At 65.6% G+C, this 55677-nt stretch carries 57 protein-coding genes, 1 tRNA gene and 1 pseudogene; 34 read left to right on the top strand and 25 right to left on the bottom strand.

The features are described from left to right. Positions 1-370 precede the first annotated feature (370 nt). Genes H1S04_RS00315 through H1S04_RS00300 form a run of 4 tightly spaced genes read left to right on the top strand, consistent with a single transcriptional unit; the run spans position 371 to position 4493 of the window. Positions 371-1291, top strand: a complete 921-nt coding sequence (locus tag H1S04_RS00315; RefSeq protein WP_255435407.1) for a hydroxypyruvate isomerase family protein — start codon at positions 371-373, stop codon at positions 1289-1291. Positions 1292-1338: 47 nt separating this feature from the next. After that, positions 1339-3027: a GMC oxidoreductase gene (locus H1S04_RS00310; protein WP_181743583.1), complete on the top strand. Its 1689-nt coding sequence runs from the start codon at positions 1339-1341 to the stop codon at positions 3025-3027. Next, entirely contained in the window at positions 3027-3671 is a 645-nt protein-coding gene (locus H1S04_RS00305) for a gluconate 2-dehydrogenase subunit 3 family protein (protein WP_181743582.1), read from the top strand. The genes H1S04_RS00310 and H1S04_RS00305 overlap by 1 nt, the downstream gene beginning before the upstream one ends. A 60-nt stretch (positions 3672-3731) precedes the next feature. Continuing rightward, positions 3732-4493 (top strand): DUF1080 domain-containing protein, encoded by a 762-nt coding sequence (locus H1S04_RS00300; protein WP_181743581.1) that lies wholly within the window; start codon positions 3732-3734, stop codon positions 4491-4493. 58 nt (positions 4494-4551) lie between these two features. Here the strand turns inward: H1S04_RS00300 and H1S04_RS00295 are convergent, their stop codons facing one another. Then, on the bottom strand, positions 4552-5430 hold the full coding sequence (locus tag H1S04_RS00295) for a sugar phosphate isomerase/epimerase (RefSeq protein ID WP_255435406.1): 879 nt from the start codon (positions 5428-5430) through the stop codon (positions 4552-4554). Between the two features lie 523 nt (positions 5431-5953). Between H1S04_RS00295 and H1S04_RS00290 the strand changes: the two genes are divergently transcribed. The 4 genes from H1S04_RS00290 to H1S04_RS00275 all read left to right on the top strand — a co-directional run bounded on the left by H1S04_RS00290 (position 5954) and on the right by H1S04_RS00275 (position 11154). Next, positions 5954-7399 (top strand): oligosaccharide flippase family protein, encoded by a 1446-nt coding sequence (locus tag H1S04_RS00290; RefSeq protein WP_181743580.1) that lies wholly within the window; start codon positions 5954-5956, stop codon positions 7397-7399. 64 nt (positions 7400-7463) lie between these two features. Next, positions 7464-8462: a hypothetical protein gene (locus H1S04_RS00285; protein WP_220185056.1), complete on the top strand. Its 999-nt coding sequence runs from the start codon at positions 7464-7466 to the stop codon at positions 8460-8462. A 42-nt stretch (positions 8463-8504) separates the two neighbouring features. Beyond that, positions 8505-9575 carry a cellulase family glycosylhydrolase gene (locus tag H1S04_RS00280; RefSeq protein WP_181743578.1) on the top strand — a complete coding sequence of 357 codons (1071 nt, stop codon included), beginning with the start codon at positions 8505-8507 and terminating at the stop codon, positions 9573-9575. A gap of 124 nt (positions 9576-9699) precedes the next feature. Next, positions 9700-11154: a cellulase family glycosylhydrolase gene (locus tag H1S04_RS00275; protein ID WP_181743577.1), complete on the top strand. Its 1455-nt coding sequence runs from the start codon at positions 9700-9702 to the stop codon at positions 11152-11154. A 16-nt stretch (positions 11155-11170) separates the two neighbouring features. On the opposite strand, the gene H1S04_RS00270 is transcribed toward H1S04_RS00275, so the two are convergent. Together H1S04_RS00270 and H1S04_RS00265 are read right to left on the bottom strand one after the other, a co-directional pair. Continuing rightward, positions 11171-12280 (bottom strand): glycosyltransferase, encoded by a 1110-nt coding sequence (locus H1S04_RS00270; RefSeq protein ID WP_181743576.1) that lies wholly within the window; start codon positions 12278-12280, stop codon positions 11171-11173. Then, positions 12267-13217: a glycosyltransferase family 2 protein gene (locus H1S04_RS00265; RefSeq protein WP_181743575.1), complete on the bottom strand. Its 951-nt coding sequence runs from the start codon at positions 13215-13217 to the stop codon at positions 12267-12269. Before H1S04_RS00265 ends, H1S04_RS00270 begins: the two co-directional genes overlap by 14 nt. Positions 13218-13446: 229 nt before the next feature. On the opposite strand from H1S04_RS00265, the gene H1S04_RS00260 reads away from it, so the two are divergent. The 4 genes from H1S04_RS00260 (at position 13447) to H1S04_RS00245 (ending at position 18047) form a co-directional block, all read left to right on the top strand. Then, entirely contained in the window at positions 13447-14445 is a 999-nt protein-coding gene (locus H1S04_RS00260; protein WP_181743574.1) for a glycosyltransferase family 2 protein, read from the top strand. A 370-nt stretch (positions 14446-14815) separates the two neighbouring features. Next, positions 14816-15826 (top strand): hypothetical protein, encoded by a 1011-nt coding sequence (locus tag H1S04_RS00255; protein ID WP_181743573.1) that lies wholly within the window; start codon positions 14816-14818, stop codon positions 15824-15826. Beyond that, positions 15823-16641: a glycosyltransferase gene (locus H1S04_RS00250; RefSeq protein ID WP_181743572.1), complete on the top strand. Its 819-nt coding sequence runs from the start codon at positions 15823-15825 to the stop codon at positions 16639-16641. Before H1S04_RS00255 ends, H1S04_RS00250 begins: the two co-directional genes overlap by 4 nt. Then, positions 16638-18047, top strand: a complete 1410-nt coding sequence (locus tag H1S04_RS00245; protein WP_181743571.1) for an O-antigen ligase — start codon at positions 16638-16640, stop codon at positions 18045-18047. The genes H1S04_RS00250 and H1S04_RS00245 overlap by 4 nt, the downstream gene beginning before the upstream one ends. A gap of 252 nt (positions 18048-18299) precedes the next feature. Here the strand turns inward: H1S04_RS00245 and H1S04_RS00240 are convergent, their stop codons facing one another. The 6 genes from H1S04_RS00240 to H1S04_RS00215 all read right to left on the bottom strand — a co-directional run bounded on the left by H1S04_RS00240 (position 18300) and on the right by H1S04_RS00215 (position 23040). Continuing rightward, entirely contained in the window at positions 18300-18995 is a 696-nt protein-coding gene (locus H1S04_RS00240) for a sugar transferase (protein WP_181743570.1), read from the bottom strand. A 282-nt stretch (positions 18996-19277) separates the two neighbouring features. Further along, the gene (locus H1S04_RS00235; protein WP_181743569.1) at positions 19278-19616 is read right to left on the bottom strand and encodes a hypothetical protein; all 339 of its coding nucleotides are present in this window, start codon (positions 19614-19616) and stop codon (positions 19278-19280) included. Positions 19617-20231: 615 nt separating this feature from the next. Continuing rightward, positions 20232-21101, bottom strand: a complete 870-nt coding sequence (locus H1S04_RS00230) for a 50S ribosomal protein L11 methyltransferase (protein ID WP_181743568.1) — start codon at positions 21099-21101, stop codon at positions 20232-20234. Further along, positions 21101-21682 carry a peptide-methionine (S)-S-oxide reductase MsrA gene (msrA, locus tag H1S04_RS00225; RefSeq protein WP_181743567.1) on the bottom strand — a complete coding sequence of 194 codons (582 nt, stop codon included), beginning with the start codon at positions 21680-21682 and terminating at the stop codon, positions 21101-21103. The genes H1S04_RS00230 and msrA overlap by 1 nt, the downstream gene beginning before the upstream one ends. Before the next feature lie 228 nt (positions 21683-21910). After that, entirely contained in the window at positions 21911-22105 is a 195-nt protein-coding gene (locus H1S04_RS00220; protein WP_181743566.1) for a DUF1127 domain-containing protein, read from the bottom strand. Positions 22106-22323: 218 nt separating this feature from the next. After that, the gene (locus tag H1S04_RS00215; protein WP_181743565.1) at positions 22324-23040 is read right to left on the bottom strand and encodes a 16S rRNA (uracil(1498)-N(3))-methyltransferase; all 717 of its coding nucleotides are present in this window, start codon (positions 23038-23040) and stop codon (positions 22324-22326) included. A gap of 11 nt (positions 23041-23051) precedes the next feature. On the opposite strand from H1S04_RS00215, the gene ubiA reads away from it, so the two are divergent. The 5 genes from ubiA (at position 23052) to H1S04_RS00190 (ending at position 27418) form a co-directional block, all read left to right on the top strand. Further along, complete coding sequence (ubiA, locus tag H1S04_RS00210) at positions 23052-24011, top strand: 4-hydroxybenzoate octaprenyltransferase (RefSeq protein ID WP_181743564.1); 960 nt, start codon at positions 23052-23054, stop codon at positions 24009-24011. 60 nt (positions 24012-24071) lie between these two features. After that, entirely contained in the window at positions 24072-26198 is a 2127-nt protein-coding gene (locus H1S04_RS00205) for an OmpA family protein (RefSeq protein ID WP_181743563.1), read from the top strand. Continuing rightward, on the top strand, positions 26195-26530 hold the full coding sequence (locus tag H1S04_RS00200) for a hypothetical protein (protein ID WP_181743562.1): 336 nt from the start codon (positions 26195-26197) through the stop codon (positions 26528-26530). The genes H1S04_RS00205 and H1S04_RS00200 overlap by 4 nt, the downstream gene beginning before the upstream one ends. 12 nt (positions 26531-26542) lie before the next feature. Next, a complete protein-coding gene (locus tag H1S04_RS00195; RefSeq protein WP_181743561.1) occupies positions 26543-26956 on the top strand; it encodes a hypothetical protein in 414 nt (137 codons plus the stop codon). A gap of 126 nt (positions 26957-27082) precedes the next feature. After that, positions 27083-27418, top strand: coding sequence for a hypothetical protein (locus H1S04_RS00190; protein WP_255435405.1), 336 nt, complete (start codon positions 27083-27085; stop codon positions 27416-27418). A 42-nt stretch (positions 27419-27460) separates the two neighbouring features. Here the strand turns inward: H1S04_RS00190 and H1S04_RS00185 are convergent, their stop codons facing one another. From H1S04_RS00185 to H1S04_RS00170, 4 genes are all read right to left on the bottom strand, one after another. Beyond that, complete coding sequence (locus H1S04_RS00185) at positions 27461-28642, bottom strand: amino acid aminotransferase (protein WP_181743560.1); 1182 nt, start codon at positions 28640-28642, stop codon at positions 27461-27463. Next, positions 28642-29496: a 3-mercaptopyruvate sulfurtransferase gene (gene sseA / locus H1S04_RS00180; RefSeq protein ID WP_181743559.1), complete on the bottom strand. Its 855-nt coding sequence runs from the start codon at positions 29494-29496 to the stop codon at positions 28642-28644. Before sseA ends, H1S04_RS00185 begins: the two co-directional genes overlap by 1 nt. A gap of 69 nt (positions 29497-29565) precedes the next feature. Next, the gene (locus H1S04_RS00175) at positions 29566-31224 is read right to left on the bottom strand and encodes a thiamine pyrophosphate-binding protein (RefSeq protein WP_181743558.1); all 1659 of its coding nucleotides are present in this window, start codon (positions 31222-31224) and stop codon (positions 29566-29568) included. Positions 31225-31308: 84 nt separating this feature from the next. Next, positions 31309-31743, bottom strand: coding sequence for an ion channel (locus H1S04_RS00170; RefSeq protein WP_181743557.1), 435 nt, complete (start codon positions 31741-31743; stop codon positions 31309-31311). Positions 31744-31864: 121 nt separating this feature from the next. On the opposite strand from H1S04_RS00170, the gene H1S04_RS00165 reads away from it, so the two are divergent. Further along, the gene (locus H1S04_RS00165) at positions 31865-32338 is read left to right on the top strand and encodes a low molecular weight protein-tyrosine-phosphatase (protein WP_181743556.1); all 474 of its coding nucleotides are present in this window, start codon (positions 31865-31867) and stop codon (positions 32336-32338) included. A 48-nt stretch (positions 32339-32386) separates the two neighbouring features. Beyond that, entirely contained in the window at positions 32387-32860 is a 474-nt protein-coding gene (gene smpB, locus H1S04_RS00160) for an SsrA-binding protein SmpB (protein ID WP_181743555.1), read from the top strand. A 565-nt stretch (positions 32861-33425) separates the two neighbouring features. Here smpB and H1S04_RS00155 read toward each other — a convergent pair. From H1S04_RS00155 to H1S04_RS00145, 3 genes are read right to left on the bottom strand one after another with little or no spacing between them, the layout of a single operon-like run. Continuing rightward, positions 33426-33764, bottom strand: a complete 339-nt coding sequence (locus H1S04_RS00155; RefSeq protein WP_181743554.1) for a hypothetical protein — start codon at positions 33762-33764, stop codon at positions 33426-33428. A 1-nt stretch (position 33765) separates the two neighbouring features. Next, complete coding sequence (locus H1S04_RS00150; RefSeq protein WP_181743553.1) at positions 33766-34692, bottom strand: DnaJ C-terminal domain-containing protein; 927 nt, start codon at positions 34690-34692, stop codon at positions 33766-33768. Positions 34693-34716: 24 nt separating this feature from the next. Further along, positions 34717-35289: a DUF4202 domain-containing protein gene (locus H1S04_RS00145; protein WP_181743552.1), complete on the bottom strand. Its 573-nt coding sequence runs from the start codon at positions 35287-35289 to the stop codon at positions 34717-34719. A gap of 44 nt (positions 35290-35333) precedes the next feature. Between H1S04_RS00145 and H1S04_RS00140 the strand changes: the two genes are divergently transcribed. Then, positions 35334-36473: an amidohydrolase gene (locus H1S04_RS00140; RefSeq protein WP_220185055.1), complete on the top strand. Its 1140-nt coding sequence runs from the start codon at positions 35334-35336 to the stop codon at positions 36471-36473. Positions 36474-36531: 58 nt separating this feature from the next. Here H1S04_RS00140 and H1S04_RS00135 read toward each other — a convergent pair. Both H1S04_RS00135 and H1S04_RS00130 read right to left on the bottom strand, forming a co-directional pair. Continuing rightward, positions 36532-36654, bottom strand: a pseudogene (locus tag H1S04_RS00135) (family 1 glycosylhydrolase); the annotation flags it as partial. Between the two features lie 33 nt (positions 36655-36687). Next, entirely contained in the window at positions 36688-37215 is a 528-nt protein-coding gene (locus H1S04_RS00130; RefSeq protein WP_181743551.1) for a family 1 glycosylhydrolase, read from the bottom strand. A 94-nt stretch (positions 37216-37309) separates the two neighbouring features. Between H1S04_RS00130 and trpA the strand changes: the two genes are divergently transcribed. The 6 genes from trpA to H1S04_RS00100 all read left to right on the top strand — a co-directional run bounded on the left by trpA (position 37310) and on the right by H1S04_RS00100 (position 41118). After that, a complete protein-coding gene (trpA, locus tag H1S04_RS00125; RefSeq protein WP_181743550.1) occupies positions 37310-38107 on the top strand; it encodes a tryptophan synthase subunit alpha in 798 nt (265 codons plus the stop codon). Between the two features lie 2 nt (positions 38108-38109). Continuing rightward, positions 38110-38688 carry a VOC family protein gene (locus H1S04_RS18555; RefSeq protein ID WP_181743549.1) on the top strand — a complete coding sequence of 193 codons (579 nt, stop codon included), beginning with the start codon at positions 38110-38112 and terminating at the stop codon, positions 38686-38688. Beyond that, positions 38685-39176, top strand: coding sequence for a GNAT family N-acetyltransferase (locus tag H1S04_RS00115; protein WP_181743548.1), 492 nt, complete (start codon positions 38685-38687; stop codon positions 39174-39176). The genes H1S04_RS18555 and H1S04_RS00115 overlap by 4 nt, the downstream gene beginning before the upstream one ends. After that, positions 39173-39802: a lysoplasmalogenase gene (locus H1S04_RS00110; RefSeq protein WP_181743547.1), complete on the top strand. Its 630-nt coding sequence runs from the start codon at positions 39173-39175 to the stop codon at positions 39800-39802. The genes H1S04_RS00115 and H1S04_RS00110 overlap by 4 nt, the downstream gene beginning before the upstream one ends. 33 nt (positions 39803-39835) lie before the next feature. Beyond that, complete coding sequence (locus tag H1S04_RS00105; RefSeq protein ID WP_181743546.1) at positions 39836-40552, top strand: molecular chaperone DjiA; 717 nt, start codon at positions 39836-39838, stop codon at positions 40550-40552. Positions 40553-40638: 86 nt separating this feature from the next. After that, the gene (locus H1S04_RS00100; protein ID WP_255435404.1) at positions 40639-41118 is read left to right on the top strand and encodes a hypothetical protein; all 480 of its coding nucleotides are present in this window, start codon (positions 40639-40641) and stop codon (positions 41116-41118) included. Positions 41119-41348: 230 nt separating this feature from the next. On the opposite strand, the gene H1S04_RS00095 is transcribed toward H1S04_RS00100, so the two are convergent. The 3 genes from H1S04_RS00095 to H1S04_RS00085 all read right to left on the bottom strand — a co-directional run bounded on the left by H1S04_RS00095 (position 41349) and on the right by H1S04_RS00085 (position 45776). Next, on the bottom strand, positions 41349-41774 hold the full coding sequence (locus H1S04_RS00095) for a universal stress protein (protein ID WP_181743545.1): 426 nt from the start codon (positions 41772-41774) through the stop codon (positions 41349-41351). A gap of 15 nt (positions 41775-41789) precedes the next feature. Next, positions 41790-44657 carry a TRAP transporter permease gene (locus H1S04_RS00090; RefSeq protein WP_220185054.1) on the bottom strand — a complete coding sequence of 956 codons (2868 nt, stop codon included), beginning with the start codon at positions 44655-44657 and terminating at the stop codon, positions 41790-41792. Between the two features lie 138 nt (positions 44658-44795). Further along, positions 44796-45776, bottom strand: coding sequence for a TAXI family TRAP transporter solute-binding subunit (locus tag H1S04_RS00085; RefSeq protein WP_181743544.1), 981 nt, complete (start codon positions 45774-45776; stop codon positions 44796-44798). A gap of 260 nt (positions 45777-46036) precedes the next feature. Between H1S04_RS00085 and H1S04_RS00080 the strand changes: the two genes are divergently transcribed. Next, positions 46037-46585 (top strand): carboxymuconolactone decarboxylase family protein, encoded by a 549-nt coding sequence (locus H1S04_RS00080; RefSeq protein WP_181743543.1) that lies wholly within the window; start codon positions 46037-46039, stop codon positions 46583-46585. Beyond that, entirely contained in the window at positions 46575-47672 is a 1098-nt protein-coding gene (locus H1S04_RS00075) for an FAD-binding oxidoreductase (protein ID WP_181743542.1), read from the top strand. Before H1S04_RS00080 ends, H1S04_RS00075 begins: the two co-directional genes overlap by 11 nt. 35 nt (positions 47673-47707) lie before the next feature. On the opposite strand, the gene H1S04_RS00070 is transcribed toward H1S04_RS00075, so the two are convergent. Then, the gene (locus H1S04_RS00070) at positions 47708-48157 is read right to left on the bottom strand and encodes a type II toxin-antitoxin system RatA family toxin (RefSeq protein WP_181745337.1); all 450 of its coding nucleotides are present in this window, start codon (positions 48155-48157) and stop codon (positions 47708-47710) included. A gap of 51 nt (positions 48158-48208) precedes the next feature. Here H1S04_RS00070 and H1S04_RS00065 point away from each other — a divergent pair, with 51 nt between their 5' ends. Beyond that, complete coding sequence (locus H1S04_RS00065; RefSeq protein ID WP_181743541.1) at positions 48209-48382, top strand: hypothetical protein; 174 nt, start codon at positions 48209-48211, stop codon at positions 48380-48382. A gap of 34 nt (positions 48383-48416) precedes the next feature. Here H1S04_RS00065 and H1S04_RS00060 read toward each other — a convergent pair whose 3' ends face one another. Continuing rightward, positions 48417-49265: a neutral zinc metallopeptidase gene (locus H1S04_RS00060; RefSeq protein ID WP_181743540.1), complete on the bottom strand. Its 849-nt coding sequence runs from the start codon at positions 49263-49265 to the stop codon at positions 48417-48419. Between the two features lie 132 nt (positions 49266-49397). Here H1S04_RS00060 and H1S04_RS00055 point away from each other — a divergent pair, with 132 nt between their 5' ends. The 4 genes from H1S04_RS00055 to H1S04_RS00040 all read left to right on the top strand — a co-directional run bounded on the left by H1S04_RS00055 (position 49398) and on the right by H1S04_RS00040 (position 54444). Continuing rightward, positions 49398-49994 (top strand): DedA family protein, encoded by a 597-nt coding sequence (locus H1S04_RS00055; protein WP_181743539.1) that lies wholly within the window; start codon positions 49398-49400, stop codon positions 49992-49994. A 59-nt stretch (positions 49995-50053) separates the two neighbouring features. After that, complete coding sequence (locus H1S04_RS00050) at positions 50054-50533, top strand: disulfide bond formation protein B (protein ID WP_255435403.1); 480 nt, start codon at positions 50054-50056, stop codon at positions 50531-50533. Positions 50534-50598: 65 nt separating this feature from the next. After that, positions 50599-53349, top strand: a complete 2751-nt coding sequence (gene gyrA / locus H1S04_RS00045; protein WP_181743537.1) for a DNA gyrase subunit A — start codon at positions 50599-50601, stop codon at positions 53347-53349. A gap of 33 nt (positions 53350-53382) precedes the next feature. After that, positions 53383-54444, top strand: a complete 1062-nt coding sequence (locus tag H1S04_RS00040; RefSeq protein ID WP_298945304.1) for an AI-2E family transporter — start codon at positions 53383-53385, stop codon at positions 54442-54444. A 100-nt stretch (positions 54445-54544) separates the two neighbouring features. Here H1S04_RS00040 and H1S04_RS00035 read toward each other — a convergent pair whose 3' ends face one another. Continuing rightward, complete coding sequence (locus tag H1S04_RS00035) at positions 54545-55174, bottom strand: J domain-containing protein (RefSeq protein WP_181743536.1); 630 nt, start codon at positions 55172-55174, stop codon at positions 54545-54547. 68 nt (positions 55175-55242) lie between these two features. Between H1S04_RS00035 and H1S04_RS00030 the strand changes: the two genes are divergently transcribed. Continuing rightward, on the top strand, positions 55243-55491 hold the full coding sequence (locus H1S04_RS00030) for a BolA family transcriptional regulator (protein WP_181743535.1): 249 nt from the start codon (positions 55243-55245) through the stop codon (positions 55489-55491). Positions 55492-55593: 102 nt separating this feature from the next. Here H1S04_RS00030 and H1S04_RS00025 read toward each other — a convergent pair. Continuing rightward, positions 55594-55668: transfer RNA gene (locus tag H1S04_RS00025), tRNA-Gly, on the bottom strand. Between the last annotated feature and the right edge of the window lie 9 nt (positions 55669-55677).

Below are 55677 nucleotides of genomic sequence, written 5' to 3'. Positions count from 1 at the left end.
TGCCGGGTTGGAATCTCAGATAAGCCTGAGCGCAAAAAAAGGCGGTTGTAAACCATTTCATCCTGTGAGAACGTGCCTGTAACCGATTACATACCGATTGTACAGGTGAATCGGACCGGAAGGGGAGATCCGGGAGGGGGAATGGTGACGATCACGACATCCGGCGATTTCCGGCCCTGTGGGCCGCGGCGCCTGCGCGCGTGGACCTGTGCGGGCCGGCGTGCCCCGGCCTCATGTCAGCCGCTTCGGTAAATGCGGTCCTGCAGCGATAACGCCCGGCTGAAATTGTAAACGGTTACATGGCTTTTTATCGTTCAATTTGAGGCATGACGCAGCGCCTTGGGCGGCATCATGCGAGGGGAGAAAGACGATGACCGAAACGATCCGATCGGCTGGCCTGCCGCACAGTCCCGGCCGGCGCAGACTGTTGCAGGGCGCGGCGGGCATGGTGGCGCTGGGGGTGGCATCGCCGGGCGCCGCGCAGCAGGCCAGCCCTGCCCCGACGACGGCCCCGGCCCTGAAGGGCAACATCAACCATTCGGTCGCCCGCTGGACTTTCGGCGACCTGTCGCTGCCGGATCTGTGCAGGCTGGGTCAGCAAATCGGGCTGCAGGCGATCGACCTTTGCGGGCCGGATGACTGGGCGGTGCTGAAGGAACACGGGCTTGACAGTTCGATGTGCAACGGCGCCGAGATCAGCCTGGAAGACGGCTGGGCCAATCCCGCCCATCACGACGCGCTGGAGCAGCGTTATCTGGACCATATCCGTCTGGTTGCCGATGCCGGTTATCGCAACCTCATCTGTTTTTCCGGCAATCGCGGCAGCCTCAGCGACGAGGAAGGGCTGGCCAATTGCGCCCTCGGCCTGCAACGCATCCTGCCCGCCGCGCAGCAGGCCGGCGTGACGCTGGTGATGGAACTGCTGAACAGCAAGGTCGATCACCCCGATTACATGTGCGACCGCAGCCCCTGGGGGATCGCGCTGTGCCAGCGGCTGGACGCGCCGAATTTCGGGCTGCTCTATGACATCTATCATATGCAGATCATGGAAGGCGACGTGATCCGCACCATCAACGACCACAATCGCTGGTTCGTCCATTACCACACCGCCGGCAATCCCGGCCGCCATGAAATCGACGAGAGTCAGGAGCTGAACTATCCCGCCATCTGCCGGGCGATCCGCGACAGCGGCTTCAGCGGCTATCTGGCGCAGGAATTCATGCCCTCGTCCACGGACCCCGGCCAGGCCGCTGAAGCGCTGCGCCAGGCCGTCCTGATCTGCGACGTGTAAGCCCGTAAATTGAAGCCATATCAAGCCATTATCAGGAGGAGAGCCAGATGGCCGAAAACATGCATTACGACGCGATTGTCGTCGGTTCCGGGATCAGCGGCGGCTGGGCCGCCAAGGAACTGACCGAGCGGGGACTGAAGGTCCTCATGCTGGAACGCGGGCGCAATATCGAGCATGTCACCGATTACGTGAACACGGACAAGGAGGCCTGGGATTACCCCCATCGCGGCGAAGCCACGGTCGAGATGAAGGACAACTATCCGGTTCTGAAGCGCGACTATCCGCTCAACGAACAGACCTATGGCATGTGGGCGAACGAGCAGGAAAACCCCTATGTCGAGCAGAAGCGCTTCGACTGGTTCCGCGCCTACCAGCTGGGCGGGCGCTCGCTGCTGTGGGGACGGCAGAGCTATCGTTTCTCGGATATCGACTTCGAGGCCAATGCCAAGGAAGGCGTGGCCATCGACTGGCCGATCCGCTACGCCGATATCGCGCCCTGGTATGACCATGTCGAGCGTTTCGCAGGGATCTCCGGTTCGGTCGAGGGGTTGGCGCAGCTGCCCGATGGCCAGTTCCTGCCGCCGATCCCGCTGAACATCGTCGAAAAGGACGTGGCCGCCCGCATCCAGAAGGCTTTTGGCGGCAAGCGGCACCTCATCCATTCGCGCTGCGCCAATATCACCGAGCCGAAGCCCGAACAGAACCGCGTCAACTGCCAGTATCGCAACAAATGCTGGCTGGGCTGCCCTTATGGCGGCTATTTCAGCACCCAGTCGGCGACGCTGCCGGTGGCGGTGGCGACCGGCAACCTGACGGTGCGCCCCTTCTCGATCGTGCGGCAGGTGATCTATGACAAGGACAGCAAGCGCGCCAAAGGGGTCGAGATCATCGACGCCGAGACCAATCAGACCTATGAATATACCGCCAAGGTGATCTTCCTGAACGCCTCGACCTTCAACTCGACCTGGGTGCTGATGAATTCGGCCACCGATATCTGGGAAGGCGGCCTCGGCTCGTCCTCGGGCGAGTTGGGCCATAACGTGATGGACCACCATTTCCGCGTCGGCGCCGAAGGAACGGTCGAGGGTTACGAGGACAAGTATTACTTTGGCCGCCGCCCGGCCGGCTTCTACGTCCCGCGCTTCCGCAATATCGGCGATGACAGCCGCGACTACCTGCGAGGTTTCGGCTATCAGGGTTCGGCCAGCCGCGAGGGCTGGCAGCGCGACGTGGCCGAACTGAACATCGGCAAGGACCTGAAGGCGGCGCTGTCGGTGCCGGGCGACTGGACCATCGGCATGACCGGCTTTGGCGAGATGCTGCCCTATCACGACAACCAGATCGCGCTGGATCGCGGCAAGACCGACAAATGGGGCAACCCGGTGCTCGCGGTCAGCGTCGACCTGCGCGACAACGAACGCAAGATGCGCGAGGACATGACCCAGGACGCGGTCGAGATCTTCGAGGCCGCCGGCGTCAAGGATGTGAAACCGGTGGTCAAGGACTACGCCCCCGGCATGGGCATCCACGAAATGGGCACCGCGCGGATGGGCCGGGACCCGAAAACCTCGGTGCTGAACATGCACAATCAGGTCTGGGACGCGCAGAACGTCTACGTGACGGATGGGTCCTGCATGACCTCATCGGCCTGCGTGAACCCCTCGCTCACCTATATGGCACTGACGGCGCGTGCGGCAGAACATGCCGTCAACGCCCTGAAATCAGGAGATCTATGATGAATCGCCGTGAACTTCTGTCGATGATTGCCGCCTTCACCGGGGCGGCGCTGGTGGGAAGCGGGCGGGCCTTCGCCTATGATCCGACGACGACCGGCGCCAATATCTTCACCCCCGAAGACGCCGCTTTCCTGGACGAGGTGGCCGAGGTCATCATCCCGAAAACCGACACCCCCGGCGCCAAGGATGCGCAGGTCGGCACCTTCATGACCGTCTATGTCAGCGATTGCTTCACCGCCGACGAGCAGGCCGATTTCCGCGCGGGGATCGAGGCGCTGAAATCCGAAGCGCAGGCCGGATACGGCAAGCCCTTCACTGATCTGACGCCCGAGGAGCGGCAGGAATTCCTGCAGGCCGCGTCCCTTGTGGCGGCCGATCAGGCCAAGGTGGTCGAGGCGGCACTGGAAAAGCAGAAGCAGGACATCGCCCAGCAGACCAATGACGCCATGGCGGCGGACGAGGCGCTGGCGGCGATCGCCAAGGACCTGCCGAAGCTGCACTGGTTCACCCCCATCCAGCAATTGACGCTGTTCGGCTTCTTCACCTCGCAGATCGGCGCGACCGAGGTGCTGCGCTACGAGGCGGTGCCGGGCGAATATATCGGCGATCTGGACTACAAGGGCGAACCCGCCTGGGCCACCTGATCCTGTGACGGCCCCGGCAGTGCGGGGCCGTCTTTCCTTCATCCCATCAAGGAATCTCACATGAAAATCAGTAAGATGCTTCTAGCTGGCGCGGCGTTCGGCGTGGCGGCGGGTGCGGCTTTCGCGCAGGATGCCGAGGACCCGGCGGTCCGGCGCGCCAAATCCGAAGTGACCGAGATCTGGGAACCGGTGCCGGCGCTGGTGGCCACGCCCGAAGGGCAGCCGCCCTCGGATGCGGTGGTGCTGTTTGACGGCACCAACCTGGACGCCTGGGAAGCGGCCGAGGGCGGCCCCGCCGAATGGTTGGTCGCCGATGGCGCCCTGTCGGTGGCGCGCGGCAAGGGCGACATCCGCACCAAGGAAGGCTTCTGCGATGCGCAGCTGCATATCGAATGGCGTGCGCCGCCGAACGATCAGGGCCACAACGGCCAGGATCGCGGCAATAGCGGCGTCTTCCTGCAGGAACGCTATGAGGTGCAGGTGCTCGACAGCGCTGACAACCCGACCTATGTGAACGGTCAGGCAGGCTCGATCTATAAACAGCATCCGCCGCTGGTGAACGCCTCACGGGGGCCGGCCGAGTGGCAGGCCTATGACATCATCTTCACCGCCCCGATCTTCGCCGAGGATGGCAGCCTGCGCGTGCCGGGCTATGTCACGGTGATGCAGAATGGCGTGGTGGTGCAGAACCATGCGCAGTTGCAGGGGCCGACCGAATGGATCGGCTATCCCAGCTACAAGGCGCATGATTGCGCACCGATCAAGCTGCAGGATCACGATGCCGATGTCAGCTATCGCAATATCTGGGTCCGTCCGCTGTAAGCGTGATCCGAGACCCGAAAACGGGCCGCGCCAGTCGCGGCCCGTTTGCTTTGAGGGGTCACGGGCGGGTGGCGCCTTCAGGCAGGTTTGCGGTCAGGAACTCGGCCCCGGTCTTGACGACGGCGGGCGCATCCAGCGGCTGGTCATGTTCGATGATATACCAATCGACGCCCGCAGCCTCGGCCGCGGGCAGGATCGCCGCCCAGTCCTGCGTGCCCTGACCCAGCGCCTTGAAGCCTTTTTCATCCGCAGCCTCACCTGTGGGCGCATTGTCCTTGGCGTGAACGGCGAAGACGCGACCGTCGAAGCGACCCAGATATTCGGCCGGATCAAAGCCGCCGCGCGCGACCCAGGCCAGGTCAAGCTCGGTCAGGACATCGGGGCCGGCGGCCTCCATCATGATTTCCAGCGCGCTGAGGCCGTCGAACTGGGCCATCTCGAAATCGTGGTTGTGATAGGCCAGCGTCATGCCCTCGGCCTTCACCTTGTCGCTGATCGCCTTCAGTTCGGCCCCGAGTGCCGCCCAGCCAGCGGCATCGGTCGGACGCTCCTCGGGCTTCAGGAAGGGGACCACCAGGATGGTGTTGCCGATGGCCTTGTTGAAGGCGATCACTGCATCGAGATTGTCGCGCAGGTCAGCCAGTTGGGCATGGGTCGAAATCGCCGTGATCCCGTGCTTGTCGAGCGCCGCCTCCAGCGTTTCGGCGTCGGTATCCTGCATGCCGACGGTTTCCACCGCCGTCACGCCCGCGGCCTGAACGGCCGCCAATTGGTCATCCAGCGTGCCGGAATCGCGCAGCGTGTACATCTGCACCGCGATCGGCAGCGTGCCGGTGTCGCGGTCCTGCGCCGCAACCGGCGCAGTCCCCAGAACCGAGACCGCCAGCATCGAGGTGCCCGCGAGCAGGCCGCGCAGGGTAAGCATGGATTTCGTCATCTAAATCTCCCTTGATCCACCTCCTCCCCCGGAGGCGCGAGGATGTATGTAAAGGATTTCATTTCACATGAAAAGGATTACATTTGCTGGACCCGGTAGATTTCACCCACAGATCGCCCATATCCGCCCGCATCCGGCAGGCGGGGAATTGCCCCACAGCGACGCGACCGTGACGCCGCTCTGTCCGGACATCAGTCCACCGGCAGAGATGGCGTGCTGCCAATGAGATTTCCGCCGCACCGGTACTTGCTGCCTCATACTTGCCATGTCCGCCGCAAGGTTTCGCGGTCATAAGCGGAATTTCTCCGGTGTCGGGGAACGGAATTTCTGACCCGAGATGATCCGCATTTGGGCGGAATTTCCATACCTGCAACCCGTCTGGCGAAAAATTGTTCTTTCGTCACAGACCGGTGGTTGCACGTCTCGCGCGTCGGTTGTCCCGGACCCGAACCGGCGTGAGCGCGCCGCCCTTGTGCCGCCATGGAATTGACTGCAAGAGATGCGTGATTTGTTGAGGTTAATGATGGCGAGTTTCAAGCTGTGGATTGGCGCCTCTGCCGCCGATACCATCACCCGGCTGGCCGTGCAGTTGGCCAGCACCATGGTGGTGGCACGGATTCTGACCGCCGAGGAATTTGGCCTCGCCAGCCTCGTGCTGGGCGTGACCACGATCATGTCCGCCTTCATCGGCCTTCCCTTCGAGGAATCGCTGGCCCAACGCCGCAAGCTCTATACCAGCCATCTGGAAACCTCGCTGTTCGTCTCGGCGGTGCTGACAGCGATCTCGGTGGCGTTTTCGGCGTTGCTCGGTCCGGTGATCGAGCGGCTGTCGGACGCGCCCGGCTTTGCGCTGGCGCTGGTGGCGGGCAGCCTGCTGCTGTTCGCGCAGGGCCCCGGCGCGGTCGCGCGCGCGATCGCGCGGCGGCATCGCCGCTTTGTCGACCTGTCGGTCTGCAATGCGCTCAGCACGGTGCTGGGCAGCGGTTTTGCGGTGCTGGCGGCCTTTGCCGGCTGGGGTGTCTATTCGCTGATCCTGCAGCGGCTGCTGCCCAATGTCTTCTTCCCGGTCCTGGCCCTGACGGCGATGAAATGGCGCGGCCAGCGGATCTGGATCCCGATGCGCTGGCATCCGGCGCGTTTTCGCGAACTGTTCCGCTTTTCCTGGCTGCATCTTGCCGATGTGGGCGTCACCAATGCCGGTCCTGCGACGCTGTCCTTCCTGATCAACGCCTATTTCGGGCAGGCGGTGCTGGGAATGCTGAACATCGCGCTGCGCATCGTCGATCCGCTGCGTTCGGCGCTTCTGAGCGTGGGGCACAACCTCGCCTTCTCGGTGCTGGTCCGGCTGCAGACGGATGCGCGCAAGCTGACCGTCAAGGCGGCCGAGATTACCGCCGATACCGGCTTCTTCATCATCCCGGCCTTCGTCGGCCTGGCCGTGGTCTCGCCGGTGCTACTGCCGATGCTGGTCGGTCCGGGCTGGGAATCCTCGATCCCGCTGTCGCAGATGCTCTGTCTGGCGGTGGCCTTTTCGCTGCCGTTCAACTTCTATTATTCGGGCTATTCGGCCTTGGGGCGGCCGGAATACGGCCTTTACGGCAGCACGCTGTCGCTGCTCGCCATGGTCGCGGCGTTCCTGCTCAGCGCCTGGGCGGGCCTCGGCCAGACGGTCGGCATCGCCTTCATCACCTATGAGGCCGCCAAGGTGTTGATCGCGCTGGCGCTGGCGCTGCCGATCTCGGGGCGCGCGCTGAAAACCGCCCTGATCGAGATCGTTCGGATCTGGATCGGTTCGCTGCTCATGGCGGCCATCCTGCACTGGCTGTTCCTGTCATCGGACAGGCCACAGGTCTCGGGTTTGGGGCTTGCAGGCATTGTCTTGGCGGGGGTAGTGGTCTATCCGCTCATCATGACGGTTGTCTGTCCGCGCTGCATGCGCGACTTCGTCCGGCTGCTGCGCAGTCGCTAGTGTTTTACCAAGTCAGAGCTATCCCTTGCTGGCCTTCATCATATCTGAAGAACATCAATACGCCGTGCGGGACGTGTTGGAGACCCGTCACCACCCCCTGCATGGCCGGATGTTCATCCTCTCCTACGGCGAGTTCCTGTCGCTCCCGGAACTGCCGCGCGCAACCTACCTTTTCCTGGACATCGAGCGGCTGACCCCCGACCGGCTGGCCGCCACACCGCTGCGCATCGCCCAGCTGGAAAAGGCCATGCCGGGCACGCGGATCCTGAACCGTCCCGACCGCATCGTCGACCGGCTGACCATCATGCAACGGCTGTGGGAGGCGGGCATCAACGGCTTCCGGGTGATGCCCGTGACCGCGCCGCCCGAGGATCTGCGCTATCCGGTCTTTCTGCGTGGAATGCAGGATCACGAGGGGCCGCGCTCGACCCTGATCGGCGATGCGGCGGAACTGGACCGCGCCGTGGCCGCGCTGAACAGCCCGGATGGCTTTGCCATCACCGAATATATCGACGCCCGCAATGCCGAGGGGCTGCACGAAAAGCGCTCCTACATGCGCGTGGGCGACCGGCTTTTCCCGGCCGCGCGCGATGTCAGCCGCAACTGGGTCTGCAAGGGGGAATATTCCAACCCCGAAGGCGTCGCTCAACCCGAGATCGAACTGGCCTTCCTGACCGGAACCGAGGATCGCGACGCGCTGCGGCGCGCCTTCGACGTGACCCGGATCGACTATGGCCGCGCCGATTACGCGGTGGTCGACGGCCGCCCGCAACTGTTCGAGATCAACACCAACCCCTGGGTCGAGCCGCCCGAAGGTGTGCCGGCCTGGGCGCGGCGCAGCGCGGGTACCATCGTTTCGGCCTGGCTCGACGCGGTCGAGGCGCTGGATGCGGAATCGGGGATCGACCGGCAGGAATGGGTGCCGGTCGGCGGGGCAGTTCCGGTCCCAATCCCGCCGGGATTTAAGCGCCGCAACATCGTCCACAAGCTGCTGCTCCGGTCTGGCCAGCTGCATCGCGAAACCGGGGTCATGCGCCGGTTGCGCCGGGTGCGCTTTCTCTGACAGGCTGGCCGCCTGAGCCGTGACCGCGGAAAGGATGCCTGCATGTCCGTCGTCCCCCCTGTTTTCGCGCAGCTTTGCGCCGCGTTGATGATGGCCATCCTCACCGCCCTGCCCGCGACGGCGCAGGATGCGCCCGTCGCAGCCGGCACAGCGGGTCTGGCCGTCGGGCTGGATACGCTGCGGGGCCGTGACGAGGCGGATCTGCGCGCAGAATTCGCCGATTTCGCCGAGCTCGGCGTGCGCTGGCTGCGCACCGACATCTACTGGGCCGATGTGCAGGCCAAGGGGCCGGGTAGCTATGACTGGTCCGAAACCGATCATGTCCTGGATCTTGCGCAGGAATTCGGCATCGAGCTGTTGCCGGTGGTCGGCACCACGCCCGACTGGGCCAAGAAGGACCGCGACGGCGCCTCGACCCCGGTCAATCCCGACAGTTTTGGCCGGTTCCTGACGGCGGCCGTGCAACGCTACAAGCCGCGCGGCGTGCGGGTCTGGGAAATCTGGAACGAGCCGAACCTGGCCGGCAACTGGCCCCCGCATCCCGATCCCGCCGCCTATGCGGCGCTGCTGATCGCCGCCCATCGCGCCATCAAGGCACAGGACCCCGAGGCGACGGTGATCCTTGGCGGAATGGCCGCGGCGCGATGGACCGGGCCGCCCTTCAACATCCAGCACTATACTGCGCCGGATTTCCTGCAAGGCGTCTATGACGCCGGGGGCGGCGACGCCTTCGATGCGGTCGCCTATCACCCCTACAGCTATCCCGACACGCCAGATGCCGATTGGCGCTGGAACGGCTGGGGGATCATGAGCGGACCGCTGCGTCAGGTGATGATCCGCAACGGCGATGGCGACAAGCCGATCTGGATCACCGAATTCGGCGCCCCGACCAACGAGGGCAATGGCGGCGTCAGCGAGGAAGAACAGGCTGAAACCCTGCGCCAAGGCGTCCGTCTGGCACGCGAATCGGGCTGGGCCGGCCCGCTGTTCTGGTACGGCTATCGCGACCTCGGAAACGACGTCGGCAATAATGAGCACTGGTTCGGGATTCTCGACGAAAAAAGTCGGCGAAAACCTGCTTGGCGCGCCTATCGAGACAATTTTAAGAACTAAGGGTTGTGGCCTGAAGTTTGCCGCATTCTACGGTTGCGCCGGCGCGAGGAGGCTCGGGCCGGATTTCAATCGGAATGGATAGCGACAAATGGCAATAACAAAAGTCACCTCGGGACAGTTGGGAATGGCAACACCCTTTGGCGAGCTGCTGGGCAGTTCCACCGCCGACATGAACGCCGAACTGGCCGACTACGCAAAACTGGGGGTCGATTGGGTGCGTCTGGACATTCACTGGGATCTCGTCCAGCCGACCAAGAACGGGGGATATAACTGGAAGCTGGTGGACAAGGTCTTCAACGCCATCGACAGTGCCGGCATGGAGGTGTTGGCCGTTTTCAACAATGTGCCCAAATGGTTGGACAAGACGCTGTCGACCTCCGAATCTCAGAAGGCGTTAGCGGATTTCGCCCGTGCCGCGGCCGAGCGCTATGGCGACAAGGTCAACCACTGGGAGATCCTGAACGAGCAGAACAAGCATGGCGTCACCCCGGCCGATTATGCCGCAGCGCTGAAGCAGACCTATACCGCGATCAAGGCCGTCGATGCCGATGACACCGTCATCACCGGCGGCCTGGCGGCAGTCCCCTCCACCGGCAGCGGCATGTGGGGCGCGGTCGATTACCTTCAGCAGGTTTATGCCAATGGTGGCGGCGACTATTTCGATGCCGTCGGGTATCACCCCTATACCTATCCGCTGATGCCCAGCAACAACGCCGCCTGGAACGGCTGGGAGATCATGGAAACCGGCATTCGCGGGACCATGCTGGCCAATGGCGATGCGGACAAGCAGGTCTGGATGACCGAGATGGGCGCCCCCACCTCGGGCAGCGGGGTGACGGTGTCCGCGGCCGAACAGGCGCAGGTCCTGAGTGAATCGGTGGCTCTGGCCAAGAACCTCAGCTGGGCCGGCCCGATCATGTGGTTCAGCTATCAGGATTCAGCGATCGATGCCGGCTTCGGGCTGCTGGATTCCTGGGGCAACCGCAAGGCGGCCTATTCGACCTATGCCACGCTGGGGAATCAGGACAACAACACCCCTACCACCGGCCTTCAGGCCGGTGTGGCCAACGTGCAGATCGGGACCGGACGCGGCGAATTGCTGACCGGCAATAATGAGAACAACCGCCTCGAGGGCCTGGGCGGCAACGACACCCTGCGCGGCAATGGCGGCGATGACCTGCTGCTGGGCGGCGATGGCGTCGACCACCTGAATGGTGGCGACGGGATCGATATGCTCGTGGGCGGCCCAGGCGATGACGTTCTGTCCGGAGGGTCGGGCGCGGATGTGTTTGTCTTCACCGACACCCAGGGGCGTGACCGGATCAACGACTTCCTCACCTCGAGCGGCGATGTGCTGGATCTGTCGGCGATCGACGCCAATGCCAATCTTGCCGGCAACCAGGCCTTCACCTTCATTGGCGGCAAATATCTGAAGGAGGCGGGTGATCTGGGGGTCTATATCGACCGGGTCTATAACAAGACCTATGTGCAGGCCGACCTGAACGGCGACGGAAAATACGACCTCAACATCCTGTTGACCGGCGTCCACAACATGAGCGTGGACGATTTCCTGCTGTAAGCGACGGCGGTGGCGCCTACCCCGAGGTGACCTCGCGGTAGAGCGCCGCCATCTCGCGCGCCATGCGGTCGGCGGTATAGCGTTCGCGATAGCGTTCCAGCCCCCGCCGCCCATATTCGCGCAACTGCTCGGGCGTCGTGCCTTCGATCAGCGCCACGATTTCGCCGACCGCATCGGGGGTGAACAGCCGTCCGGTGCGGCCGTCCGCAACGACATCCTGCAACCCACCCACCCGGCTGGCGAAGACCGGCAGACCCGCCTGCATTGCCTCGACCGCAACGAGGCCGAAACCTTCCCAGCGCGAGGGCACCAGCAGCAGATCGGCACGCGCGAACAGGTCGAACACCTTCTCGCGCGGTTGCCATCCCAGCAATTCGACATTGGGGGGCGGCGCGGGCAGCGCCTCGGCCGAGACGATGGCGCTGCCGATCGCCTGCGCATGGGCCCTGTCGCCCAGCCGGCGCATCACCTCAAGGAAGGTGTCATAGCCTTTCTGGCGGTCGAAACGGCCGGCGAAGGCGATCAGCAACTTGCCGTCGGCGCGGGGGGGCCGGGCGGCCGCTTCGGGGCGGGGGCTGACGCCATTGTCGATGACCACCAGCTTTTCCGGGGCGATGCCGATTTCCAGCGCCGCGCGGCGCTCGTAATCGGAGATGCAGACGATCCGGTCGGTGACCCTGCTCAGCAGCCGTTCGACCTGCGCCACCAGCTTCTGGCCGCGCCCGCTGCCTTCACGCGAAAACGCCCAGCCATGCGGGCAATAGATGGTGCGGCAGCCGCGCGGGATCAGCGGATCCAGCCCCCGGACCGCCGCCCCGGCGAAGGTCGAATGGATATGCAGGATCTCGGGCCGGGTGCGGCGCAGATGGCCGATCGTGCGCAGCCCGAGCGCGGCCAGATCCTTTTTCGAGCCGCGCCGCATCGGATAGTCGATGAGGGTGAAATTCGGCCCCTGAAGATGTTCCAGCGCCGGACGATTGACCGCGGGCGTGATCAGGTCGATGGCGGTCGCGGGCATGGTCGCGATCTGCAGCGCCAGCAGTTCCTCCAGATAAGTGACGACGCCGCCCAAGGGGGCCTCGGTGACGTGGACGATCCGGCGGGGATGGATGTCAGGCGCGGCCATGGCGCACCCTTACAACCGCATCGCGCAGGCGGCGATAGGCACCGGGGGCCACGCCGCGCATCAGGATCGCTGCCGCCCTTTTCTGGGACAGACCGCCCTGCTGAACCGCCGCGCGCAGGATGCCGAGCGCCCGCATCGGCTCGCGCCGCGCGATCTCGGGGGCGAGGAAACGGGCCAGGAAACCGGCTTCGGCGCGAGGCGTCAGGCGGCCGGACTGGTGGGCGACCCAATCGGTGATCTCGGACGGCCGGGTGGTATAGGAAAGCCGCCCCTCGGACTGGTCGTCATACCAGACCACCAGCGGCTCGGGCAGCATCCGGAAGCGGGCGCCGGCCTCCTCCAGCCGCAGGCAGAGGTCGAGGTCCTCGAGGCAGCGCAGCCCCGGATCGAAACCCACCTGCCCGAACAGCGCCCGCGGCATCACCAGCGTCGAGGTCTGCATCAGACCGTCTTCGGCGAACAGGTAATCGCCGACCCGCTGGCCTTCGGCAATGCCGCGGTCGGGCTTGACCATGCGGTTGTCCTCACCGCGGTGGAAATACAGCGGCGAATACCATACGGCGCCCCCCTGCCCCGCATCCGCCGCGATGGCGGCACGGAAGGCGGCCAGCTTGCCGGGCAGGAATTCGTCATCGGAATCGAGGAAGGCCACATACGTCCCGCGCGCCTCGGCGCCACCGCGATTGCGTGCAGCCGAGGCGCCGGCATTTTCCTGCCAGACGTAGCGGATTCGCGGATCACCCATCCCTTCGACCGCCGCGCGGGTGTCGTCGCGCGAGCCGTCATCGACGACCACGATTTCGAAATCCGGGTCGGACTGCGCCAGGCACGAGGCCAGCGTCCGCCCGATCTTGTCGGCGCGGTTATAGGCCGGAATGACGATCGAAAAGAACGGCGGCGCGGTTCCGGCGGAGGAACGAGGGGACGGCTCGGCCATGAAAATCGGTCCGTATATACTTGTGAAAAACCTGTGCCGCGCGGATCGGGTCGGCGGCATGTATCGTAGTTTCCCTGCCTGTCGCCGCAAGGGGCCTGTGGGACGACCGGCGGAACCCGGCTGATGTCACCGAATGGTCAGGTTGCGCCTGATATCGATGCCGCCTACCCTGTCGCACATCGCATACCCGGCGGCGCAGAGGTTCCAGTTCCCAGTCCCGAAGGTTTCCATGTCCAAGCCTTTCCTGCTGTCCATCGTCATCCCGAATCGCAACCGCGCGCAGACGCTGCTGCGCGCGCTTTTGTCGCTGGAGGGGCAGACGGCGGACGAGCTGGACATCGTGGTCGTCGATGATGCGTCCGAGACCGACCTGTCTGATGCATACGCTTTGGCCGAAAAGATGGGCGCGCGGGTGCTGCGCCAGCCGCGCCACCTGCGCGGCTCGGCCGCCCGAAATCGTGGCGTGACCGAGGCGCGCGGCACCCATGTCAGCTTCCTCGATTCCGACGATATCTGGCTTCCGGGCCGTTATGACGACATCAAGGCCTTCTTCGCACGGCCCGAGAATGACCGGCAGGTGCTGATCAGCGGTGCCCTGCTGCATGTCGGCGGCGAGATCCGCCCGACGGTGCAGCCTCCATGGAAGCCCGGCAGATCGCTGGTCGAATATGTCTATCGCGACGGCGCGCGGGTGCAGACCTCGATGCTGACGATGCCGGTCGATATCGCCCGCGCCCATCCCTTCGACGAGACGCTGCGGGTCAATCAGGACACCGATCTCGCGATGCGGCTGGACCGGGCCGGGATCGGCTTCACCGTCTCGCCGCTGCCGGCTCTGGTGAAAGAGGAAACGCCCCGCACCGACCGGCTGACCACCGACAATGCCACCGTGGAATGGTCCCATGCCTGGTACCTACGCGAGTCCCACGACTGGTCGGCGGCCGCCAAAAGCGGCTATCACCTTCAGGACCGGGTGTGGCGGCTGGCCGATGCGGGCCGCAAAGGACAGGCCATGCTGAGTCTCGGCCGGACCCTGTTCCCGCCGGTCTCGGCGCGCGAAACCGCACGGCGCGCGATCACGCTGGCACTCGGCGATCGCGGCTATACGGCGCTGCGGCGGGTCTACCGGAAAACCTCTGGCGACAAGGCGGTCCCGGAGAGGGCCGCAGCCGTTCTGCGCATCTGGCAGGAGCTGGACCGCCGCAGCAAGGAGATGAGCGGGGGATAGGCGCCGAACCGGCCGCAAAGCCCGATGTGTAGGCAAAAACGGACCCCGACCGGCGATCTTCTGCCCATTTTGCCCCGGCACGCCGGGGATAGTGATCGAAACCGGTGCGGCACTGCTCGACCTGTCGGGGCTTTTCGGGATAATACCGCGGCGCCGGACCTGTTTTCTGTTCCGCCGGCAGTTTTTTGAGGGGTGATGGCAGTGAGCCAGAATTTTCGTGCCTCGGTGGCCATGGGCCTGGCCCCTGCCGCGCTGACGGACGGTGCAGGCGGCCAGCCGGTGCCGTGCCGGGACCACAGGGATCTGCCCAACGCGGGTCCGCAGGCCGGTCACCCCCCTGCCCACCTTCCCGCAATTTGCCGAGGCTGACATGCGCAAAGCCCCCGATCCCTTCACGTTTGGCGATGTGTTCCGGGTTATCCGCAAGAACCTGCTCATCTCGCTGCTGCTGGCGGCCATGGGCGGGGCGGGTGCCTATGTGGTGGCCCAAGGGATACCCGATCGGTATGCAGCGACGGCGCGGCTGATTTCGGATGCCAGCCGCTCGGGTCTGATCACCACCAATGACCAGGGCCCGGACGAAACCGGCGACGCCACCGCGACCTCGACCATGGTCGAAACCATCAGCACCAGCGCGGTGCTGAACCACGCCCTGGCCGAAATGTCGCCCGAAGGTTTCGCCCTGCTGGCGCAATCGGCCAAGATCGACCCCGTTCCCACCGACCTCGACGCCATGGATGACGAAACCCGGCAGGCACTGTTGCGCGCATTGTCGCAGCAGCTGACGGTGAACAACAGTGGCCGGTCCTTCGTGATCAACCTCACCTATCTGTCGGAAAGTCCGCTGCTGGCTGCCGACGCCGCCAATGCCGTGGCCGAGGGCTATCTGCGCTACCGGCTGGAATTGCGCAACGCCGTCTATGCCAAGATGCTGGCCAATCTTCAACAGCAGATCGCCGAGTTGACCAACGGGTTGGAAGCCGCCGAAAAGATCGCGCAGACCATGCGCGAAAAGGTCCGCCTGCTGGCGCAGCGGAATGATGTCTGGGTCGAGGGCCGGCAGGAGCAGGCCATCGCCGAAAACGCCCAGCTTTATGCCAGCCAGCGCGAGGCCGAGCGCGAGGTCGCCGCCACCGCCGTCGTCTATGAGCGCCTGTTGCTGGAGCACCGCCAGATTCAAAGCCGCATGGGCGAACCCGAGATCACCGTGCAGCTTTTCTCGCCCGCTCTGGTGCCGACACGGCCCAGCGGTTTCAACGTCAAGCCGATCCTGCTGATGCTGGGGGTCCTCGCGGGCCTGCTGGCGGGCCTGTCGATCGGGCTGATCCGCGAGCGCATTCAGCGTCATCGCCGCGCCCGCCGTGAGGGAGCTTCGGCATGACCCGCCCCCCCGTCACCGCCGACGGCCGGCCCGAAATCTGCGTCCTCATCCCGGTCTTCCGCGACCAGACCGGATTGGACGAAACGCTGCGCATTCTCGCGCAGGACAGCTTTCCCTTCGATGTCGTGGTCGTGGACGACGGCTCGCCCACGCCGATCACCGCCCCCGATCATTGCGGCAGCCACCGCGTCACCCTGCAGCGGCTGGACCGCAATCAGGGGATCGAGCACGCGCTGAATGCCGGCATCGCGACCATTTTCGACCGCGGCTACACCTATATTTCGCGTCTGGATTGTGGCGACATTCCGCTCACCGGACGCTTCGAGAAGCAGTTTGCCTTCATGGAGGCACATCCCGATATCGGCATCCTCGGGACCTGGGCGCGCTGCGTGAACGACGACGGCGATTATCTGTTTACTTTGCGCTTTCCGACCGAATCAGCGGCGATGAATCGCCGCCAGCGCTATGTGCCCGCGATGCTGCATCCGACCATCATGATCCGCAGCGATTTCCTGCGCGAGGTCGGATTGTATTCCGACCGCTACAGGACCGCCGAGGATTACGAACTGTTCGTGCGGATGGCGCGCAAGCACGGCATCGCCAATATCCCCGAGGTGCTGACCCAGTATATCGTCAGCGAAACCGGCACCACCGCTGCCAAGCGCAAGCGCAACCTGGTCTCGCGTCTGGGGGTGCAGCGGGAATATTTCGGCTGGAACGACCCCCATTCCTATCTGGGCGTGGCGCGGACGCTGACCTTCATGGCGCTCCCCTTCAGCTGGCTCACGGCGGTAAAGAAGAAGGTCTGGCGATGATCGCGGCGGCCAGCCGCATGATCTCCAGCCGCATCCTTCCGCGCTGGCTGGTGATCCTGCTGATCGTGGCCACCATTTTCAACGACCTGCAGCCTTTCCTGCCGCTTGGCGAGCTGTCGAAGGACGCATTCGTCTATCTGTTTCCGCTGGCGTTCCTGATGTTGCTGCGCAATCCGGGGCGGGTGGCGCTGCCGCCGCTGTTTTCGGTGCTGCTGCTGATCTTCATCATCCTGATCGTGGTCAGCATCGCCGTCAATTACGAGGCCGTCTCGACCGCCTATTTCAAGGGCCGCAGCGGGATGAGCAGGGTCATCACCCAAGGCATGGCGGTGCTACTGGGGCCGCTGGTGACGCTGCTGTTCTTCAACCTCGCCAGCAGCGCCAACCGGCGCGACATCTCGCGCGGGGCCGAGGTGGCGCTGTGGGTCATGGCCGTGGTGGCCGTGTTCGAGACCGCGAGCTGGTCCGGCGTGCCGGGCTTTTCGCAGATCTATGAGGGGATGTCGGTCTTCATCCACGCCGAGACCAATGAATACTACCCCCTGCGGATGCGGCTGACCGCCTTCGAAGCCTCCTGGGCGGCGGTGATGCTGACCTTCATCTTCCCCTTCGCCATGACGCGGGCGACGCCGGTGAAGCTGTTCCTCTATGCCGGGTTCGTCATCCTGTCGATGTTCCTCGCCCAGTCGCGCACCGCCATGCTGGTGATCGGAATCCAGTATCTGGTTCTGCTGGCGGCCTTCATGCGGCGGAGGAAGGATTATATCGTCCATTGCGTGACCGCCATATGCATTGCGGCGATGACGGTGCTGGCGACGCCGGGCGTCGGGGAATCCGTGGCCACGAAAGTGTCCAACCTGATCGAGTTCGGCAGCGTGGACGGCATGATCGACAAGGATGGCGGGGTCGAGAATGTCTCCAACATCACCCGACTGGCAGCGGTGCGCGCCGGCATGTCGATGTTCCGGGAAAACCCGGTCTTCGGCGTGGGCTTCGCCCAATACGGCTTCAACTATCCCTCGCATATCCACATGGACGACATGCGCAGCTCGGAGGTGCGCAGCTATGTCACCGAGGCCGATATCGAACTGGCGTGGCCGCCCGCCTATTCGCTGCATGTGCGCCTGCTGGCAGAGCTGGGCATCATCGGCTATCTCAGCTGGCTGTCGCTTATCCTGCCGGTGCTGCTGCGCTCGCTGATGATGGCGGACGGCACCACCTATCTGGGGCGGATGCATCTGGCGGTGGCGATGACGCTGATCGGCTGGATGCTTCTGGGGGTCAGCATCGACAGCTTCCGCTTCTTCGGCGGCTGGATCGCTCTGGGCGTGGGACTGGCGCTGCCGCGGCCGCCCCGCAGCTTCGGCGACCGCCCGGTCGTGTCCCGGACCGCCGCCGCATCCTGATCACGGTGATCGCCCGCATGGGCGGGTCTTGCGTGAAGGGGATGTTGCGCGAAAGCTGTGTCAGCCATGGCTGCCCCGCAGCGCCTGCCGGGGCGCCGCAGGCGGGCGCAGATCCGGCAGGGGTGATCGATACGGGTTGTCGGCTGGCTGGTGCCGGGCGCACCGCTGCAGGACCTCGGGCGCCCCGGGCATGCGCAGGAGATGGGGCTGGCGCTGCCGCGCCCGCGCCCCTGGGGTTCGGCGCCCGCGCGGTTACTTGCCGGTGCGGCGCAGCATCGTCACCACGGTCATCGCCATGATGCGCAGGTCTTCCGTGAAGGAGATATCGCGCTCATAGGCCACGTCCATGCCGACGCGCTCGTCATAGCTGACATCGTTGCGCCCGGTGGTCTGCCACAGGCCGGTGAGGCCGGGGCGGACACGCAGATAGGCGGCCGCGTCGCTGCCATAGCGGGGCAGTTCGTCCTGAACGATCGGGCGCGGCCCGACCAGGCTCATCTCGCCTTTGAGCACGTTGAAAAGCTGCGGCAACTCGTCAAGGCTGGTCTTGCGCAGGAAGTTCCCGATGCCGGTCACGCGCGGGTCGTTGGTCAGCTTCTGCGACTCGTTCCATTCCCGACGCATCTCGGGCGAGCTGTCGAGCAGGCCTTTGAGGCGTTCCTCGGCGTTCATGGCCATCGAGCGCAGCTTGATGCAGCCGAAGCTTTCGCCGCCCTGACCCAACCGGCGATGCACGAAGATCGGCATGCCGCGGTCATATAGGAAAATGATTGCCGCGATTACGGCAAGCACAGGGGCCAAGACGACCAGGCCCAGGGTACTGGCCGCAATATCGAATGCCCGCTTCCCGCCATTGCGGTACCAGCTGTTTTCAGCGGCAAGCTCGGGCGCACGCACCCGGCGCACTTCCGTAGAGGAAGCAAAATGCTGATTATCAACGTTGATCATAACTATTCACCGTCGTCCTTTGCCATTTGACGCATCGTTGCCGTTAATGAACGTTAACCGCACGGGAAAGATAATTAATGGTGTTAGCGATACCTGTAAAGCGCTGCATCGCAGCATAGGCGGATTGTCGCAATTTGCACTGAACTGGATATTAATAAAACTTCTGGTTGTTTCGTTTGAAGCATTCAGGGTAAACGCAGAAGGAGAGTGAATATAAATTCACTCCTCCCATGATTGCCGGCGATAAACCGCCGACCTCAGACACCTAACTAATTTGTGTATTTACAGATAGTTGTATTGAATTTGCTGTGATTTCCTGCACTCGGCGCAGCGTCTGAGCGGCGATGAGGCAGGTTTTTCAAGCCAGTTACCAAAAAGAAACAAGGCATAAGAAGTCCGCTGCCACGCCATGCTGCATGTGCGGCAGAACTTCCTTAGACCGAGTTTGCTCCACGCAAATTCGGCCTCGCCCGACGTCAGCCGAAGGTCAGGTTGGGGGCCAGGAACACACCTCAAGATCGAGCGGCGATTGCTTACTGCAACTTTACCGAAAATTGGCAAGAACGACCCAAGCGCCGCCGTTGCCATTTCGCCAATTCTTAATTGATTGAAATAATTCATATACGATGCAGACAAAAGATATAGGGGGTCGGCAGGTTTGACGAAATATATAAATCGCAAATATAGGATAATTCTGTAGCGACAGGACAATACTCGCCCCACCGATTAAATTTTAAGACGTGCTTTCAGCTTCTTACCGGAATGCCCGATGTTCGGCCCAGGCTCCGACCGGACTGCCCGCACCCCGGTTCCCTGCCCTTGCCAAAATTCTGCCATCCATCTCCGCCGTAATCCGGGCACCCTGCGACGGCCGCGCGCAAAAGCCGCCGGGTTCGCCTCCAAACCCGACCGCAGAAATGCTGAGGATCCACACGCCAGTGCCCCCGCGCGGGATCATTACAGCGGCGGAATGCTTTGGACCGGAACATCGCCCAACCGAAACGGCACGGCAGAGCCCCGACAATCGCACGGCCGCGGACCGCGTTTTGGTTAAGCTGGCCGTGCCGAGGTGCCGCGAAGACGGGTCGCCAGTCCCACTGGTCTGCCCGTGCCTGCCGCGAAGGCAAGTGCCGCCTTCCTGTTCAATCCCGATCGTCAGGCCTGCGCTGCACGCAAAAGGACCCGGACAGGCGATCCGGGGCCTCGGATATTCTCGGGACGGCGAGATTTCGCCAATCAGCGACGCTGCACCACCAGCGCGGTCCAATCGCCCAGATCCTCGCGGCTTTCCGGATCGAACCCGGCGGCATTATAGGCGGCGAGCACTTCATCCGCCTGGGTGGTCAGCACCCCCGACAGAATCGCCCGGCCGCCATGGGCGACGTGGCGCGCCATGTCGGGCGCGAGGTCGATCAGCGGCTGTTTCAGGATATTGGCGAAGACCAGATCGAAGGGCGCCGCGTCGTCCAGAAGGTGATGGTCGAATCCGACCGCCTGAAAACAGGCCACCCGTCCGTCCAGCCCATTGGCGATCACATTCGCTTCGGCCACATCCACCGCGACCGGGTCGATGTCGGAGGCCAGCACCGTGCCCGGCCAGACCCGCGCCGCCGCCATCGCCAGCACGGCGGTGCCCGCGCCGATATCGGCCACCCGATGGGGCTGCCAGCCGGTATCGATCAGCCGGTCGAGCGCCAGCAGACAACCGCGCGTGGTGTTGTGATGGCCGGTGCCGAAGGCCATCGCCGCCTCGATCAGCAACGCCTCGGCACCGGGGGGCACCTTGTCGGCGTCATGGCTGCCATAGACGAAGAACCGCCCGGCGGAAACGGGGGTGAGTTCGCGCTTCACATGGGCGACCCAGTCGACTTCCGGCAATTCGCTGATGACGAAGGGATTGGCACCCTGCGCGGCGGCCAGCAACGCCAGGCCGATCTCGTCCGGCGGATCGGTGAAATAGGCGCCGACCTCCCAACGGTCGGAGCCGTCCTCGATCTCGAAGATGCCGGTGCCGACGGGTTCCGGCTGCAACTCCTCGCACAGATCGGCCAGGTTCGCGGCAGCCTCGCGGCCGATGACATGGGTCAGGGCGGTCCAGGTTGGCATCAGGGAAGCTCATGTCCTTCGGGCATCACCGCCTTGATGCCGGTGCCGCGCATGCTGCAGTAGCCGTCCGGGACCTTGTGCAGATATTGCTGATGGTCTGGCTCCGGCGCTGGATAGAAATGATCGACCGGCAGGATCTGGGTGGTGATCTTGCCGCGTCCGCCGACCGCCAGCCGGTTGTCATAATCGATCTTCGACGCCTCGGCCTGAGCGCGTTGCGTGTCGGTGTAATACATGATGAGCGAGCGATACTGATCGCCGATATCATTGTGCTGGCGGTCGCCCTGGGTGGGATCGTGATTCTCCCAGAACAGCTTGAGCAGGTGATCATAGCTGATGCGCGAGGGATCATAGACCAGATGCACCACCTCGGCATGGCCGGTATTCCCGGCGCAGACCTGGTCATAGGTCGGGTTCGGGACCGTGCCGCCGGCAAAGCCCACCTGCGTCATCCAGATGCCGGGCTGTTCCCAGAACAGCCGCTCGACACCCCAATAGCAGCCCATGCCGAAAATCGCCTGTTCGAACCCTTTCGGGATCGGTCCATCCATCGGACGGTCAAAAATCGCGTGATTGGCCATCGTCTCACCCTTTCGCAGTTCTGCGTCAACGCGGCCACCCTCAGGCGGTTTCACCTCGGGTGCCGGTGTCTTCACCGATCATTAAGGGATCAGAAGGGCCAAACACCAGAGGGGGCGACGCAAAGCCGGATCCCGCGGGCGCGCGTCAACCGGCCTTCAGGCAAGAAAAAACCCCGGCCGCATTACTGCTTGGCCGGGGTTCGGTCGGTCGGCGCCGCGGCGCAACCTTCAGGCACGGTGGTTCACCACAGCGTCGATATCGGCGCGGGTCAGACCGATGTCGTTCAGTTCGCGGTCGCTCAGGCGTTCCAGCTCGGCGCGGGTTTCCATGCGCAGCATCCAGCCGCGCACGGCTTCGGTGATGCGGGCGAAGAAGCCGTTGGTTTCAGCCGGGACGCGGGTCGTCAGGGTCATCGTGGTCATGTCTACATCCTCACTTTGTTCGGCGCCGGATCAGGCGCGGTTCATTCCGTGCCGCTGAAATAGGCCGATGCTGCGCCTGCAACCAGCCCCAAAGGCCGCAACGCCGCTATGCGTCCGGGGCATGATTTGCCGGCATCGGCGCGGATTTTAACGCGAATTTGATCCGATTCTGCGCATTTGCCCCCGATATCCGCGACGGCTGACGCTGCGATGCGGCATCACCAGTCGCCCAAATGGGCCTGAAACAGCGTCAGCAGCGATACCGCCGCCGTATCGGCGCGTAAAATCCGTGGGCCGAGACTGATCGGCATGACGAACGTAGCGTCACGAAGCCGCTGGCGTTCGGCGGGTGAAAAGCCCCCCTCGGGGCCAATCAGCACCGCCCAAGGGCCGCGCGGCAGGTCCGACAACGCATCCGCGGGCCCGAGCCGCGATTCGTCGGCCCAAAGAATGCGCCGTGCCGGGTCCCATCCGTTCAGCAGCTTCGACAGGCTGGTCAGATCGGTGACCTCGGGCACGAAGGTGCCCCCGCATTGCTCGGCCGCCTCGACCGCATGGGCCTGCAGGCGGTCCTGACGGATGCGCTCGGAATTGGTGAAATCGGTCTGCACGGGCAGGATGCGCGCGGCGCCCAGCTCGGCCGCCTTCTCGACGATGAAATCGGTGCGCGCCTTCTTGATCGGCGCGAAGATCAGCCACAGGTCCGGCGGATCGCGCTGCGGGGCGACCTGCGCGCGCAGGGCCAGCTCTCCGCCGCGCTTCGAAGCGGAGGTGATTTCAGCGTCCCACGCGCCGTCGCGGCCGTTGAACACCTCGATCACCGTGCCCGCCGGCAACCGCATCACCCCTGACAGGTAATGCGCCTGTTCCGCGTTCAAGGGGACGGCTTGCCCCGATGCGAGCGGGTGATCTATGAACAGCCTGACTTTTGACATGGGCCATTCCTATGAAAACCGCCTTCCAAATACCAGATGCCGTGCGCGATGCGGTCAATGGCAATTGGGTCGACACGCGTGCGCCGGCGCATTGGCGGCCGTGGTTGCGGCTCAGCCGGATCGACCGGCCGATCGGGACCTGGCTGTTGCTGTTGCCCTGCTGGTGGGGGATCGGTCTGGCGATGATGGCCAGCGGGCCGCGCTGGTTCGACCTGTGGATCTATCCCGCCTGCGCCATTGGCGCGGTGGTCATGCGCGGCGCCGGCTGCACCTGGAACGACATCACCGATCGCGAGATCGACGGCGCGGTCGACCGCACCCGCAACCGGCCCCTGCCCTCGGGTCAGGTAACGCTCAGGGGCGCCTATGTCTGGCTGGTGCTGCAACTGGCGATCGGGCTTCTGGTGCTGCTGACGCTGGGGCGTGCGGCGATCTGGCTGGGGGTTCTCAGCCTGTTGCCGGTGCTGGTCTATCCCTTTGCCAAGCGCTTCACCTGGTGGCCGCAGGTCTTTCTGGGCATCGCCTTCAACTGGGGGGTGATGCTGGCCTATGCGGCGCATCACGGCGGCCTGGACCTGGCGCCGATCATCGCCTGGTTCGGCGGCATCGCCTGGACGGTTTTCTATGACACCATCTATGCCCATCAGGATGCCGAATATGATGCGCTGATCGGGGTGAAATCCACCGCCCGGCTGTTCGGCGAGGAGACGCCGCGCTGGCTGGCGGTCTTCGGCGCGCTGGCGGTCACGCTGCTGGCGCTGGCGATTTCGGCCACCGGCATCGCCGGGTTCGGCTGGTGGGTGGCAATGGCGGGGCTGATGGGCTTTGCCGCGCATCTGGTCTGGCAGCTCTATATGCTGGATCTTCATGACGACCAGAACCAACTGATGCTGTTCCGGTCGAACCGGGATGCGGGGCTGATCCTGGCGGTATCGCTGGCCCTTGCCGGACTGTTGCAGCTTGCCAGCTGACACGGCTTCGTGTGTAACGGCATGATTTACAACCTTGCCCGGCGAGATTAACCCATCGCTATGAACGAACAGCCGATACCAGACCCGCCCACGCGGCCGGGACGCAGTGTGGGACAGGTAGTCCTGACGCTGTTCCTGCTGGTCGCGGCCGGGCTGGGAAGCTGGCAGGCCGCCATCCGCATCGCGTCCGAGATCGAGACCCGCAGCGCCGCCCAGATCCGCCGCGCGCTGGCGGCCGAGGGGCAGGACTGGGCCTCGGTCAGCACCGATGGGCTGATCGTGCGGCTGCGCGGCACCGCCCCTGACGAGGTCGCCCGTTTCCGGGTGCTGACCACCGCCAGCGGGCTGGTCGATGACCGTCGCATCCTGGACCAGATGACCGTCGCCGAGCGTGACATGCTGGAGCCGCCGAAATTCTCGCTGGAACTGCTGCGCCAGGGCGACAGCCTGTCGCTGATCGGGCTGGTGCCCGCCCGCACCGACCGCGACGCCATGGCCGCGCGGCTGACCGGCACCGGGGTCGAGGTCGCCGATCTGACCAGCACTGCCGCCTTTCCGCCGCCCAAGGACTGGCAGCCGGCGCTGGATTACGCCCTTCGCGCGGCGGTGATGCTGGAACAGGGCACCATCTCGGTGACGCCCGGCACGGTGCGCATTCAGGCCAATGCGAAGGACCCCGCCGACAAGACCCGGCTGGACGCCGCGCTGCGCAACGCCCTGCCCGAAGGGATCACGCTGCAGGCCACCGTGACCGCCCCCTTGCCGGTGATCGCGCCCTATCGGCTGCGTTTCGTGCGCGGGACCGAGGGCGCCGCGCTGGAAATCTGCGCCGCCGACACCACCGAGGCGCGCGACGCCATCCTCGCCGCGGCCGCCCAGGCCGGGGCGCCGGCGCCGGATTGCGCGCTGGGGATCGGCGCGCCGGCCGGCTGGACTCATGTGGTGATCGCCGCACTGGCGGCGATGCAGGAACTGGGCCCCGGCACCCTCGCCATCACCGATCGCAGCATCCAGGTCACCGGACCCGCCGACCTCTCGGCGCCTGAACTGACCCGGCAGATGGACCAGTTGGCCGCACAACTGCCCAGCGGCTGGAACCTGAATGCCAGCCTCGCCGAACCTGCGCCCGATGAAGGCCCCGCCAGCTTCACCGCCGATATCGACGCGGGGGGGCAGGCCTCGATCGCCGGGGTCGTGTCCGACGACACCATGCGCCAGACCGTGCAATCGCTGGCCCGCGCCCAGCTCGGCCCGACCGGGGGCGACCTGCGCCTCGACCCAGCCCTGCCCGAGGGCTGGGCGCTGCGGGTGATGGCGGGGCTCGACGCGATGGGCCTGGTCGATGAGGGCCGGTTGGAAGTGACGCAGGATCTGATCCGCCTCAATGGTGTCAGCGGCGATCCGCTGGCCCCGGAAAAGGCCATCGCGGCGCTGTCGATGCGGCTTGGCGCGGGCGCTGATTACGCGCTGACGCTGGCCTACGACCGCTATCGCGATCCGACCATCGAACTTCCCGACGCCGCCGCCTGCGTCGACCGCCTGAACGCGGCGCTGCTGCAATCCGAAGTCGGGTTCGAGCCGGGCGGCGCCAAAATCGCCGGCGACATCGCCCCGGTGCTGGAGGAGATGCGTCCCATCCTTGCCGAATGCGGCGATTACCGGATGGAGATCGCCGGTCATACCGATGCGCAGGGCGGCGACGACTCGAACCTGATCCTGTCGCGCGAACGCGCGCAGACGGTGCTTGAAGCCATGCGCGCGGCGGGGCTGGCGGTGCAGAACATGGTGTCGCAAGGTTACGGCGAAACCCGCCCGATCGCCGAGAACGACACCCAGGAAGGCCGCGACGCGAACCGCCGGATCGAGGTCACGCTGCTTTCACCCGATCCGGTGCGGGTGCCAGTCGGTGCGGTCCCCGAACTGGTCGGCAAGACCTCGACGCCCGAAGCCGCGGCCGAGGCCCTGCGCCGCGCCCAGCCCCCCGATATGGCCGACACCCCCGACAACTCGGGCGTGCCCGCCCCGGCCTTTGATACTGATATTCTGGCCACGCCCCCGCAGATCGAGCCGTCACCCGTTGTCGAGGATGCCGGGACCGACGCGCCACGTCCGCCCGGTCGCCCCGACGAAGGCGCTGCCGCCGCGGCGACGGATGCCCCCGACACCCCCGCCGAGGAGGCCCAATGACCCGCGACAATCTGATCCTCGCCATTGCGCTGATAATGTTCGCAGCTTTCCTTCTGGGCTGGCTTTCCTGCTGGCTGGTCGGCCGGCTGACCCGCCCCGGCAATGCCGAACTGAAGGTGCTGGATCGGCTGGCCGAGGACCTGCACGCGGCCGAGGCCGCGCTTGAACGCGTCACCGGCGAAGGCCTGAATCGCGAGGCTGCGATGCACGAACGGCTGGCTTTCTCGGCCGCGGAACTGGCAACGGCCCGCGGCGCCCTACAGGAGGCCAGCGAGGAGATCGAGGAACTGCGCGCCTATATCGAAACCCATATTGCCAAGCCGCAGCATTAGGGGCCGCCCACCATGCGCTGGCGGATCGTCACAGCGCTTGCAGCGCTGACTTTGCTGAGTGGCTGCTGTGCCCCGGTGCAATGCCGTCAGGCAAAGACCAGTTTCAAGCAGCTGACGCCGGTGACGAATGCTCTGTCGGCATTCCAGACCACCCATGGACATGCCCCCAAGACCATCGAACAGGCTTTGCCTACCGGACTTCCCGCCAATGTCCGCCGGCTGCGCGACAATGGCAGCAACATCTCCTATCAACTGACCCTGCCCCGCAACCGGGTGCAGCCGTTCAGCTACGGCGCGCCGGGCCTCGCGTCCAAGACTGCCACGCCACCCGTCACCGTGCTGGAATTCAGCTATACCGGCCCCGGCTTCAACACCTGCCGTTGGAAACCCGACAGCCCGGTCTGGACCTGCTCAGGTTACTACTAACCTCGCCGGACCACAGGACGGCTGCGAAACCATGGCCGCCGCTGGCCCGGATATGCTAGGCCGACAGATGGCGCAGCCTCCGCACATCTTCTGCCACCGGCTCATCCACCCTGCGCCGCCCCCGATGTGACGGGGCTTTTGCATGGTCTGTTCACCGGCCACCTGCTAGGCCCGGAAGCGCTTGCGCAGATGCTGATCCGCCACCCACCTGGGGGCGCGATCGCCGGGCGGCCATGGACGGAATGCGGCTATGGGCTTGGCCTGATGAGCGGTCGCTTCGGCCCCGCCGGACGCGCCATCGGGCATTCGGGCGGCGGCCCGTTCAATGTGGTCGCAGTTTACCATTTCCCCGATCTCGCGCCAACCGTCACCGTCGCCAGCTTTGCCGACGCGCCGCATGAAGGCGAGGTGGCATTCGCCGCGCGCGATGGCGCCCGCCGCAGGTTGGCCGCGCCGAATTGAAAAGGGGGCCGAGGCCCCCTTTTCAAGGTGATCGGCAAGCTCTCAGACGCCCGCCTCGACGATGGCGCGGGCCAGAACCGGGATGGAATCGCGGTTCAGCCCGGCGATGTTCAGGCGCGAATCCCCGACCATATAGATCCCGGCCTCCTGCTTCATCCTCTCGACCTGCTCGGGCGTGGCGCCCAGGCGCGAGAACATGCCGCGATGGCGCTGGAGGAAGTCGAAGCGGTCGGTGCCTGTCAGCAGGCGCAGTTCCTCGGCCAGTTGCGTGCGTAGGCCCAGCATGGTCTGGCGCACCTCCTCCAGTTCGGCCTTCCAGTCGGCCGTCAGCCCCTCGTCCCCGAGAATGGTCGAAACGATCCGCGCCCCGTGATCGGGCGGGAAGCTGTAATTCTGCCGGTTCAGATAGGCCATCGCGCCCTGCGACAGCTCGCGCGCCTTGTCGTCGGCGGTCAGCGTCATCAGGATGCCGGTGCGTTCACGGTAGATGCCGAAATTCTTCGAACACGAGGCGGCGATCAGCACCTCGGGCAGGCGCAGCGCGATCATCCGGGTGGCGGCGGCGTCTTCTTCCAGACCATCGCCAAAACCCTGATAGGCGAGGTCGATCAGCGGGATCGCCCCGGTCTGTTCCAGCACCTCGGCGATGGCGTCCCATTGCTCGGCGGTCGGGTTCGCGCCGGTCGGGTTATGGCAGCAGCCATGCAGCAATACCACGTCACCCTTCTTCGCGCGCCTGAGGCCGTCCAGCATGGCCTCGAACGCGACGCCACGGGTGGCGCTGTCGAAATACGGATACATTTCATAGGCCTGACCCATGAAGTTCATGATCGACAAGTGGTTCGGCCAGGTCGGGTCCGAGACATGGATCACCGCATCCGGGTTGGCCATGCGCACCAGTTCCAGCGCCTGACGGATCGCACCGGTGCCGCCGACGGTGCCGACCGAGGCCACACGCCCCTTGCCCACATCGCCCAGCACCAGCGTGGCCATGGCGTCGCGATACTCTGGCTCGCCCGCCAGCGCGGTATAGGTCTTGGTGGTCTGGGTTTCCCAGATCTTCCGTTCCGCCGCCTTGACGGCACGCATCACCGGGGTCAGCCCGTTCGGATCCTTGTAGACACCGACGCCGAGATCGATCTTGCCCTGACGGGTATCGGCCTTGAACTCGGCCATCAAGGACAGGATCTTGTCGGGGGCTTGGGGTTTCAGATTGCCCAGCATCATGCGTCTCCGGTTGCGGTTTTCACGTCGGGTAGCGCGCCCCATTCGGCCCAGGAGCCGTCATAGAGCGCGTGATTGCGATGCCCCAGCCGTTCCAGCGCCAGCGACAGCGAGGCGGCGGTGATGCCCGATCCGCAGCTGGTGATGGCGGGGCGCGACAGGTCGACCCCGGCAGCGTCGAAGGCGGCGCGAAGGGCGGCCGGGTCTTTCATGGTGCCATCGGGGTTGTAAAGCTGGCCGAAGGGCAGATTGCGCGCGCCGGGCATATGGCCGCTGGTCAGGCCGGGGCGCGGCTCGGGCATGTCGCCGCGGAAGCGGTCGGCGGCGCGGGCGTCGATGATCTGGGCACTGCCGCTGGCCGAAGCCTCGGCCACCTCAGCCGCGTCGCGGACCAGATCGGGGCGCGGATGTGCCGTCAGATGCCCATCCGGCACGGCGGGGGTGGCATCGGTCAGGGCGCGACCCTCGGCGCGCCATTTCGCCAGACCGCCATCCAGCACCGCCACGCGGTCATGCCCCATCGCCCGGAAGGTCCACCAGACTCGGGCGGCGCTGCGGGTGGCGGCGTCATCATAGATCACCACCTGATCGCCATCGCCGATCCCGAGCGCCGCTGCAGCAAGGGCGAAAGCCTCGGGCGTGGGCAGCATATGGGGCAGATCGGTGTCCGGGTCGGCCACGGCATCGATGTCGAAGAACCGCGCGCCGGGGATATGGGCGGCCGCATATTCGGCAAGGGCGTCGCGCCCGGCCGCCGGCATGTGCCAGCTGGCATCGAGGATGCGCAGCCCCGGAACATCCAGATGCGCCGCCAGCCATTCGGTCGACACCAGCGTCTTCGGATCGTCGGTCACGCGCGCCTCCTCACGGTCAGTTGCGGCACGTCTCTAGCGCCGCACCGCGATTGGGGCAACCCGATTGCGTCAGCCCTGCGCCGACGCGCGGATCTGTGACAACGTGGCCGAACTGGTCAGCGCCTCGGGGTCCAGTCGCAGCTCGATCACGGCGAGGCTGCCCGCCGCCTCTGCGCGGGCGAAGGCGGCGGGAAAATCGGCATCTGCCGTCACCACCTCGCCATGACCGCCATAGCTGCGCGCCAGCGCGGCGAAATCGGGGCTGGCAAGGGCCGTGCCCGAGACGCGGGCCGGATAGTGGCGCTCCTGATGCATGCGGATGGTGCCGTATTGGCCATTATTGGCGACGATGACGATCACATGGGCGCCGTGCTGGGCGGCGGTCGACAGCTCGTTCACGGTCATCTGCAGGCAGCCGTCGCCGGCGAGGCAGACCACCACGCGGTCCGGCGTGTTCAGCTTGGCGGCGATGGCGGCGGGCAGCCCATAACCCATGCTGCCCGAGGTCGGCGCCGCCTGGGTGAAGGGCCGTTTGAAGCGGAAATAGCGATGCAGAAAGGCCGCGTAATTGCCCGCGCCATTGGTCAGGACGGCGTCTTCGGGCAAGTGATCGGACAGCCAGCGGATAATGTTTTCCATCCGCACGGCGCCCGGCGTCGGGCGCAGGGTCTGCCAGTCCTCGTAGCGGGCGCGCAGCCCGGTCGTCCAGTCGGTGAAGCGGCGCGTGGCCGGGCGCGCAGCGAGGGCCGCGACCATCGCCTGCGGATCGGCGCAGATGCCGGGATCCGCGCGCCAGAGATGCCCGATCTCGTCCGGGTCGGGATGGACCATGACGATCCGCCGGCCCTGCCCGGCCGGGTCCATCAGCGCATAGCCATTGGTCAGCGTGTCCCCCAGCCGCGAGCCCAGCGAGATCACCAGATCCGCCTCGCCGAGCGCCGCGCCAAGCTGCGGGTTCATGCCGACGCCGAGATCGCCGACATATTGCGGCAGCCGGTTGTCGATCCGGTCCTGTCGCCGGAAGGGCACCGCCACCGGTGCATCCCAGGCGGCGGCAAAGCGGGCGAGATTCTCGGCAGCCGTCTCGGACCACAATGATCCACCGGGCACGATCAGCGGTCGCTCGGCCTGCGCCAGCGCCGCGATGACCGCGTCCACGGCGTCGGCCGAGGGCGCGTTCATCACCGGCTGCGCGGCGGGCAGATCGGGGGCGTCGGAATGGGCGCTCAGCATGTCTTCGGGCAGCGCCAGCACGACCGGGCCGGGTCGGCCGGACATGGCCACATGGAAGGCGCGGGCCATGTATTCGGGGATCCGGGCGGTATCGTCGATCTGCGCCGCCCATTTGGCAATGCCGCCGAAGACCTGCGGATAGTTCAATTCCTGAAACGCCTCGCGGTCGCGATCGGCGCGGGCGATCTGGCCGACCAGCAGGATCATCGGAGTCGAATCCTGGCGCGCGACATGGACGCCGGCGCTGGCATTGGTGGCACCGGGACCGCGCGTCACGATCGCCACACCGGGGCGCCCGGTCAGCTTCGCCGTCGCTTCGGCCATCATCGCGGCGCCGCCCTCCTGCCGGCAGACAATATTCTCGATCCCCGAATCGTAAAGCCCGTCCAGCACCGCCAGAAAGCTTTCGCCGGGGACCGAGAAGACGCGGGTGACGCCGTTCGCCTTCAGCGCCTCGACAAGGATCTGCCCGCCATGCCTGCCTGTCTTGTCCATCCTGCGCCCTTCCTCCTGTGTTTCAGGCGGCAGAGGATCAAATCAAGGCCGAAGGGGCAAGCCCTGCTGCCATCACGGCGGGCGTCAGGGGGTCGGAACCCCATATTTCTGCCGGAGCACCCGGATCGAGTCGATCATCACCGCAGTCAGCACACCGATATTCAGCATCCCGTTCACCGCCGCCAGCGCCCCCAGCACCCGCAGCCCCTTGGGCAGCAGCACATCGCCGTAGCCCAGCGTGGTGAAGGTCACCAGCGTGTAGTAGATCGCCTCCTCGCGGTCGGCGAAGGCGCCCAGGGCTTGCAGCACCACCGCCCACAGCCAGACCTGGGCCGAGATCGCCGCCAGCGCCCAAAGCGTCATCACCATAATGCCCACGGTCACCCGCACGCGCGGCCGCCAATGGCGCAGCCAGTCGCCGCGGCTGTCCAGCGTCAGCTCCAGCGCCCAGGTGGTCAGGCCCGCAATCGCCACCGTCGCCATCATCAGGACCGAGCCCAATGTGATCTGAAAGAACATCCCGCCCCCCTGATTTCGCTGCAGATTAATCGGCGCGGTCGGTCGCCACAATCCGCACCGTCTTGTCCCGCACGACGGATCGCGTAACCTGCGCGGATCGCACATCCCGGAAAGCAAGATCATGTCCACGCCATCGGTTCTGTTCGTCTGCCTCGGCAATATCTGCCGCTCGCCTCTGGCCGAGGGGGCGCTGCGCGCGGTGGCGGCGCGCGCCGGCGTGACGATCCTGATCGACTCGGCCGGGACCGGCAACTGGCATGTCGGCGATGCGCCCGATCCGCGCGCGCAGGCGGTCGCGGCGCGGCATGGCGTCGACATTTCCGCGCTGCGCGCGCGGCAGGTCCGGGCCGAGGATTTTCACCGCTTCGACCATATCGTCGCCATGGACCGCGACAACCTGGCCGAGCTTCGTCGCCTGGCCCCCGCCGACGCGCCCGCGCGACTGTCGCTGATGCTGGATCACGTGCCGGGGCGGAAGGGCAAGTCGGTGGCCGATCCCTATTTCGGCGATGCCTCGGGCTTCGGCGCAACCTGGGAGGAGGTGCTGGCCGGGGCGGAGGGCCTGCTGGACCGCATCACCCAGCCCCGACGCTAGGCCGGGCGCCTTTACTTCGGCCCGCGCTGCCCCTATCTCATCCCGACCATGGCCACGAAATCCGATCCCAATTACAAGATCATCGCCGAGAACCGCCGGGCGCGTTTCGATTACTTCATCGAAAGCGATCTGGAGGTCGGCATCATCCTCACCGGTTCCGAGGTGAAATCCCTGCGGACCGGCCAGTCCAACATCGCCGAAAGCTATGCCAATGTCGAAGGCGGCGAGCTGTGGCTGATCAACGGCTATATCGCCGCCTACAAGCAGGCCGGGGTCTTCGGACACGAGGAACGCCGCCGCCGCAAGCTGCTGGTGTCGAAGAAGGAACTGGCGCGCCTGTGGTCGGCCACCGCGCGCGAGGGCATGACGCTGGTGCCGCTGGTGATGTATTTCAACGACCGGGGTATCGTGAAGCTGAAGATCGGCGTCGCCAAGGGCAAGAAGAACGCCGACAAGCGCGAGACCTCCGCCAAGCGCGACTGGAACCGCCAGAAGCAGCGGCTGCTGAAGCAGAACAGCTGAGCGGGCGCCGGTCTGCACCCGGCCGCACGGCGGCGATACCGCCCCTTTCACAGCATCCGCCGCTGGCAGCGGCATCAGCGAGGCCGACCAGCCGCCGCGCCGTGATCCTCATTCGCACCGATTCCCGGAGCGCCTTACAGGGCAGGCGGCGCGACCGACAGCCTCCCTCTGCCGGTCCTCTCCGACCTGCCGGCGTGGCCACCTTTCCGGCAGGCCGATGTGGGTTTCAGATGCCGGGCAGCCCCGCGCCGCACAGCGCTGGTGAGCGCTGTCTTCCCAGATCATGCGTCATTCGGGCCAAGGCGCGCTGCCGCCCGGCATTCTCATGCCCAAACGCCGACAGCGGTGGTCGCGCCGCCGGCTGCACCTTTCGGACCGGTTCCCTGCCCGGCCGGGATGCCGCTGTCCGCGCCGTCTTTCGGGCCGTCCTCATCTCGGGCAAGACGGCCACTTCGCAGGATCGAGATCGCCGTCATCCGCACAGGGCGGACCGCGCCGCCTGCCCCGCCGCTTCGACAGGCAGCGAGTCCCATAACGGCTGCTGCCCGGCCTGCTCTCGCGTCGATCAGCCCTGCTTGCGCGCAAGGCGAATACGGGCGATGACACGCTCGCGCGCCTCGTCGGGTTCCTCGGCAAGCGCCGCGATCAGCGCCCGCATCTGGCCACGCAGCCCATGCGTCTCATCCAGAAGCCGCATCACAAGCGACAGCGCGTCGCCGTCCAGCCCGTAATCCTCGCTGAGATCGCATAGCAGGCGCGCCCGCGCCCGGTCGATCTCGCGGAAGGTCTCGCCCTGCTCCGAAACGACCGGGCGCAGCACGCGCATCTCGATGTAATGGGTCAGCCGCGGCGCGGTCAGATCGTCGATGCTGGCGATGAGTTCCTCTGCCGTATAGCGCGCCATCTCACACCCCCATTCCGCCGCGCGGATCATAGGGGTTGTCCTGGCGCCATTTTTCCATGAACTCGACCAGATCATGATCGACATTCGGCGGCATCACGATCTTGAGCTGCACATATTGATTGCCGCCCTTGATGCCCTTGCCCTTCAGGCGCAGCTTCTGGCCGGTGGTCGCGCCGCGCGGCAGGTTCATCGATACCGCCCCGTCCAGCGTCGGCACCTCGACCTTGCCGCCCAGCACCGCTTCGTCGATGGTGATCGGCAGGGTGATGGTCACGTCGTTGCCGTCGCGGGTCCAGTCCGGGTGACTGCCCACATGCAGCGTCAGATAGACATCGCCCGGCGCGCCCTTGCCATGGCCGGGACCGCCCTTGCCGCGCAACCGGATGGTCTGCCCCTCGGTCGCGCCTTCGGGGATCTGCACCTCGACAGCGCTGCCGCCGGGCAGTGTGATGCGGGTGCTTCCCCCCTTGGCGGCGGTCATGAAATCGACTTCCAGATCATAGCGCGCATCCTGCCCGCGCATATCGAAGGCCTGCCCCCCGCCCGAGCGGCGGAACCCGCCACCGAAACCGCCACCGAAACCGCCGCCCTCACCGAACAGATCGTCGAACACATCCGAGAAATCGCCATACCCGGCACTGGAATATTGCCGGTAGGGATTGTCGCCGCGCTCGGCGAAATCGCGATAGAATTTCTGCTGGGCGCGTTCCTGCCCGGTGGCGTCGATCTCGCCCCGGTCGAAGCGGGCGCGCTGATCGGGGTCCTTCAGCAGATCATAGGCCGAGGAGGCCGCCTTGAACCGTTCCGCCGCCTTGGGGTCGGGGTTCAGGTCGGGGTGGTCGGTCTTGGCGATCTTGCGATAGGCCTTCTTGATATCGTCCTGACTGGCGGATTTTGTCAGCCCGAGCGCCTTGTAGGGATCGTCCATCTTCTGTCTTTCCAAATCTCGAATTCAGCGCGCATCGTCGCGGAAGAAGCTCGCCAGCGGCTCGGGGATGGCGAATTCGTCAAGCGCCCGCGCCCGCGCCATGGCCGACATCTTGCGGGCGGTCTTGTTGACGATACGCTCCATATCCTCGGGCGTCTGGGTTTCGGCGAAAGGCGCCATATAGTGACGCATGAAGGTAAAGCAGGCGACATCTTCAAGGGCCTGCACGTCAGGATCGCGCTTGATCCCCTCCTTGCGCAGCATTTTTTCGGCATGGGCGATCTCGTCGGGGGTATAACCGGCCCCGGCCATGAAGCCTGCCACCCGCGCGGCATGACGGCGCCCCTGTTCGACCCGCCAGGCCAGATAGCCCACCCGGCCATCCGGGAAATCATGGCGCGGCAGCTTCCATCGTTCGACATGCTGCCCCCGGCAGGCGATCTGCAACGGCTCGGAGGCCTCGGGGTAAAGGGCGCGCTGCTCGGCGGTCATGCGCTGACCATACAGCAGTTCGGCCGGCTCGCCGGCTTCCTGATGCGGATCCGCGGCATTGGCCGCATCGATTCGGGCGAAAACTTCGTCGCGTTTGGTGCTCATGGGCGCATCTTGCCCAAGCGGCGCGGCCATGTCATGCCACAATCATGCTCACCAATGCCGATATTGCCGAACTGATCGCCCTGCGCCGCGACCTGCATCGCCAGCCCGAGCTTTCAGGCCGGGAAATCCGCACCGCCGCCCGCATGGCCGCGCTGATGCGCGATCTGGGCGCGGACCGGGTGCTGACCGGGATCGGCGGCACCGGCGTGGTCGCAGGGTTTCGGGGCGCGGCCCCCGGCCCACAGGTGATGTTCCGGGCCGAGCTGGACGCCCTGCCGATCCCTGAAGCGGCGGGACCCGATCACCGCTCCACCACCGAAGGCGTGGCTCATCTGTGCGGGCACGACGGGCATATGACCGGGCTTGTCGGTCTTGGCAGGCTGCTGTCGCGCCAGCGCCCGGTCCGTGGCACGGTCTGGCTGCTGTTCCAGCCGGCCGAGGAGAACGGCGCAGGCGCCGCCGCCATGCTGGCCGATCCGGCCCTGCCCGCCTTTGACTACGGCTTCGCCATCCACAATTTTCCGGGCCTCGCGCAGGGCCGGGCGCTGCTGGCGCCGGGGCCGGTGAATTGCGCCTCGGTCGGGATGCGGACGCGGCTGACCGGCGCGACCGCCCATGCCTCCGAGCCGGAAAAGGCGCGCACGCCGACGCTTGCCCTGACCGAGATCCTGCCTGCCCTGCTGGCCCTGCCCCAAGGCAGCCAGAGCGATGCCGATTTCCGGCTGGTCACCCTCACCCATCTGTCGATGGGCGAACCCGCCTTCGGCATCACCCCCGGCACGGCCGATATCTGGGTGACGCTGCGCACCCAGCGTGACGACGCCATGACCGCCCTGCGCGCGGATGCCGAGGCAATCGTCACCGACGCCGCGACCCGCCACGGGCTGGGCGCCGCCTTTGACTGGCAGGACGCATTCGCCGCCTCGGTCAACCACCCCGAGGCCACGGCCCTGCTGGCAGGCGCAGCCGAGGGCACCGGCATCGCGGTCCAGACCGAGGGGCTGCCGATGCGCGCCTCGGAGGATTTCGGCCGTTTCGGCGCCTGCGCGAAAACCGCGATGATCCTGCTGGGGGCGGGCATCGACCAGCCGCCGCTTCACGCCGAAAACTACGATTTCCCCGATGCGCTGATCGCGCCGTCGGTCCGGTTGTTTCATCGGCTTGCCCGCGACCTGAACGGCTGAGCGCGTCACGCAGCATCAGATAGGAGCCTTTGGGCGTCGGCTCCCGGGTGTCGTAATCGACATGGGTCATGCCGAAGCGCGGGTCGTGGCCCAGCGACCATGCGAAATTGTCCCGCAGCGACCACTGGAAGAATCCGCGCAGATCCACGTCCGCCCGGAAGGCGCGCTGCGCCGCCGCCATGTCGTCACGGATATGGCCTGCCGGACCCGATCATCAACGCGGCCGCCCACGACGCCGCTCGTCCCGGTCCAGGCCGTTTTCGGTGACGCACAGCGGCAGTCGCGACACCTGCGCGTGGAGGGATGGGCGGTTTCGAAATTCGGCACGATCCCGGATCGCCGTGGCGATCGGCACGCGAGACCCGCATCGCGATCGCATCAACCGGGTGCATGTGAAACAAGCATAGGCTACATGGGCCGCGGCGCGGTTGTCGCGCAGCCCCCCAGCGTTCAGGCCGGCGTCATCGAACATCACCCGCGCCCAACGGGTGGAAAAGCGCCGGGCGTCGAAACCGCCGGCGCGGATCAGGTGCAGATCTTCCGGCCGGCGGTGAAGGTGATCTTCGCCGGCCGCGCCGGCGCTGCCGCCCGCGACATTGCCGGGCGTGGCCGCGAAGCGGTGCCATTGGCCGCTGCCGGCACCGCCGAAACGGCGGCCCTCGATGTGACAGGCGGCGGTGGCACGCCGAACCGGAAATCGGCCGGAAAATCGCCATGCTTCAACATCGGCCACCTTGGACATCCAATTCGGCATGGCCGAGGCAGCGGGGGCGCCAATCCCCGCATTGATCCCGGCGCGCCCGCGCGCTAACCCCGTCCCGATACGGAGGAAACCGATGAGCCGAATCGACGCCACCTTCGCCCGACTGCGGGCGGAAAACCGCAAAGCCTTCGTGGCCTATATCATGGCCAGCGATCCCGACCGCGACAGTTCGGCGCAGGTTCTGGCCGGACTGCCCGGCGCGGGCGTCGACATCATCGAACTGGGCATGCCCTTCACCGATCCGATGGCCGACGGCCCCACGATCGAAGCCGCCGCCCATCGCGCACTGGATGCCGGCGGCAGCGTCACCGAGACGCTGGCCATGGTGCGCGAATTCCGCCGGACCGACGACTCCACGCCCATCGTGCTGATGGGCTATTACAACCCGATCTATGCCCGCAGGGGCGGCGTGGCGCAGTTCCTTGAAGACGCCGTCGAGGCCGGGATCGACGGGCTGATCGTCGTCGACCTGCCGCCCGAGGAGGATGCCGAGCTGTGCCTGCCCGCGCGCGCGGCCGGCATCAATTTCATCCGCCTCGCCACGCCCACGACCGATGACCGGCGCCTGCCTGCGGTGGTCGCCAATACCTCGGGCTTCGTCTATTACGTCGCCGTCAACGGGGTGACCGGCGGCGCCTCGGCCGATGCCGCGACCGTGGCCCCCGAAGTCGCGCGCATCAGCGCGGCAGCGGATCTGCCGGTGGTGGTGGGCTTCGGCATCTCGACGCCGGAGGCCGCCGAAGCCATCGCGTCGGTCGCCGATGGCTGCGTCGTGGGGTCGGCCATCGTCAAACGCATCGCCGAAGGGCACCCGGTGGCCGAGGTGCTGGATTTCGTCGCCGCACTGGCTGAAGGCGCGCATCGGGGCTGACCATGCCGCTGGAAATCGACCACCTCGTCGTCGCCGCAGAAAGCCTGCCCGAGGGCGAGGCGGTGCTGTCCGATCTGTTCCGCTCGCCCCCGATGCCGGGCGGCAAGCACGCCCTCATGGGCACCCATAACCGGCTGTGGCGGCTGACCGCCCGCGAATATGTCGAACTGATCGCCATTGATCCCGACGCGGAAGCCCCGACCCATCCGCGCTGGTTCGGTCTGGACGATTTCCGCGGGCCGCCCCGGCTGGTCACCTGGGTGTGCCGCGCCAGGCCGCTGACCGCGCCCCCCGGCAGCACGATCCGCGAGGCAGCACGCGGCGATCTGCACTGGCGCATCGCCGTTCCCGACAGCGGGCAGAGCGATTGCGACGGTCTCGACCCCCTGCGCATCGACTGGGGAAACGGCCCGCATCCGACCGAAACCATGCCCGATCAGGGCCTGCGCCTGCTGCGGCTGGACCTGCATCATCCGAAGCCGCCGAAGCTGGACATGAAAGATCCCAGACTGTCGATATCGCAAACGGACCCGCAGCTTGTCGCCCATATCTCGACGCCCTCGGGCAAGGTGACGCTGTGATCCGCGACGCCACACCGGAAGACGCCGCTGCCATAGGCGCGATCTGGAACCCGATCATCCGCGACACCGCCATCACCTTCTGGCCGACACCGCGCAGCGACGCCGAGATCCGGGACTATATCGCCGCGAAGCAGGATGCGGGCCATGGCGTCTTCGTCGCCGAAAGCAACGGCAGCGTCACCGCCTTTGCCGCTTACGGCCAGTTTCGCACCGGCGGCGGCTACGCCCATTCGATGGAGCACACGATCTATACCACCCCCGCCGCGCGCGGCGCCGGTCTTGGCGCGGCGTTGCTGCGCCATCTTGAAGACCATGCCCGACATCGTGGCGCGCGGCTGATGATCGGCGGCATCACCGGCTCGAATGCCGGATCGATCGCCTTTCACGCCCGCCACGGCTATGCCGAATGGGGGCGCATCCCGGCGGCGGGGTTCAAATTCGGCCAGTGGCACGAGCTGGTCCTGATGGGCAAGGACCTGTCGCGGTGATCGCGGGACTGCTGGTTGCCCTCGGCGCGGCGCTGGCGCTGACCTATCAGCTGCGCGGCGCCGGGGCCGAGCATCCGGGGCCGCTGGCCTCGGCGGCGAAGACCGGAGCCACGGCGGCGCTGGCGATGGCCGGGCTGGCGGCGGGTGCGCCGATGCCGGTGGTGCTGGGGCTGGCGCTTGGCGCGGTTGGCGATTACTTCCTGACCCGCCGGGCCGAGACGGCTTTTCTGGCCGGCATGGCGGCCTTTGCGGCGGGGCACCTGGCCTATGCGGGCTGGATGTTCACGCCGGGTCACGCGGCACGCATGATCTGCGCGCTGCCCATGCTGGCGCTCGCCTTGTCGACCGAAGCCTGGCTGCTGCGCCATACAGGTGCGCTGAAGGCGCCGGTGCGCGCCTATGTCTGGGTCATCTCCCTGATGGCCGCGGCCGCGACCACCCTGCCCTCGCTGCTCTGGCCGGCGATGCTGGGGGCAGCGCTGTTTGTGGCCTCGGACCTGCTGCTGGCGCTCAGGCTGTTCGTGGCGCGGGCGGCGCAGACGCGAAAACGTCTGTCGCTGCTGCTCTGGCCGGCCTATTGGGGCGGGCAGGCCCTGATCTTCGCGGGGGCGATCCGGGCCGCCTAGCACATGGCGCCAAAACCCGTTAGCATCGCCGGTATGTCCGATACCGCGATCCTTTCAGCCCCCGAACTTCCGCCGCCGCGCAGTTTCTGGCGCCGGATCGTTGACCGCATGGCGGCCTTCATCGGCGCCCGGAAACCGGCGACGCCGCCGGAAAAATCGGTGGCCTTCACCATCGCCGTTATCGCGCTTGCCGCCAAGATGGCCAAGGCCGATGGCCGCGTCCACCGCTCCGAGGTCGCAGCCTTCCGGCGCATCTTCACCATTCCCCGGTCCGAGGAAAAGAATGCCGGCCGCGTCTTCGACCTGGCCCGGCAGGATGTGGCCGGATATGACGCCTGGGCGCGGCGGATCGCGCGCATGTTCCCCGCCGGCGACCCGGTGCTGGACGACGTGATCGAGGGCATGGTCATCATCGGCACCGCCGATGGCGCGCTGCACGCGGCCGAACACGAGATGCTGGAGGACGTGGCCCGCATCTTCGGGATCGCCCCCCCGCGTCTGGCCGCCATCATTGCCCGCCACGATGCCGAAGCCGCGACTCCGCCGCATGTCGTGCTGGGCCTGCCCCCCGACGCCACGCTCGAGGAGGCGCGCGCCCGCTGGCGCAGTCTGGTGCGCGAAAATCATCCCGACCGGGCGATTGCCGCCGGCCTCCCGCGTGAGGCGATCCGGCTGGCCGAAACCCGCACCCGCGCCATCAACGACGCCTGGGCGCAGTACCGCCGGCTGCGGGTCCCGCAGCCGTCCTGATGCCGCGATCCCGAAGCGCGGAGGGCGCACGGGAACCATGGCCGGGCGCTGGCGGTTCTGTTTTCTGAAGGAACAGGGGAACCCCGATGGCACGCATGAAACTGATCGCGGCGGCGGCGCTTACACTGGCGCTCGGCGCGCCGCTTCTGGCCCAGCAATGGCAGATGCCGCCCGCCGATGACACGCCGCAGGGCACCACCCCCCTGCCCGAGGACCCCTTCACTCTGCCCGAGCGCAGCAGCGACGGGCTGACGGGCGATCTGGAAGGCATCATGGGCGATGTCTTCCAGCGCCTGCAGCCACATCTGGAGGGGCTGGCGAACGAACTGGCCTCGACCGCGGACGAGTTTCGTCCGGCCCTGAACGAACTCGGCGAGGTGATGGACGATATCCGCAATTACGAGCGCCCCGAGCGGCTGCCCAACGGCGACATCCTGATCCGCCGCCGCGCCGATGCGCCGCCTCCGCCCCCGCTGGAGGAGTTGCAGCGCCTGCTGCCGCAGGAGCAGCAATCGGCCCCGCCGCCAGCACGACTTGCACCCACCGCGCCAGAAACTGCGCTGTAGCAGCGAAGATCGAATAGGCTGTCCGGTTTTCCCCCGCCACGCGCGGAAGGCAGCCCCGCACGCGCCCGCGGGTCATGGGCCGCGGGCTGGGCGCCGGGGCGAAGCATCCGGTGCCAGATTGCGCCTCTCGGCTTTGGCGCAGGTGATGGCCTTGGCGCCCCCGAAAATCGCATCTCTGAATGCAAAGGGCGGCCGCGAAGGGCCGCCCTTTCCGGTGCCAAGGCAAAAGCCTAGCGAACAATCATCACGCTGACCGGCGAGTGGCGCACCACCCGGTCGGCGCTGGCGCTGATCCGAAAGGTCCGCAGCTCGTCCGGGGCATTCGCGGCCAGCACGATCAGGTCGGCATGGACCTTCTCGGCCATGGCCACCACGGTCTCGGCGACATGGCCGTGACCCACATGGGTGACGACATTGGCCACGCCCGGCAGCTCGCGCGCGACGAAGGCGCCAAGCTGCGCTTTCATCTCCTCCAATGCACGCTTTTCATAGCCCTTGGGCAGGTAGCTGGCGACCCAGGCATTGCCCACGTCATGGACGATGCCCAGAATATGCAGCTTGCCATCCGCATCCAGCAATTTCCGCGCCACCGGCAGGGCATGTTCCCAACTGGAGGCGTGCTGCAGGTCGATCGGCAGAAGGATGGTCTTGAACATCCGCTTTTCCTTTCCCTATGCCGCAGCCGTGCTGCCGCCGGCGCGTTCGTCCGGCGTCATCCGACGGCGTTGCAGCCAGATCACCAGCGCCAGCGCCGCGAAAGCCGGGATATACATCCAGTATTTCGAGGGCGCGGGATTGGGCGCCTGGATCAGCAGGATCTTCTGATCCCAGTCCATGCCGGCCTTCTGCGCCGGACTGTCGAAGGCCACGTCATCGACGATGACCTCGTCCCCGTTGGTGACGGTGGTCAGCCCCAGCGCCGCCTGACGCTCGGCGCCGGTGGCGCCTTCGGGGACCGTCATCTCGACCCGGAATTCGACCGGTTTGCCGACATCGTTCACGCCTGCCAGGTCGAGGCGAAGCGGCGCGCCCACGGGGGATTCCTCCAGCGCCTGTTCCAGCTGGGTGGGGGCCATGTCGTGCCAGGGCGGCGCGATCATGTCCATCCAGAAGCCCGGACGGAAAATGGTGAAGGCGATCAGCAGCAGCGCGATGGTTTCCAGAATCGTGCTGCGGGTCAGGAACCAGCCCTGCGTGGCGGCCGCGAACAGCAGCATCGCGATGCTGGCGGTGATGAAGACGAAGATGCCCTGCACCCATCCCACATTGATCAGCAGAAGATCGGTGTTGAAGATGAACAGGAAGGGCAGCGCCGCCGTCCGCAGGCTGTAGAAGAAGGCCACGATCCCCGTCCTGATCGGATCACCTCCCGACACTGCCGCCGCCGCGAAACTGGCAAGTCCCACGGGTGGCGTCACATCGGCCATGATGCCGAAATAGAAGACGAACAGATGCACCGCGATCAGCGGCACCAGCAGCCCGTTCTGCGCCCCCAGCGTCACGATCACCGGCGCCAACAGCGCCGAGACGACAATGTAATTCGCCGTGGTCGGCAGCCCCATCCCCAGGATCAGCGACAGGATCGCCGTCAGGAACAGGATCGCCAGCAGTTGCGACACATAACCGCCCGTGATGGCCGAGATCTGCGCCGCCATCACCTCGACCACATCCGCAAGCGCGGAGCCGACGCCGGTCTGGCTGACCGCGCCGACGATGATCCCGGCGGTCGCGGTGGCGATGCCGATGCCGATCATGTTGCGCGCGCCCGCGATCATCCCGTCGACCAGGTCACTGACGCCGCCGCGGAAGGCCGCGCCCATGGTGGTATTGCCCGACTGATCCTCGCCGCGCATCAGCAGCATCAGCGGACGCTGGGTCAGCAGGATGAAGATCATGAAGGCCGTGGCCCAGAATGCCGACAGGCCCGGCGACAGCCGATCCACCATCAGCGCCCAGATCAGCACCACCACCGGCAGAAGGAAATACAGGCCCGAGCGCACGGTCGGACCCGGCAGCGGCAGCTGGGTGATTTCGGCGTTGGGATTGTCGATCTGCAGCGGCTCCTCGCGCGCGGCGACTTTCAGCAGCGCGACATAGACAAGGCAGAGCAGCCCGAAGATCACGTAATTCGCCGCCGCCCCGAAGGTCGGACGAATCCAGCCCATGCCGTAATAGACCAGCAGCGACAGGATGCAGATCGACATGACGCCGAAGGCGATGCCGGTCAGCCAACGCAGCCAGGGACTGGGCGGATAGGCGCGCGGCAGCCCGCGCATCCCGGTCTTCACCGCCTCCAGATGGACGATATAGACGAGCGCGATATAGGAGATCGTCGCAGGAATGACGGCGTGCTTGACCACCTCGGAATAGGGGATGCCGACATATTCCACCATCAGGAAGGCCGCAGCCCCCATGACTGGCGGCATGATCTGGCCGTTGACCGAGGAGGCCACCTCGACCGCGCCGGCCTTTTCGCTGGAAAAGCCCACGCGCTTCATCAGCGGGATGGTGAAGGTGCCGGTGGTCACCACATTGGCGATGGAGGATCCCGAGATCAGCCCGGTCATGGCCGAGCTGACCACCGCCGCCTTCGCCGGGCCGCCGCGCAGGTGCCCCATCAGCGAAAACGCGACCTGGATGAAGTAATTCCCGGCCCCCGCCTTGTCCAGCAGCGCCCCGAACAGCACGAACAGGAAGACGAAGCTGGTCGACACGCCAAGCGCGATGCCGAAGACGCCCTCGGTGGTGATCCACTGGTGGTTGGCGACCTCGGACAGCGAATTGCCCTTATGGGCGATGATCTCGGGCATTTGCGGCCCGAGGAAGGTGTAGACCAGGAACAGCGCGGCCACGATCATCAGCGCCGGACCCAGCGCGCGGCGTGTGACCTCCAGCAGCAGCAGGATTCCGATGACCGAAATCACCAGATCCTGCGTGATCGGCCGCCCGATCCGCATCGCGATCTGGTCGTAGAAGACATAAAGATAGAGCGCCGCGCAGACCGACGCGATCGCCATGGCCCATTCCCATGGCGGCACCCAGTTGCGCGGGCTGCCCAGCAGGATCGCCACGATCACCGCCACCCCGATCAGCGTCAGCCACCAGGCCGAGCCAACCGGGCCCGCGCCGATGAACAGAAAGGTCAGGATCGCCGGCACCGCCACCGCAATCGCAAGCTGTACCGGACCGCGCTCGGCCGGATAGGCCAGATAGGCCAGGAACATCGCGAAGGCCAGGTGGATCGAACGGCTGTCGGTGTCGTTCAGGATGCCCCAGTTAAGCATGAAGGGGATAGGCGAGGCGATCCAGATCTGGAACAGCGACCACAGAAAAGCCACCGTCAGGATGGTCGCCCCGACCCAGCCCGCCGGCGTCCGTGCGCCGGTATCTGAGGACGCGACCAGCTCGTCCAGTTCCTCCTGGCTGAGGCCGCCGGCCCCGGCAGCCGCGTTTTCCACCGCGGCAGCCTCCATCTGGTTGGTGGCGCGGCGCGGCGGGTGCTCGCCCTCCGGCTCCTTCGGATCATTCTCGTCAGTCATGTCCCATCCCCTTGCTGCGCCGAGGTTTATTCCCGGTATTGTGAAGGCGGTTTTCCTTAAGTGTTGATAAAAAACGGCCCCGCTGCAAGGGCGGAGCCGTTTTTCTGCCTGAATTCAGGGCAATCCCTGCGGGTCAGATCACTTGATCCAGCCTTTTTCGCGGTAATATTTCTCGGCGCCGGGATGCAGCGGGGCACTGTTGCCCTGCGAGATCATCTCTTCCGGCTTCAGGTCGGCGAAGGCGGGATGCAGCCCCTTGAAGCGGTCGAAATTGTCGAAGACGGCCTTCACCACCTCATAGACCACATCGTCCGGCACATCGGCCGAGGTCACGAAGGTGGCCTTGACGCCGAAGGTATCGACCGGATCGGGGTTGCCAGCATACATGCCGCCCGGAATGACCGCCTTGGCGTAATAGGGGTTTTCGGCGACCAGCTTGTCGATCTCGGGGCCGGTCACGGGCACCAGATTGGCCTCGACGGTCGAGGTCGCTTCCTGGATCGAGCCGTTCGGGTGGCCGGCGGTGTAGACGATCGCGTCGACCTTGTTGTCGCCGAGCGCCGCTGACTGTTCCGCGGGCTTCAGGTCCGAGGCGAGCGAGAAATCCTTCATCGTCCAACCCTTGGCGGCCAGAACCACCTCCATCGTGGCCAGCTGGCCCGAGCCGGGGTTGCCGACATTGACGCGCTTGCCCTTCATGTCGTCGAAGGTGGCGATATTGGCATCCTTGCGGGCGACGATGGTGAAGGGTTCGCCATGAACCGAGAAGATCGCCCGCTCCTTGTCGAACTTGTTGTCGCCCGAAAATTCCGGGGTGTCGCCGTTATAGGCATGATACTGGATGTCGGACTGGGCCACGCCCATGGTCATCTCGCCCGCCTTGATGGCGTTGACATTGGCCACCGAACCGCCGGTCGAGGGGGCGGTGCATTTGATGCCGGTGGTCGCGGTGTCGCGGTTGACCAGACGACAGATCGACTGGCCGACGACATAGTAAACGCCGGTCTGGCCGCCGGTGCCGATGGTGATGAACTTTTCTTCCGGCGCGCTCTGGGCCTGCGCGCCCCCTGCCAGCATGGCCAACGTGACCGCGGCGGTGAAGCTTGTCCTGAGGCTCATCTTTTCTTCTCCCCGTTTTCTGATGGCCCTACCGTCCGATATCTGCGCCAAAAGTGCAACCGTTCTGCCGCGCGCCCTGGATCTGGAAGGTATGATCTGCAGAAAATTGAAACTGCACTGATAAATTCCAGTTTCGTATCGCGGCCGGGATCAGGCGGCGCCAACCGTCCGGCCGTCGGAAATGGCTTTGCAAAGCGCGCGCGAAGCGGCCAGACAGGAGCGGCGGACGACTTGGACCCGACAGGAGGCGGAAGATTTTCATGACCATCGATTTCAAACCCATCGCGGATTCCGACTGGCCCGAATCGCTGGCGGCGCTGAAGGGCGGCTTTGCGACCGGGCTGAACGTCTATCGCACGATGGCCCACCATCCGGCGCTTCTGGCCGCGTGGGCGCCGCTGCGCAGCCATGTCGTCAGCAATCCCAGCCTGAGCCCCGACCAGTCCGAGGTGGTGATCCTGCGCACCGGTCACAGGCTGGGGGCGGCTTACGAATGGGCCCATCACGTCCATCGCGGTCGCAGGATCGGGATGAGTGATGCCCGCATCGCCACCATTGCCGGTCCGCTGGACGCCATGGCCGACGCGGACGCCACGCTGGCCCAGGCCGTGGACGAACTGTTCGACAACCGGCGCCTGTCGCCCGCCACGCAGCAGGCGTTGCTGGATCTGGTTGGCGCGCAGGGCATGTTCGACCTGATCGCCACGGTCGGTTTCTATTCGGTGCTGGGGTTCATCGTCGAAAGCTTCGACACCCCCATCGACACCGCCATCGCCGCCGAACTGCAGGAGAGGCCGCTTGCGACGTGACGTCATCGTCATCGGCGGCGGCATCGCCGGGATCTCGGCGGCGGCGCGGCTCGCGGCGGGGGCAAGCGTGACCCTGCTGGAAACCGAAAGCCGCATAGGCAGCCACAGCTCGGGCCGGTCGGCGGCGATCTTCGTCCAGAATTACGGGGGCGCCACCGTGACCGAGGTCAACGCTGCCGCCCGCGCTTTCTTCGACGACCCGGCCGAGATCACCGACCTGCCGCTGTTGGCCCCGCGTGGCGAAATGCTGGTCGCCCGCGCCGAGGATCTGGCCGCGATGGAAGACTATCTGCGCCACGCCCGTGAGGTCGAGGAGCTGACCACCGAACAGGCGCTCGCGCTCTGCCCGATCCTGCGCCCCAAGGCAGCGCAGCGCGCCAGCATCGAGCGGGGTGCGCAGACCATTGACTGCGACCTGCTGCTGCATGGTTTTGCGAAACTGCTGCGCCGCCTTGGCGGGCAGATCGAGACCGACGCCCCCGCGCAGGCGATTGCCCATGAGAACGGGTTGTGGCGCGTGACCACGCCCAAAGGCGAGTTTTCCGCCCCGGTGCTGGTCAATGCGGCCGGGGCCTGGGCCGATCCGGTGGCCGAAATGGCGGGGGTGGCAGCGCTGGGACTGACCCCCTATCGCCGCAACGCCGCCATCCTGCCCGCCCCTTCCGGCACCGTGGTCGACGACTGGCCCATGGTCGTGAATGCGGCAGAGCGCTGGTATCTCAAGCCCGAGGCCGGAAAGTTGATGTTTTCCCCCTGCGACGCCATTGCGACGACGCCGCATGACGCATGGTCCGATGACATGGAACTGGCCGAGGGGCTGGACCGCTTCGATCGGGATGTGACTTACGCGGTCACGCGTGTCGAACGCTATTGGGCGGGGCTGCGGACCTTCGCGCCTGATCTTGTGCCTGTGGTGGGCTTCGACCGGCAGGCCAGGGGCTTTTTCTGGCTGGCGGGTCAGGGCGGAATCGGCATCCAGACCGCGCCCGCATTGGCTGCCCTGACGGCGGCGCTGATACTGGGCCATGCCCCTGCCCTGCCCGAAGCCACAGTCCGCGCGCTGTCACCGGGGCGCTTCAATGGCTGAACCGTGACAGCCTTACACAGGTTTGCGCGGCATGTTCAGCCGTAAAGCTGGCGGGCGCGTTCCTCGAAGGCACGGACGATTCGGCTCATCGCCTCGTCGAAGACGACGCCGATCAGCTTGGCGAGGATGGCGTTGCGAAATTCGAAATCGACGAAGAAGTCGATCTCGCAGCCGCCCTCGGGCAGATCGCGGAAGGTCCACCCGGAATGCAGATGCCGGAAAGGACCTTCCAGATATTCGGTATCGATCCTCATCTGCTCGGGCCACAGGGTCACGCGGCTGCCGAAGCGTTCGCGGAAGACCTTGAAGGAAATGACCAGATCGGCCTCGATCACCTCGGCACCGTCGGGGCGGGTGCTGCGCGAACGGATGCGGGCGGCGCTGTTCCACGGCAGGAACTGGGGGTAGCGTTCGACATCCGCCACGAGGTCATACATCTGGCGTGCGCGATAAGGCAGTTTGCGCGTTTCGGAACGATGGGGCAAAGTAGGGTCCATGTCAGGCTGCTGAAGGCCGGGATAGCGCAGGGGGCGCCCATGAACAATATGAACTGGCTGATCCGCGCCTCGCGTTGGGCGCGCAACCCGCCGGGACCACGTCAGATCAAGCTGGTCTTCGGCATCATCGCGGCGGGTCTGCTGCTGGTGGCGCTGGAAAAACTGGGTCTCTGGCCCGACTGGGCGACGCTGGAGCGCGGTCGCGGCCCGTAACGGGCCGCCGCCATCCCATGCAGGCAGCGCGTGCTTAAAGCCCCGCCGCCTTGAAGGTGTTGCACGCGCCCAGGTTGCCGCCGTCATAACCGCGCATGAACCATTCCTGCCGGTCCGCCGAGGAGCCGTGCGTGAAGGCATCCGGCACCACCGCGCGGCCCGCGCTTTGCATCAGCGCATCATCACCGACCGCGGCGGCCGCATCCATCGCCTCGCCGATATCCTCGCGGTTGATCTGCAGGTCCTGGGCCGAATTGCGCGCCCACATGCCGGCAAAGCAATCAGCCTGAAGCTCGGTCAGCACCGACAGGTAATTCGAATCCCGCTCGCTCGAGCGTTGGCGCTGTTCCGTCACCTGCGGCAGGATGCCCAGCTGGTTCTGAACGTGGTGGCCGACCTCGTGGGCGATGACGTAAGCCGCCGCCAGATCGCCACCCGCCCCCATGCGCTCACCCATGACCTTGAAGAAATCGGTGTCCAGATAGACTTTCTGGTCGAGCGGACAATAGAACGGCCCCATCTGCGCCGAGGCGCCGCCGCAGCCCGACTGCGTCACGCCCGAATACAGCACCATCTGCGGGTCCGAATAGGCCACGCCCGCCTGATCGCGGACCGACTGGCCGAAGACATTCTCGGTCTCGGCCAGAATGACCGAAACGAATTCGCCCATCTGCTGCTCCTCGGCGGTCAGTTCGCGCTGCTCGCCGCTGCTCATCTGGGTCTGCGACACACTGTTGACCACGGGCGAGATGTCGATGCCGAAGAAATAGCCGAAGGCCAGCACCGCCAGCATCCCGACGAGACCGATCCCGCCCGCGCCGCTGACGCCCATGCCGCGCCGATCCTCGATATTGCGGCTGCCCCGCCTTCCCCGCCATTCCATCGCTGTCGTCTCTCCTGCGTTGGGTCGCGCCCGGATGGGCGCATATCAGCCGAGAACAACCCTAAGCGGGCTTGACGGTTCCCGCAAGCCGGGCGACACCCGCGCCCAAGGTCAAGGTGCAGGGGTTTTCGCATGTTCGATTGGGTCGTCTCGGTGATCGAGGGCTGGGGCTATCCCGGCGTGTTCCTGCTGATGCTGGCGGAAAACCTGTTCCCGCCGATCCCGTCCGAGGTCATCATGCCGCTGGCGGGCTTTCTGGTCGGCCAGGGCAAGCTGAACCTGGCCCTGACGATCCTTGCGGGCACGGCCGGGTCGGTGATCGGCACCAGCTTCTGGTATGTCATCGGGCGCGCCTTCGGGGCCGAGCGGCTGAAGCGGTGGGCCGCACGCTGGGGGCGGGTGCTGACCATGTCGCCCTCGGACATCGACGGCGCGGTGGGCTGGTTCGACCGTCACGGCGGTGCTGCGGTATTCTTCGGGCGCATGCTGCCGGCGATCCGCACGCTGATCTCGGTTCCGGCCGGGATCGCGCGGATGAATTTCGGCCGCTTCCTGCTGCTGACCACACTCGGCAGCCTCATCTGGACGGTGCTGCTGACCGTTGCGGGCATGATCCTGCAGGAGCGCTTCGATCAGGTCGCAGGCGTGATCGACCCGCTCTCGAAGGTGATCGTGCTGGCGGTGGTGGCGATCTACCTCTACCGCGTGCTGACCTGGAAGCCGCATTAAAAACCCTCACGACAACGCGACTTGCGCATCGGCCGGCACCGGCCTAACGGACGGACATGATGAATATTTCCGCTCGCCAACTCGCCATTCTCGCCGGTGCCGGCTCGGCCGCGCTGCTGGTCACCGCGCTGATCTTCCAGTCCGTGGGCTATGTCCCTTGCGAACTGTGCATTCTGCAACGCTGGCCGCATCTGGCCGCCGCGATCATCGGCGCGGTGCTGATCTTCGTCGATGTGAAGCTGCTGCGATGGGCGGGCGCACTGGCGGCAGGGCTGGCCACGGCTTTCGCCATCTATCACTCGGGCGTCGAATATCAGTGGTGGCAGGGTCCGGTCGCCTGCACCGGCGGCATCGACGCGATGCTGACCATGTCCACCCAGGACCTGATGACCCAGCTGCAATCGGCCCCGGTCACCCGCTGCGACCAGCCGCAATGGTATTTCCTCGGCCTGACCATGGCCGGCTGGAACGCCATCTGCTCGGCCATTCTGACCGGCATGTGGCTGCGTTCCGCGCTTTGGCGCGGCATCCGCATCTAGCAACATTGCACCCAAGCCCGCGTAGGTGCTATACCCCGCCTCAACAAGATATTGAGGCGTGAGACGTGGCGGATACCCCCGAAGACGACGATCTGGAACTGAATGGCGCGGGCCGTGCGGTGATGGTCCATGACGGCCCTCAGATCGACATCACCGATGAAATGCGGTCGAGCTATCTGGACTACGCGATGTCGGTCATTGTCAGCCGCGCGATCCCCGATCTGCGTGACGGGCTGAAGCCGGTGCACCGCCGCATCCTCTACGCGATGCACGAGACCGGCAACACCCATGACAAGCCTTACCGCAAGGCCGCCCGCCCGGTCGGCGACGTCATGGGTAAGTATCACCCCCATGGTGATGGCGCGATCTATGACGCACTGGTGCGGATGGCGCAGGATTTTTCCATGTCGCTGCCGCTGCTGGACGGTCAGGGCAACTTCGGCTCCATGGACGGCGATCCGCCGGCGGCCATGCGCTATACCGAGGTGCGCATGGCAAAGGCGGCGGATTATCTGCTGGCCGATATCGACAAGGATACCGTCGATTTCCATCTGAATTATGACGGCAAGGATAACGAGCCGGGCGTGCTGCCCGCCCGTTTCCCGAACATGCTGGTCAATGGCGCGGGCGGCATCGCCGTCGGCATGGCCACCAATATCCCGCCGCACAATCTGGGCGAGGTGATCGACGGCACGCTGGCGCTGATCGAGGACCCGGACCTGTCGACCGAACGCCTGATGGAGATCATCCCCGGCCCCGACTTCCCTACGGGCGCGACGATCCTTGGCCGCTCGGGCATCCGCAAAGCCTATCTGGAGGGCCGCGGCTCGGTCGTGATGCGGGCCAGGACCAGGATCGAAGCCGCCGCCCGCGGCGGCCGCGAGTCGATCATCATCGAGGAAATTCCCTATCAGGTGAACAAATCCACGATGATCGAGAAGATCGCCGAACTTGCCAAGGAAAAGCGCATCGAGGGCATCGCCCATGTGCAGGACGAATCCGACCGGCATGGCGTCCGCGTGGTGGTGGAACTCAAGCGCGACGCCACCGCCGAGGTGGTGCTGAACCAGCTGTTCCGCTTCACGCCCATGCAGACAACCTTCGGCGCCAACATGCTGGCGCTGAACGGCGGCCGGCCCGAGCAGCTGACCCTGCGCGATTTCCTGACCTATTTCATCCAGTTCCGCGAGGAAGTGGTCGCCCGCCGCACCGCGTTCGAACTGCGCAAGGCGCGCGAGCGCAGCCATATCCTGTGCGGTCTGGCCGTCGCGGTGTCGAACGTGGACGAGGTTGTCCATACCATCCGCTCATCGGCCGATGCGGCCGAGGCCCGCGAACGCCTGATGTCGCGCCGCTGGCCCGCACATTCCATTCTGGAATATCTGAAGCTGATCGACGATCCGCGCCACCCGGTCAATGACGATGGCACCTATAACCTGTCGGAAATTCAGGCCCGCGCCATTCTGGACCTGCGCCTGCAGCGCCTGACCCAGCTGGGCGTGCAGGAAATCACCGACGAGCTGCAGGTGCTCGCCGACAATATCCGCGACTTCCTGGCGATCCTCGCCAGCCGCGAGCGGATCATGGCAATCATCTCGGACGAGCTGCAGGAGGTGAAGCGCCTGTTCGCGGTGCCGCGCCGCACCGAGATCACCGATTGGGCCGGCGATCTGGACGACGAGGACCTGATCGAGCGCGAGGACATGGTCGTCACCATCACCTCGGGCGGCTATATCAAGCGCACCGCGCTCGCCGAGTTCCGCGCCCAGAAGCGGGGCGGCAAGGGCCTGTCGGGGATGGCGACCAAGGAAGACGACGTGGTCACCACGCTGTTCGTCGCCAACACCCATACCGAACTGCTGTTCTTCACCACCGACGGCATGGTCTACCGCCTGAAGACCTGGCGGCTGCCGCTCGGCGGGCGCACCGCCAAGGGCAAGGCGCTGGTGAATATCCTGCCGATCGACGGGGGCACCTCGATCGCGGCGCTGCTGCCGATGGACGCGCCGGAAGCGGAATGGGACGATTATCAGGTCATCTTCGCCACCGATGGCGGCGAGGTCCGGCGCAATGCCCTGTCGGATTTCACCAATATCAAATCCAACGGCAAGATCGCCATGAAACTGCCCGAGGGCACCTCGCTGATCGGGGTGCGCATGGCGACCGAAAACGACGATGTGATGCTGGTCACCGCCAATGGCCGCGCGATCCGCTTTGCCGCCACCGATGTGCGGGTCTTCAAGGGCCGCGATTCGACCGGCGTGCGCGGTATCCGTCTGAACGGCGCCGACCGTGTGGTCAGCATGTCGGTGATCCGCCATTTCGAGGCCGATCCCGCCGAACGCGCCGCCTATCTGAAGATGCGCCGCGCTGTCGAGGGCGCGCTGGATGACGGCGCCGAGGCCGATGAGGACGAGGAAGCCGTCGCCGAAACCGCGATCACCCAGGAGCGTTATGCCCAGATGTCGGCGGCCGAGGATCGCATCCTGACCATCACCGCCAAGGGCTCGGGCAAGACCAGCTCCAGCTTCGATTATCCGCTTCGCGGGCGCGGCGGTCAGGGTGTCATGGCGATGGACAAGGCCATGCGCGGAGGCGAGCTTGTGGCCTCCTTCCCGGTTGAGCCGGACGACCAGATCATGTTGGCTACCTCGACTGGGCAGTCGATCCGGGTGCCGGTGGACGGGATCAGCTTCCGGTCGCGCTCCGCAGGTGGGGTAAAGGTGTTCAACACCGCGCCGGGCGAGACGGTGGTTTCCGTTGCGCGCATCGCCGATCAGGGCGAGGATGAGGCCGAAGACGGCGCTGACGCCTGATTGCGGCCGAATCCTGAACACGGGGAGCCCTGCGTGGAGCCACAGAACGAACTGCTGCGCGAAAGGCTGCAAACCGGCTTTTTGGGGATCATCGCCTTTGCGCTGCTGCTGTTCCTGCTGGTGCAAGCGCGGTTCATGCTGATCTGTCTGGCGATCGCGATCATCATCTTCTCGCTGACCTCGGATGCCATCGGCGCGATCGCCCGGCGCGGGGTGCCGAACTGGCTGGCGACGACTCTGGCGCTGATCGGGATCGGGATCGGGTTGCTATGGGCCTCGGCCACGGTGGTCAGCCAGATCAACCAGGTCGTCACCATCTCGATCTCCTATGCCGAGCAGATGCAGGCGGCGCTGCCCGCGCTGCTGGAATGGCTGGGCCCCGAGGCGCAGCGCACCGTCGACACCGCCATCCGCAACTTCAACCTGACCGGCTGGATGCGCACCGCCGCCGGAGGCGCCTCGAACCTGCTGTCCGGCGCGGTGCTGATTTTCCTGTTCGTCGGCTTCATGTTCGCCGAGCGGACGTGGTTCCCGCTGAAGATCGAAAGCCTCATGAACGGGAATGGTGCAGCGGCCGATCAGGTCCAGCAGATCATCGCCTCGATCATGCGGCGGGTGAACCGCTATCTGGTGGTGAAAGCCGTCGTCAGCGCTGCCACCGCCGCCTGCGTCTGGGGGATTTTCATCGCCGCAGATGTGCCGCTGGCCGGCCCGGTGGCGGTGATGACCTTCATCCTCAACTTCATCCCCTCGGTGGGCTCGATCATCGCCACCATCATCTCGGTGGTGCTGACCTATGTGCTGACCACCGACCTGACCACCACGACCGTCATCGCGATCAGCTGCACCGCGGTGCAGTTCATCATCGGCAACATTCTGGACCCGATGCTGCTGGGCCAGACGCTGCGCCTGTCCAGCTTCGGCATCATCCTGTCGCTGGCCTTCTGGGGCGCGATCTGGGGCATTCCGGGGATGTTTCTGGCGGTGCCGATCATGGTCGCGGTGATGATCGTCTGCGCCCATATTCCCTGGCTGCGTCCGGTGGCGGTGATGCTGTCGCGTGAGGGCCATCCCGATGACGGCCTGACCGACTGAGCCTGAAAACGCGAAAAGCCCCTGTGGGGGCTTTTTACTGGCGCCTTCCGTGCTCGGCCGTTTCGACGCTGAAAACCCCCGGCGCTTTTCCGGTCGCCCTTCACTCCTTGAAGTGGCGGCTTTCCTTGATCTGGTCCCAGGCCCAGACCACCTCGGCCAAACGGTCCTCATCCGAGCGGTCGCCACCATTCATATCAGGGTGAAGAACCTTCACCAGCGCCTTGTATTGTTTCCGTATTTCCGTCTTGGTGGAACTGTCCTGCGCCTCCAGTATCTCCAGTGCGCGGCGCTCGGTCGGGGGCAGCTTGCGGCGCGCATGGGCGGCACGCACGGCCGGATCGGTGCCATTGGCGCCCAAAATTTCCAGCGGGTCGCTGATGCCGTGGCGCGCCCAGGCCTGTTCCTGCACCCCGCGCCCGAAAGGCTTGGTCGGGCGTTCCCAGACCGTCGCATTGTCCAGAAAGGCCTGGAACTCCTCCTCGGACTGGCCCTGAAAATAGTTCCAGTTCTGGTTGTATTCGCGGACGTGTTCCTTGCAGAACCAGAAATAGTCATCAAGGTTGCGCGGGTTTTTCGGCGCACGGTATTGGGCCGGCTCCTCGCAGCCCGCCTTGTCACAGATCCGGGTCGAGGTCTCGAATGCGCCGGTCATGCCGCGTCGGCCCTTGGTCCGGCGCTTCTTGTCTGTTTTGGCCGAAAGATCGAATCCGAAAGGGTCGTCCTGAGTCATTTCCACGCCTTGTTCTGCTCGGGGTCGGCAGTCTAAGCTATTTCGCACCGGATGAAAGGGGGGCAAGGATGATTGCCGACGAGATACGCGAAAGACTGCGGTCGCTGACGCCCGCCACGCTGGAGGTTCTGGATGAAAGCGAACAGCATCACGGCCATTCCGGCTGGCGCGAGGGCGGCCAGACGCATTTCCGCATCCGCATCAGCGCCCCGGCCCTGACCGGGCTGAGCCGAATCGAACGTCACCGCCTGATTCACCGCACGCTCGGCGACATCGTGCCGCGCATCCATGCCCTCGCGATCGAGGTGCAGGACTGACCGCCTGCGCCCGCTTCAGATGGGAAGGCCGCCGCAGCTTTGCAAGCGGGACGTGAAACGCAAAAGACCGGGCCAGGGCCCGGTCTTTTTGGTCTGCGAAACTGGAGCGGGCGATGAGATTCGAACTCACGACCCTAACCTTGGCAAGGTTATGCTCTACCCCTGAGCTACGCCCGCATCAGTCTC

Origin of the sequence: Paracoccus sp. S1E-3, from assembly GCF_013868135.1 — a bacterium.
Lineage (GTDB): Bacteria > Pseudomonadota > Alphaproteobacteria > Rhodobacterales > Rhodobacteraceae > Paracoccus.
The sequence above is the reverse complement of the archived record's forward strand: the minus strand, read 5'-3'. Positions and strand labels throughout refer to the sequence as shown.

What these genes read in the sequence shown, in the direction of transcription:
- H1S04_RS00315 (WP_255435407.1), top strand. Translation starts at nt 371, where the DNA reads ATGACCGAAACGATCCGATCGGCTGGCCTGCCGCACAGTCCCGGCCGG.
- H1S04_RS00310 (WP_181743583.1), top strand. Translation starts at nt 1,339, where the DNA reads ATGGCCGAAAACATGCATTACGACGCGATTGTCGTCGGTTCCGGGATC.
- H1S04_RS00305 (WP_181743582.1), top strand. Translation starts at nt 3,027, where the DNA reads ATGAATCGCCGTGAACTTCTGTCGATGATTGCCGCCTTCACCGGGGCG.
- H1S04_RS00300 (WP_181743581.1), top strand. Translation starts at nt 3,732, where the DNA reads ATGAAAATCAGTAAGATGCTTCTAGCTGGCGCGGCGTTCGGCGTGGCG.
- H1S04_RS00295 (WP_255435406.1), bottom strand. Translation starts at nt 5,430, where the DNA reads ATGACGAAATCCATGCTTACCCTGCGCGGCCTGCTCGCGGGCACCTCG.
- H1S04_RS00290 (WP_181743580.1), top strand. Translation starts at nt 5,954, where the DNA reads ATGGCGAGTTTCAAGCTGTGGATTGGCGCCTCTGCCGCCGATACCATC.
- H1S04_RS00280 (WP_181743578.1), top strand. Translation starts at nt 8,505, where the DNA reads ATGTCCGTCGTCCCCCCTGTTTTCGCGCAGCTTTGCGCCGCGTTGATG.
- H1S04_RS00275 (WP_181743577.1), top strand. Translation starts at nt 9,700, where the DNA reads ATGGCAACACCCTTTGGCGAGCTGCTGGGCAGTTCCACCGCCGACATG.
- H1S04_RS00270 (WP_181743576.1), bottom strand. Translation starts at nt 12,280, where the DNA reads ATGGCCGCGCCTGACATCCATCCCCGCCGGATCGTCCACGTCACCGAG.
- H1S04_RS00265 (WP_181743575.1), bottom strand. Translation starts at nt 13,217, where the DNA reads ATGGCCGAGCCGTCCCCTCGTTCCTCCGCCGGAACCGCGCCGCCGTTC.
- H1S04_RS00260 (WP_181743574.1), top strand. Translation starts at nt 13,447, where the DNA reads ATGTCCAAGCCTTTCCTGCTGTCCATCGTCATCCCGAATCGCAACCGC.
- H1S04_RS00255 (WP_181743573.1), top strand. Translation starts at nt 14,816, where the DNA reads ATGCGCAAAGCCCCCGATCCCTTCACGTTTGGCGATGTGTTCCGGGTT.
- H1S04_RS00250 (WP_181743572.1), top strand. Translation starts at nt 15,823, where the DNA reads ATGACCCGCCCCCCCGTCACCGCCGACGGCCGGCCCGAAATCTGCGTC.
- H1S04_RS00245 (WP_181743571.1), top strand. Translation starts at nt 16,638, where the DNA reads ATGATCGCGGCGGCCAGCCGCATGATCTCCAGCCGCATCCTTCCGCGC.
- H1S04_RS00240 (WP_181743570.1), bottom strand. Translation starts at nt 18,995, where the DNA reads ATGATCAACGTTGATAATCAGCATTTTGCTTCCTCTACGGAAGTGCGC.
- H1S04_RS00235 (WP_181743569.1), bottom strand. Translation starts at nt 19,616, where the DNA reads ATGAATTATTTCAATCAATTAAGAATTGGCGAAATGGCAACGGCGGCG.
- H1S04_RS00230 (WP_181743568.1), bottom strand. Translation starts at nt 21,101, where the DNA reads ATGCCAACCTGGACCGCCCTGACCCATGTCATCGGCCGCGAGGCTGCC.
- msrA (WP_181743567.1), bottom strand. Translation starts at nt 21,682, where the DNA reads ATGGCCAATCACGCGATTTTTGACCGTCCGATGGATGGACCGATCCCG.
- H1S04_RS00220 (WP_181743566.1), bottom strand. Translation starts at nt 22,105, where the DNA reads ATGACCACGATGACCCTGACGACCCGCGTCCCGGCTGAAACCAACGGC.
- H1S04_RS00215 (WP_181743565.1), bottom strand. Translation starts at nt 23,040, where the DNA reads ATGTCAAAAGTCAGGCTGTTCATAGATCACCCGCTCGCATCGGGGCAA.
- ubiA (WP_181743564.1), top strand. Translation starts at nt 23,052, where the DNA reads ATGAAAACCGCCTTCCAAATACCAGATGCCGTGCGCGATGCGGTCAAT.
- H1S04_RS00205 (WP_181743563.1), top strand. Translation starts at nt 24,072, where the DNA reads ATGAACGAACAGCCGATACCAGACCCGCCCACGCGGCCGGGACGCAGT.
- H1S04_RS00200 (WP_181743562.1), top strand. Translation starts at nt 26,195, where the DNA reads ATGACCCGCGACAATCTGATCCTCGCCATTGCGCTGATAATGTTCGCA.
- H1S04_RS00195 (WP_181743561.1), top strand. Translation starts at nt 26,543, where the DNA reads ATGCGCTGGCGGATCGTCACAGCGCTTGCAGCGCTGACTTTGCTGAGT.
- H1S04_RS00185 (WP_181743560.1), bottom strand. Translation starts at nt 28,642, where the DNA reads ATGCTGGGCAATCTGAAACCCCAAGCCCCCGACAAGATCCTGTCCTTG.
- H1S04_RS00175 (WP_181743558.1), bottom strand. Translation starts at nt 31,224, where the DNA reads ATGGACAAGACAGGCAGGCATGGCGGGCAGATCCTTGTCGAGGCGCTG.
- H1S04_RS00170 (WP_181743557.1), bottom strand. Translation starts at nt 31,743, where the DNA reads ATGTTCTTTCAGATCACATTGGGCTCGGTCCTGATGATGGCGACGGTG.
- H1S04_RS00165 (WP_181743556.1), top strand. Translation starts at nt 31,865, where the DNA reads ATGTCCACGCCATCGGTTCTGTTCGTCTGCCTCGGCAATATCTGCCGC.
- smpB (WP_181743555.1), top strand. Translation starts at nt 32,387, where the DNA reads ATGGCCACGAAATCCGATCCCAATTACAAGATCATCGCCGAGAACCGC.
- H1S04_RS00155 (WP_181743554.1), bottom strand. Translation starts at nt 33,764, where the DNA reads ATGGCGCGCTATACGGCAGAGGAACTCATCGCCAGCATCGACGATCTG.
- H1S04_RS00150 (WP_181743553.1), bottom strand. Translation starts at nt 34,692, where the DNA reads ATGGACGATCCCTACAAGGCGCTCGGGCTGACAAAATCCGCCAGTCAG.
- H1S04_RS00145 (WP_181743552.1), bottom strand. Translation starts at nt 35,289, where the DNA reads ATGAGCACCAAACGCGACGAAGTTTTCGCCCGAATCGATGCGGCCAAT.
- H1S04_RS00140 (WP_220185055.1), top strand. Translation starts at nt 35,334, where the DNA reads ATGCTCACCAATGCCGATATTGCCGAACTGATCGCCCTGCGCCGCGAC.
- H1S04_RS00130 (WP_181743551.1), bottom strand. Translation starts at nt 37,215, where the DNA reads ATGTCCAAGGTGGCCGATGTTGAAGCATGGCGATTTTCCGGCCGATTT.
- trpA (WP_181743550.1), top strand. Translation starts at nt 37,310, where the DNA reads ATGAGCCGAATCGACGCCACCTTCGCCCGACTGCGGGCGGAAAACCGC.
- H1S04_RS18555 (WP_181743549.1), top strand. Translation starts at nt 38,110, where the DNA reads ATGCCGCTGGAAATCGACCACCTCGTCGTCGCCGCAGAAAGCCTGCCC.
- H1S04_RS00105 (WP_181743546.1), top strand. Translation starts at nt 39,836, where the DNA reads ATGTCCGATACCGCGATCCTTTCAGCCCCCGAACTTCCGCCGCCGCGC.
- H1S04_RS00100 (WP_255435404.1), top strand. Translation starts at nt 40,639, where the DNA reads ATGGCACGCATGAAACTGATCGCGGCGGCGGCGCTTACACTGGCGCTC.
- H1S04_RS00095 (WP_181743545.1), bottom strand. Translation starts at nt 41,774, where the DNA reads ATGTTCAAGACCATCCTTCTGCCGATCGACCTGCAGCACGCCTCCAGT.
- H1S04_RS00090 (WP_220185054.1), bottom strand. Translation starts at nt 44,657, where the DNA reads ATGACTGACGAGAATGATCCGAAGGAGCCGGAGGGCGAGCACCCGCCG.
- H1S04_RS00085 (WP_181743544.1), bottom strand. Translation starts at nt 45,776, where the DNA reads ATGAGCCTCAGGACAAGCTTCACCGCCGCGGTCACGTTGGCCATGCTG.
- H1S04_RS00080 (WP_181743543.1), top strand. Translation starts at nt 46,037, where the DNA reads ATGACCATCGATTTCAAACCCATCGCGGATTCCGACTGGCCCGAATCG.
- H1S04_RS00065 (WP_181743541.1), top strand. Translation starts at nt 48,209, where the DNA reads ATGAACAATATGAACTGGCTGATCCGCGCCTCGCGTTGGGCGCGCAAC.
- H1S04_RS00060 (WP_181743540.1), bottom strand. Translation starts at nt 49,265, where the DNA reads ATGGAATGGCGGGGAAGGCGGGGCAGCCGCAATATCGAGGATCGGCGC.
- H1S04_RS00055 (WP_181743539.1), top strand. Translation starts at nt 49,398, where the DNA reads ATGTTCGATTGGGTCGTCTCGGTGATCGAGGGCTGGGGCTATCCCGGC.
- H1S04_RS00050 (WP_255435403.1), top strand. Translation starts at nt 50,054, where the DNA reads ATGAATATTTCCGCTCGCCAACTCGCCATTCTCGCCGGTGCCGGCTCG.
- H1S04_RS00035 (WP_181743536.1), bottom strand. Translation starts at nt 55,174, where the DNA reads ATGACTCAGGACGACCCTTTCGGATTCGATCTTTCGGCCAAAACAGAC.
- H1S04_RS00030 (WP_181743535.1), top strand. Translation starts at nt 55,243, where the DNA reads ATGATTGCCGACGAGATACGCGAAAGACTGCGGTCGCTGACGCCCGCC.